This is a genomic window from Brassicibacter mesophilus (genome assembly GCF_050433385.1).
Taxonomy (GTDB): Bacteria; Bacillota; Clostridia; order Tissierellales; family Proteiniboraceae; genus Brassicibacter; species Brassicibacter mesophilus.
In genome coordinates this window covers 1-57,671 of sequence record NZ_JBNPXI010000024.1, presented here as the reverse complement: position 1 = coordinate 57,671, position 57,671 = coordinate 1, and the positions used below count along the sequence as shown (strand labels likewise).

At 31.6% G+C, this 57,671-nt stretch carries 47 protein-coding genes, 1 pseudogene and 2 other annotated features (1 of these 50 running past the window's edge); of the genes and pseudogenes, 35 read left to right on the top strand and 13 right to left on the bottom strand.

What is annotated here, in order from left to right:
- A pseudogene (locus tag HNR33_RS19095) lies at positions 1-65 on the bottom strand (oxidoreductase) (it extends 988 nt beyond the left edge of the window).
- Between the two features lie 589 nt (positions 66-654).
- On the opposite strand from HNR33_RS19095, the gene HNR33_RS19090 reads away from it, so the two are divergent.
- Positions 655-2,289, top strand: a complete 1,635-nt coding sequence (locus tag HNR33_RS19090) for a BCCT family transporter (protein WP_429086627.1) — start codon at positions 655-657, stop codon at positions 2,287-2,289.
- A gap of 160 nt (positions 2,290-2,449) precedes the next feature.
- Here the strand turns inward: HNR33_RS19090 and HNR33_RS19085 are convergent, their stop codons facing one another.
- Positions 2,450-3,109 carry an HAD family hydrolase gene (locus tag HNR33_RS19085; protein ID WP_429086624.1) on the bottom strand — a complete coding sequence of 220 codons (660 nt, stop codon included), beginning with the start codon at positions 3,107-3,109 and terminating at the stop codon, positions 2,450-2,452.
- A 529-nt stretch (positions 3,110-3,638) separates the two neighbouring features.
- Here HNR33_RS19085 and HNR33_RS19080 point away from each other — a divergent pair.
- The 8 genes from HNR33_RS19080 (at position 3,639) to HNR33_RS19045 (ending at position 12,665) form a co-directional block, all read left to right on the top strand.
- On the top strand, positions 3,639-5,111 hold the full coding sequence (locus tag HNR33_RS19080) for an ABC transporter permease (protein WP_429086621.1): 1,473 nt from the start codon (positions 3,639-3,641) through the stop codon (positions 5,109-5,111).
- A gap of 11 nt (positions 5,112-5,122) precedes the next feature.
- Complete coding sequence (locus tag HNR33_RS19075; RefSeq protein ID WP_429086618.1) at positions 5,123-6,646, top strand: ABC transporter permease; 1,524 nt, start codon at positions 5,123-5,125, stop codon at positions 6,644-6,646.
- Positions 6,647-6,656: 10 nt separating this feature from the next.
- A complete protein-coding gene (locus HNR33_RS19070) occupies positions 6,657-7,616 on the top strand; it encodes an ABC transporter ATP-binding protein (protein ID WP_429086616.1) in 960 nt (319 codons plus the stop codon).
- A gap of 13 nt (positions 7,617-7,629) precedes the next feature.
- Entirely contained in the window at positions 7,630-8,610 is a 981-nt protein-coding gene (locus HNR33_RS19065; RefSeq protein ID WP_429086613.1) for an ABC transporter ATP-binding protein, read from the top strand.
- A gap of 57 nt (positions 8,611-8,667) precedes the next feature.
- Positions 8,668-10,473: an ABC transporter substrate-binding protein gene (locus tag HNR33_RS19060; RefSeq protein WP_429086610.1), complete on the top strand. Its 1,806-nt coding sequence runs from the start codon at positions 8,668-8,670 to the stop codon at positions 10,471-10,473.
- A 141-nt stretch (positions 10,474-10,614) separates the two neighbouring features.
- A complete protein-coding gene (locus HNR33_RS19055) occupies positions 10,615-10,995 on the top strand; it encodes a RidA family protein (RefSeq protein WP_429086607.1) in 381 nt (126 codons plus the stop codon).
- A gap of 140 nt (positions 10,996-11,135) precedes the next feature.
- The gene (locus HNR33_RS19050; RefSeq protein ID WP_429086605.1) at positions 11,136-11,909 is read left to right on the top strand and encodes a class I SAM-dependent methyltransferase; all 774 of its coding nucleotides are present in this window, start codon (positions 11,136-11,138) and stop codon (positions 11,907-11,909) included.
- Between the two features lie 180 nt (positions 11,910-12,089).
- Positions 12,090-12,665: a glycerol-3-phosphate responsive antiterminator gene (locus tag HNR33_RS19045; protein WP_429086602.1), complete on the top strand. Its 576-nt coding sequence runs from the start codon at positions 12,090-12,092 to the stop codon at positions 12,663-12,665.
- Positions 12,666-12,755: 90 nt separating this feature from the next.
- On the opposite strand, the gene helD is transcribed toward HNR33_RS19045, so the two are convergent.
- Positions 12,756-15,026 carry an RNA polymerase recycling motor HelD gene (gene helD, locus HNR33_RS19040; RefSeq protein WP_429086600.1) on the bottom strand — a complete coding sequence of 757 codons (2,271 nt, stop codon included), beginning with the start codon at positions 15,024-15,026 and terminating at the stop codon, positions 12,756-12,758.
- Positions 15,027-15,184: 158 nt separating this feature from the next.
- A complete protein-coding gene (gene msrB, locus HNR33_RS19035; protein ID WP_429086597.1) occupies positions 15,185-15,637 on the bottom strand; it encodes a peptide-methionine (R)-S-oxide reductase MsrB in 453 nt (150 codons plus the stop codon).
- Between the two features lie 294 nt (positions 15,638-15,931).
- Between msrB and HNR33_RS19030 the strand changes: the two genes are divergently transcribed.
- The 10 genes from HNR33_RS19030 to HNR33_RS18985 all read left to right on the top strand — a co-directional run bounded on the left by HNR33_RS19030 (position 15,932) and on the right by HNR33_RS18985 (position 27,651).
- Positions 15,932-16,888, top strand: coding sequence for a GDSL-type esterase/lipase family protein (locus tag HNR33_RS19030; RefSeq protein WP_429086594.1), 957 nt, complete (start codon positions 15,932-15,934; stop codon positions 16,886-16,888).
- Between the two features lie 31 nt (positions 16,889-16,919).
- Complete coding sequence (locus tag HNR33_RS19025; protein WP_429086591.1) at positions 16,920-17,417, top strand: DUF4358 domain-containing protein; 498 nt, start codon at positions 16,920-16,922, stop codon at positions 17,415-17,417.
- Positions 17,418-17,455: 38 nt separating this feature from the next.
- The gene (locus HNR33_RS19020) at positions 17,456-18,862 is read left to right on the top strand and encodes an MBOAT family O-acyltransferase (protein ID WP_429086588.1); all 1,407 of its coding nucleotides are present in this window, start codon (positions 17,456-17,458) and stop codon (positions 18,860-18,862) included.
- Positions 18,863-18,905: 43 nt separating this feature from the next.
- Positions 18,906-20,054 (top strand): DHHW family protein, encoded by a 1,149-nt coding sequence (locus HNR33_RS19015; protein WP_429086585.1) that lies wholly within the window; start codon positions 18,906-18,908, stop codon positions 20,052-20,054.
- Positions 20,055-20,345: 291 nt separating this feature from the next.
- Entirely contained in the window at positions 20,346-21,713 is a 1,368-nt protein-coding gene (locus HNR33_RS19010) for an L-cystine transporter (RefSeq protein WP_429086582.1), read from the top strand.
- A gap of 193 nt (positions 21,714-21,906) precedes the next feature.
- Complete coding sequence (locus HNR33_RS19005) at positions 21,907-23,301, top strand: DUF3298 and DUF4163 domain-containing protein (protein ID WP_429086579.1); 1,395 nt, start codon at positions 21,907-21,909, stop codon at positions 23,299-23,301.
- Between the two features lie 62 nt (positions 23,302-23,363).
- Positions 23,364-24,755 carry a HAMP domain-containing sensor histidine kinase gene (locus HNR33_RS19000; protein ID WP_429086576.1) on the top strand — a complete coding sequence of 464 codons (1,392 nt, stop codon included), beginning with the start codon at positions 23,364-23,366 and terminating at the stop codon, positions 24,753-24,755.
- The gene (locus HNR33_RS18995; protein ID WP_429086573.1) at positions 24,756-26,288 is read left to right on the top strand and encodes a hypothetical protein; all 1,533 of its coding nucleotides are present in this window, start codon (positions 24,756-24,758) and stop codon (positions 26,286-26,288) included.
- 23 nt (positions 26,289-26,311) lie between these two features.
- Positions 26,312-26,701, top strand: a complete 390-nt coding sequence (gene mutT / locus HNR33_RS18990; RefSeq protein ID WP_429086570.1) for an 8-oxo-dGTP diphosphatase MutT — start codon at positions 26,312-26,314, stop codon at positions 26,699-26,701.
- 86 nt (positions 26,702-26,787) lie between these two features.
- On the top strand, positions 26,788-27,651 hold the full coding sequence (locus tag HNR33_RS18985) for a DUF4438 domain-containing protein (protein ID WP_429086567.1): 864 nt from the start codon (positions 26,788-26,790) through the stop codon (positions 27,649-27,651).
- A gap of 54 nt (positions 27,652-27,705) precedes the next feature.
- Here HNR33_RS18985 and aspS read toward each other — a convergent pair whose 3' ends face one another.
- Positions 27,706-28,995 carry an aspartate--tRNA(Asn) ligase gene (gene aspS / locus HNR33_RS18980; protein ID WP_429086564.1) on the bottom strand — a complete coding sequence of 430 codons (1,290 nt, stop codon included), beginning with the start codon at positions 28,993-28,995 and terminating at the stop codon, positions 27,706-27,708.
- 186 nt (positions 28,996-29,181) lie between these two features.
- Positions 29,182-29,404, bottom strand: a binding site (T-box leader).
- Between the two features lie 257 nt (positions 29,405-29,661).
- On the opposite strand from aspS, the gene HNR33_RS18975 reads away from it, so the two are divergent.
- From HNR33_RS18975 to argH, 3 genes are all read left to right on the top strand, one after another.
- Entirely contained in the window at positions 29,662-30,912 is a 1,251-nt protein-coding gene (locus HNR33_RS18975; protein WP_429086561.1) for an MDR family MFS transporter, read from the top strand.
- 398 nt (positions 30,913-31,310) lie between these two features.
- Entirely contained in the window at positions 31,311-32,852 is a 1,542-nt protein-coding gene (locus tag HNR33_RS18970; protein WP_429086558.1) for a Na+/H+ antiporter NhaC family protein, read from the top strand.
- Between the two features lie 29 nt (positions 32,853-32,881).
- Positions 32,882-34,198, top strand: a complete 1,317-nt coding sequence (gene argH / locus HNR33_RS18965; RefSeq protein ID WP_429086555.1) for an argininosuccinate lyase — start codon at positions 32,882-32,884, stop codon at positions 34,196-34,198.
- Positions 34,199-34,481: 283 nt separating this feature from the next.
- Here argH and HNR33_RS18960 read toward each other — a convergent pair whose 3' ends face one another.
- From HNR33_RS18960 to HNR33_RS18950, 3 genes are all read right to left on the bottom strand, one after another.
- Positions 34,482-35,669 (bottom strand): sensor histidine kinase, encoded by a 1,188-nt coding sequence (locus tag HNR33_RS18960; protein WP_429086552.1) that lies wholly within the window; start codon positions 35,667-35,669, stop codon positions 34,482-34,484.
- The gene (locus HNR33_RS18955) at positions 35,662-36,345 is read right to left on the bottom strand and encodes a response regulator transcription factor (protein ID WP_429086549.1); all 684 of its coding nucleotides are present in this window, start codon (positions 36,343-36,345) and stop codon (positions 35,662-35,664) included. Before HNR33_RS18955 ends, HNR33_RS18960 begins: the two co-directional genes overlap by 8 nt.
- 109 nt (positions 36,346-36,454) lie before the next feature.
- The gene (locus HNR33_RS18950; protein WP_429086546.1) at positions 36,455-36,916 is read right to left on the bottom strand and encodes a DUF4342 domain-containing protein; all 462 of its coding nucleotides are present in this window, start codon (positions 36,914-36,916) and stop codon (positions 36,455-36,457) included.
- Between the two features lie 184 nt (positions 36,917-37,100).
- On the opposite strand from HNR33_RS18950, the gene HNR33_RS18945 reads away from it, so the two are divergent.
- The 7 genes from HNR33_RS18945 (at position 37,101) to HNR33_RS18915 (ending at position 44,702) form a co-directional block, all read left to right on the top strand.
- Positions 37,101-38,369: a hypothetical protein gene (locus tag HNR33_RS18945; protein ID WP_429086543.1), complete on the top strand. Its 1,269-nt coding sequence runs from the start codon at positions 37,101-37,103 to the stop codon at positions 38,367-38,369.
- The gene (locus HNR33_RS18940) at positions 38,347-39,105 is read left to right on the top strand and encodes a DUF6320 domain-containing protein (RefSeq protein WP_429086541.1); all 759 of its coding nucleotides are present in this window, start codon (positions 38,347-38,349) and stop codon (positions 39,103-39,105) included. Before HNR33_RS18945 ends, HNR33_RS18940 begins: the two co-directional genes overlap by 23 nt.
- A 95-nt stretch (positions 39,106-39,200) precedes the next feature.
- Positions 39,201-39,989 carry a hypothetical protein gene (locus HNR33_RS18935; RefSeq protein ID WP_429086538.1) on the top strand — a complete coding sequence of 263 codons (789 nt, stop codon included), beginning with the start codon at positions 39,201-39,203 and terminating at the stop codon, positions 39,987-39,989.
- 265 nt (positions 39,990-40,254) lie between these two features.
- Positions 40,255-40,815, top strand: a complete 561-nt coding sequence (locus tag HNR33_RS18930) for a TetR/AcrR family transcriptional regulator (RefSeq protein WP_429086535.1) — start codon at positions 40,255-40,257, stop codon at positions 40,813-40,815.
- Positions 40,816-40,923: 108 nt separating this feature from the next.
- Positions 40,924-41,547 (top strand): aspartyl-phosphate phosphatase Spo0E family protein, encoded by a 624-nt coding sequence (locus HNR33_RS18925; RefSeq protein ID WP_429086533.1) that lies wholly within the window; start codon positions 40,924-40,926, stop codon positions 41,545-41,547.
- Positions 41,548-41,693: 146 nt separating this feature from the next.
- Positions 41,694-43,766 (top strand): bifunctional diguanylate cyclase/phosphodiesterase, encoded by a 2,073-nt coding sequence (locus HNR33_RS18920; protein ID WP_429086530.1) that lies wholly within the window; start codon positions 41,694-41,696, stop codon positions 43,764-43,766.
- A 42-nt stretch (positions 43,767-43,808) separates the two neighbouring features.
- On the top strand, positions 43,809-44,702 hold the full coding sequence (locus HNR33_RS18915) for a GGDEF domain-containing protein (RefSeq protein WP_429086527.1): 894 nt from the start codon (positions 43,809-43,811) through the stop codon (positions 44,700-44,702).
- A gap of 78 nt (positions 44,703-44,780) precedes the next feature.
- On the opposite strand, the gene HNR33_RS18910 is transcribed toward HNR33_RS18915, so the two are convergent.
- Positions 44,781-45,470: a LysM peptidoglycan-binding domain-containing protein gene (locus HNR33_RS18910; RefSeq protein ID WP_429086524.1), complete on the bottom strand. Its 690-nt coding sequence runs from the start codon at positions 45,468-45,470 to the stop codon at positions 44,781-44,783.
- A 259-nt stretch (positions 45,471-45,729) separates the two neighbouring features.
- Positions 45,730-46,779: an aldose epimerase family protein gene (locus HNR33_RS18905; protein ID WP_429086521.1), complete on the bottom strand. Its 1,050-nt coding sequence runs from the start codon at positions 46,777-46,779 to the stop codon at positions 45,730-45,732.
- A 262-nt stretch (positions 46,780-47,041) separates the two neighbouring features.
- Positions 47,042-47,310: a binding site (T-box leader), on the top strand.
- Between the two features lie 169 nt (positions 47,311-47,479).
- Here HNR33_RS18905 and HNR33_RS18900 point away from each other — a divergent pair.
- The 6 genes from HNR33_RS18900 (at position 47,480) to HNR33_RS18875 (ending at position 54,593) form a co-directional block, all read left to right on the top strand.
- Positions 47,480-48,829 (top strand): sodium-dependent transporter, encoded by a 1,350-nt coding sequence (locus tag HNR33_RS18900; protein WP_429086519.1) that lies wholly within the window; start codon positions 47,480-47,482, stop codon positions 48,827-48,829.
- Between the two features lie 222 nt (positions 48,830-49,051).
- Complete coding sequence (locus HNR33_RS18895) at positions 49,052-50,212, top strand: MFS transporter (protein WP_429086516.1); 1,161 nt, start codon at positions 49,052-49,054, stop codon at positions 50,210-50,212.
- Positions 50,213-50,337: 125 nt separating this feature from the next.
- Entirely contained in the window at positions 50,338-51,699 is a 1,362-nt protein-coding gene (locus HNR33_RS18890; RefSeq protein ID WP_429086513.1) for an MATE family efflux transporter, read from the top strand.
- Positions 51,700-51,724: 25 nt separating this feature from the next.
- Positions 51,725-52,603 (top strand): hypothetical protein, encoded by an 879-nt coding sequence (locus HNR33_RS18885; RefSeq protein ID WP_429086510.1) that lies wholly within the window; start codon positions 51,725-51,727, stop codon positions 52,601-52,603.
- A gap of 15 nt (positions 52,604-52,618) precedes the next feature.
- Positions 52,619-53,500 (top strand): LysR family transcriptional regulator, encoded by an 882-nt coding sequence (locus tag HNR33_RS18880; protein ID WP_429086507.1) that lies wholly within the window; start codon positions 52,619-52,621, stop codon positions 53,498-53,500.
- Positions 53,501-53,609: 109 nt separating this feature from the next.
- Positions 53,610-54,593: a YeiH family protein gene (locus HNR33_RS18875; RefSeq protein ID WP_429086504.1), complete on the top strand. Its 984-nt coding sequence runs from the start codon at positions 53,610-53,612 to the stop codon at positions 54,591-54,593.
- A gap of 102 nt (positions 54,594-54,695) precedes the next feature.
- On the opposite strand, the gene HNR33_RS18870 is transcribed toward HNR33_RS18875, so the two are convergent.
- Genes HNR33_RS18870 through HNR33_RS18860 form a run of 3 tightly spaced genes read right to left on the bottom strand, consistent with a single transcriptional unit; the run spans position 54,696 to position 57,421 of the window.
- Complete coding sequence (locus HNR33_RS18870; protein ID WP_429086501.1) at positions 54,696-55,472, bottom strand: ABC transporter ATP-binding protein; 777 nt, start codon at positions 55,470-55,472, stop codon at positions 54,696-54,698.
- Positions 55,473-55,494: 22 nt separating this feature from the next.
- Complete coding sequence (locus HNR33_RS18865) at positions 55,495-56,388, bottom strand: ABC transporter permease (RefSeq protein ID WP_429086499.1); 894 nt, start codon at positions 56,386-56,388, stop codon at positions 55,495-55,497.
- A gap of 1 nt (position 56,389) precedes the next feature.
- Complete coding sequence (locus HNR33_RS18860; RefSeq protein ID WP_429086497.1) at positions 56,390-57,421, bottom strand: ABC transporter substrate-binding protein; 1,032 nt, start codon at positions 57,419-57,421, stop codon at positions 56,390-56,392.
- Positions 57,422-57,671 lie beyond the last annotated feature (250 nt).

Here is a 57,671-nt window from a genome sequence, read left to right as displayed (position 1 = left end):
CTATTTTTAATTTTATAATTGTTAATATTTATGCTTTCATTTATTGAACTACTGATTACAATCACTCCAATCGTAATGTGTTTTTCTTTAAAGATTATTTAAGATGACTATACTAGCATTTTATCATAAAAATATAGTGGTATATAGGTATAGAAAGAAGTAAGTAATATGCAAGGCTTGATTTTCATGTCGAATTATGTTATAATTGTTAGATGTAATATTCTAACGACTTTCTTCCAGTTATAGATTTATGGCGGGATAAAGGTTATTTGTTGATTATTTTTATTAGCTGCTAGAAAAGAAAATATTTACATTTTGTTACTAAGTTATTAAATTAGTGAATTAGATGTTAGTAGTAGCTGGGTTTGTGAGCTTGAATATGTTTTTTGCAGATTTAAGTAAGCATGCTATTGTATAGCGAAACTAATATTGAAAAACGACAAACTATAGAACTGGGGTCTGCTTAGGTCCAAAGGGGTCTAAGCTATACTACATTATGTGGTGTAAAGTGAGTCTTATATTGGCGAAACTTAGGCACTCTAACTCTATTTTAAATAGGGTTAGGGTGCTTTTTTTATTTATAATTGCTGTGAGAGATGTAAAATTAACTAGTAAATAATATTAATGAAACTAATATAAAAAAAGGGGGATTTTATGACGAAAGAAAACATTAAACAAATGGAACAAAAATTATTTAGTAGAAACTTTAAGAAGTTTGGGTTAGATATGAATCCGGTTGTTTCAATAGTATCAGGCTTATTCATATTAGTTTTTGCAGGCTATGCGCTTTATGATTTAGAACAAGCGAGTCGTGTTTTTGATAGTATTAAAAATACGATTGTATCTAAGGGAGACTGGGTATTTATTCTATCTTCAAATTTTTTTCTCATAGCTTGTCTTTATTTAGCATTTTCAAAATTAGGGAAAATAAGAATTGGAGGAGCTAAAGCAAAGCCAGAGTTTTCAAACTTTGCATGGTATTCAATGCTTATGTCCGCTGGTATGGGTATTGGATTATTATTTTGGTCAGTAGGAGAACCTTTATATCACATGCAAAACAAACCTCCAATTTTTAGTGATATCAGTAAAGCAAATTCAGCATTAGCAACAACTTTTTTTCATTGGGGATTACATCCATGGGCAACATATGCAGTTATAGGTTTGGCGTTAGCTTTCTTTGCATATAATAAAAAATTGCCACTTTCTTTGAGGTCGGTATTTTACCCAATATTAAAAGATAAGGTCTTTGGCATAGCTGGAGACATTATTGACATACTAGCTGTTGTTGCATGCTTGTTTGGGTTGGCTACTTCTTTAGGGCTTGGTGTTCAGCAAATTAATAGTGGCTTAAGTTACTTGTTTGGAATTGATTTTAACGTTAACATACAGGTAGTTTTGATTACCATTATAACTCTAATTGCAACTTTATCAGTGGTGTCGGGAATTGATAAAGGTGTTAAAATTCTGTCAGAGTTAAATATTAAAATAGCTTTTGTGTTTGTTTTAGCTGTTTTAATTCTTGGGCCGACAGCGTATATATTAAAGGTATTTTCAGGTGCTTTAGGAGTATATGTTAATGATTTTATTAAGTCTTCATTTTTCATATCAGTTGGGGGTAGTAGTTGGCAAGGTGATTGGTCAGTATTTTATCTTGCTTGGTGGATATCATGCTCTCCTTTTGTAGGAATGTTTGTTGCAAGAGTTTCTAAAGGAAGAACGATTAGAGAATTTATATTAGCTGTAATAATTGTTCCTACAATTTTATCATTCATTTGGTTATCTGTATTTGGTGCTAGTGCTATGTATATTGATAATAGCACTGGGGGAACATTATTTGAAGTGGTTCAAAGCAACCTTCCAGTAGCATTATTTGAGATGATTAATCTTTTAGATATGAACCTTTTGGCAGGGGTAATAAAAATTGTACTATCTTTACTAGGAACAGTGCTAATAATCTCATTTTTTGTCACATCCAGTGATTCTGGTTCATTAGTTGTAGATAGTATTACTTCAGGAGGAAAGCTAGATTCACCAGTACCGCAGAGAGTATTTTGGGCTTGTATGGAAGGGTTTGTAGCTGCAGTACTTCTTTTAATTGGTGGCGAGAAAGCATTGGCAGCACTACAAACAGCTGTGATTAGCTCTGGGCTTCCATTTGCCATTATACTTTTTGTTATGAGTATTTTGTTAGTTAAAAGTATAAATGAATATTATAATACAATAAAAAGTAAAAGAATAGAGGAACTAGAATTGCATGACAGTGCTAGAGACAATAAGATATCAGCATAAAGCCCCTCAATAGTGTTTGATAAAATAAGCCACAGTATGCTTGCTTATCTCTTGAGTTAACATAAAGGTAGGCATAGCATACTATGGCTTATAAATTTCTAATATATTTCATGAATAACAATATCTGAGGCTGTAATATATGCTTAAACGAATTGATAAACTATACAAACAAATGCTCAATTTCTTCAAAGCGGTCTATAATGTAATCTGGTTTTTCAGTTAGTAATTCCTCTCTAGTATTAGAACCAGTAGTTATAGATATAATCTTAGCACCTAAATGTCTGGCTGTTTTAATGTCTAAAAGAGTATCACCTATTATATAGATTTCATCAAATGTATCATTATAAAGATTTTTTACTCTTTTCAAAGCAACTTCTGCAATATCGAATCTTTTGAAACCATCTTCTCCAAAGCCACCTACAGGGAAGTGATCCCATACACCTATTTTTTGAAGTTTATATTTTGCTCCCATGCTAAATTCTCCAGTAATTAAAGATAGCTTATGATTAGTTGATGATAGCTTGTTTATAATACTTACTGCGTCAACATTCTCCCTCCATACATCTGTATCTTTAAATAACTCTAACTGTTCCTTATATAATTCTACGAATGCTTCCCATTTTTGATCACTAAAGGAATGACCGTGCTTATTTAAAACTTCAGTGAAAACATCCTTGTCTGAACGTGCCGAGGTGTCTACACCATCCATACTATTCTCGACATTAAGAAGAAGATTGAGTGCTTTTTTGTAAGGGATATCAGTCCTTTCATCTCGTTTAATTATAGTTCCATTTATATCAAAAAAAATAAGTACTCCCATTTAAATATCCTCCTTTAAGTTAAATAAAAATTTAATTGTATTTTAACATAATATCAGGTTATTTTCTAATAAATAAGATAATATTGGAAAAATATCGTCAAAAATGTTGAATATTGTAGAAAAGCCTATTGCTAATTATCTTATGTATATACTTTAGCTATTAATTTAAATTATCAAAATGAAATTGTTTTTATTTCATTTTGATAATTTTTTTATTTCATTCACAATCGAGTGGTCAGATAAATTGCAAAATTCCAACACTTTGGTTGGTTTAGGTAAATTGGCATATCATTTGCATATATACTTTAGTGTATTCGTTCACTAAAGTATATAAAAATCAGAAAAAAAGATAACTATTTTGACAAAATTTTTAAAAATAATTCATAAAATATGAAGGATTTTTAGATTATTTGTAAAACTATACACTAATACTGACTAAAATAATGGAATGCGGGGGTGATAGAAGGCATAAACCTATATAGTAATTAGAGATCTGATTAGCAGTTATAGGATGGAGGTGAGTATAAAAGTGCTTTCTTTAAAAAAAGTACATAACAAGTCTAGTGCGACGGGCTTACAAAAGTTTTTTTGTTTATTTACTGGATTTGATAAAGCATTCGTAAAAGCTATGAACTATTCACTTTACAAGTATTTAACACTTATTTTAGGGTTACCTATTACCTTCATTGTGATTATTAAATACTATTTGAACAAGAAGAATAGTCCCAAACTAATGCTGAGGAGAGAAGTGGAAAAAGAACTAAAGGAAAAAAATATACATAAGGAATTGATGGAAGAGACTAAATTCCGACTACAAAGAAAGTATGAATTTTTCAATAAATCTTGTTCAGAAGAAGAAATGCAGAAAGAATTGGAAAAGATCGTCCATAGAGACTATGAAAAAATTATTGAGAATCATGTTGATGAAAGAATGGCAAAAGAATCAAAAAGACATAACTCTATTGCTAATACTTTTGTAGAACTTTATCAGAATAATATTTTTAGATTTACTTCATATTTCTTAGGGATTTTAATGTATGTAGTACTATTTATTTTCAAAAATCCTTATTTGAAGTATATTTTTGAAAGAACTTTAATGCTTTTATTTGTAATTTTCGGTGTTACTATTATTGTATTTACAATACTGTATCTTTCTCCAATGGATCCAGCAAGGAACATATTAGGGCAACTGGCTACTGAAGAACAGGTTACAGACTGGAAAGCGTTATATGGCTTAAATGAGCCATATCATGTACAACTACTAAAAACATTTAAGAATGTTGTTACCTTTGATTTTAAAAATTCATACGTAGGAAATGAGCCAGTTATGGAAGGAATACTAAGGAAATTCCCGATTACGTTGAAGGTTACATGTGCTTCACTACTACTGTCAATAATTATAGCAGTACCTGCAGGAATTATATCGGCAGTAAAGCAGTACTCAGCGTTTGACTTTGCGTCTATGATAATTGCGCTTATTGGTATATCAATACCTAACTTCTGGTTAGGATTAATGCTTATACTACTGTTCTCAGTAAATCTTGGATGGTTAAATGTAATATACTCTAATACTGACTGGAAGTCTCTGGTCATGCCTGCAATTGTATTGGGTACATCTCTTGCAGCTTCTGTTGCACGTATGACACGTTCTTCTATGTTAGAAGTTATAAAGTCAGACTATATAACAACTGCTAGAGCCAAGGGATTAAAGGAAAATGTTGTTGTGTTAAAACACGCACTTAGGAATGCAATAATTCCAATAATCACAGTTATCGGACTACAGTTTGGAGGTATGTTGGGTGGATCAGCTGTTACTGAAAAAGTATTTACAATACCTGGTATCGGTTCTCATATAGTATCAAAGCAGATGATTCCTGACGTACCGGTTGTTTTAGCAGGAGTAGTGTACATTGCTATTATAATTAGTTTAGCAAATTTAGCTGTAGATATTTTATACGCTTTCTTTGATCCTCGTATAAAAGCTAAGCTTAAAAACTATTAGGAGTTTGTAATATGGAGAATATAAAAAATATTAATAGACAGAAAACAAAGTTATTTAAAAAATGTGGTGAGCGCAGTATAACTCGATTTACAATAACATTCTCTTTAATTGTTGCTTTGTGTTTAATGGGATTGTATCTATTTAACAGGGCAAAGGGAGATGTAAGTAGTATTGTGCAAAATGTACTTTTAGTGTTCTCTATGTGCTACCTTTTAGCAGCAGCTAGCTGTCATTTCTTAAAAAGGAGAATAGAGAAAGACTTACTAGAGTTAGGACATATAAGCGGTAAAACTAGAAGGTCAAGTCTGTTATTACTGATTTTTATGATTTTTGGAAATGTTTTTACTCTAATTACTTTTCTTAACTTAATAAAGGAAGAAAAAACATTAGAGTATAAGCTATCTTATTCAACTGTGTTAGTTACAACTTTTCTACTTTTAATTGCAACACTAAATTTATTTAAAGAAGAACCATCAAGCATTCAGTATATGGGAGTTATTCTATTAGCAGTTATATCTCTTATACAGTGGATTTGTGTTGCTTTAGTAGGAAAATATTCTAGCATAAAAACTTTAAATCCTAAACTTAAGTATGTAGGCTATCTCTTAATTGTTTTATCATTGAGTGGTAATATATTATCGTTATTCGCAGGTCTTGTAATCATTGCTAAAGTGAGGAATATTGGTTCAAGTAGAAATATTATGTGGATCGATATATTAAGAAGGCTATTTAGAAATCCAACAGCTGTAGCGGGTCTTTTATATGTAGTATTTTTAATTGCTATTTCTATTTATAGCTTTTTCATATTTGACTATAGTTTAGCAGTTGAAAATGATTATTCAAACTTATTTCAAAAGCCTAGCTTGACATATCCATTTGGAACGGATGAGTTTGGGAGAGATGTTTTTATCAGGATTATCTTTGGAGCTAGAATATCTCTTGCAGTAGGATTCGTATCAACCATGATACCTATTATAATTGGTGGTTTTCTTGGGGCAATTGCAGGGTATTATGGAAGAAATACAGACAATATAATTATGCGTCTTTTGGATGTGCTTTATGCAATACCAGGAATATTACTAGCTATTGCGATCGTTGCCGCATTTGGTGCGAATACCTTTAATTTAATCATGGCTCTAAGTATTGGAGGTATTCCAGGCTATGCAAGAACTGTTAGAGCACAGGTGATGCAGCTTGCTGACGCAGAATTTATTGAAGCAGCAAGAGCATGTGGTGCTAGCAATAAAAGAATTATATTTGAGGATATTATTCCTAACTCATTATCACCAGTTATTGTTCGTGCAACTCTTGGTATAGGGTCAGCAGTTCTTTCTACTTCTGCCTTAAGCTTTCTAGGGTTAGGAGTACAGCCTCCGACGCCTGAGTGGGGCAATGTTTTAAAGGCTGGAAGTGAATACTTAGAATTTTATCCTTACTTAGCTATTTTTCCAGGCTTAGCTATAGTTTCTGTTGTATTGGCATTTAACTTCTTTGGTGACGGGTTACGTGATGCATTAGATCCAAAATTAAAATAGGAGTAAGAGTATGGAAAAATTATTAGAAATAAAAAACCTACATGTTCATTATATAACTGAAGATGAAGTTGTGAAGGCTGTAAATGGGCTTAACTTAATTGTTAATAAAGGGGAGAGTTTAGGAATAGTGGGTGAGACTGGTGCAGGTAAAACTACAACTGCAATGTCAATATTACAACTAATACCTAGTCCTCCTGGTGATATAGTTGATGGACAGATAATTTATAAAGGTGAAGATCTTAATAGTATGCCTGAAGCAAAAAAACGTAAGATAAGAGGAAATGAAATATCTATGATTTTCCAAGATCCTATGACTGCACTGAATCCTGTTTTTACAGTAGGGAGTCAGATCGTCGAGACTATTAGAAATCATGGAGATATGACTAAAGCAGAAGCGATTATGAAGGCTAAGGAGATGCTTCGAGTAGTAGGTATTGATGAATCTAGATTTGATGATTATCCTCATCAGTTTTCTGGAGGGATGAAGCAGCGGGTAATAATTGCTATGGCTCTAGCATGTAATCCAACCCTTTTAATTGCAGATGAACCTACGACTGCTCTTGATGTTACAATTCAAGCACAGGTACTTGAGTTAATTGGCGGACTTAGAGAGAAATATGGTACATCCCTCATATTAATAACTCATGATTTAGGAGTAGTGGCTGAAACCTGCGAAAAAGTGGCTATTATGTATGCTGGGGAGATAGTAGAGTATGGTCCTATTGAAGATCTATATACAGAAACTAAGCATCCATATACTCAAGGATTATTTAATTCTATTCCAACACTAGAAGAAGATGTTGAAAGACTTTCTCCAATTAAAGGGCTTACGCCGGATCCAACAAATTTACCAAGTGGGTGCTCCTTTCATCCAAGGTGTCCACGTGCTACTGAAATATGTAAGGAAAAGACACCTGATTTGGTTGGTGAAGTACACGCTGTAAAGTGTCACCACCCATTAAATAGTTAAAGGAGGCGATAGTATGAAAGATAATGTGCTTTTAGAAGTTAAAAATCTGAAAAAATATTTTACTACGCCGTTTGGCAATCTACATGCTGTTGATAATGTCTCTTTTAAAATTGAGAAAGGGAAAACCATAGGCATAGTTGGAGAGAGTGGTTGCGGAAAATCTACATGCGGTAAAACCATATTGAGACTTCATGAGCCTACTGATGGGAAGATTTATTATGACGGAATAGATGTTACTAGCTTAGATAAAAACGAAATGAGAATGATGCGTAGAGAAATGCAGATAATATTTCAGGATCCCTATGCTTCATTAAATCCACGTAAAACTATTGCTCAGATTATAGAAGGTCCACTTATTATTCATAAAGTATATAAGAATAAAGAAGACAGAATGAAGAAGGTTAAAGAGCTTATGGACTTGGTTGGACTTGCTGAACGTCTTTATAACGCATATCCTCATGAGCTTGACGGCGGAAGAAGACAACGTGCAGTTATTGCACGTGCTCTTTCGATCGATCCAAAGTTTATAGTTTGTGACGAGCCTGTAAGTGCTCTCGACGTGTCTATACAGGCACAGATATTAAACTTAATGCAGGACTTGCAGCAAAAACTAGGATTGACTTATATGTTTATTACACATGATTTATCAGTTGTAAAGCATATATCTGATGAAATTGGAGTAATGTACCTAGGAAAGATGATTGAAAAGGCTCCAAAAAAAGACTTATTTGAAACTCCTTTTCATCCATATACCCAGGCATTATTGTCTGCTATACCTACTCCAACTGTAGGGAAGGGAAAAAATAGGATAATATTAGAGGGTGAAATAACTTCACCTATAAACCCGAGTCCAGGATGTAGATTTGCTGCTCGCTGTAGATTTGTAAGTGAACAGTGCAAGTGTGAAAATCCAGAATTGAAAGAGATAAAGGATAATCACTTTGTAGCATGCCATAGATCTGATGAAATTTTAAAAGGCTCTCTAAGCTACTAAATATTTAAGTATTTAGGGTTAATAACCTAATATAAATTAACTAATGGAGGTGCTCATATGAAAATGAAAAAGATTTTAGTTTTATTGTTAGCATTAATGCTAGTTCTTACTGCCTGTGGAACTAAGCAAACAGATTCACAAGATGTAGCTAAGGGAAATGAAGATAAACCTTTAGATCTTACACTTGATTTTCTCTTTATGGCTGGCTGGGGAGATAAGGATGCAACAATAGTAAAAGACCAGTTAGAGAAACTAGGTATCAAGGTTAATTTAGTTCAAACTCCAGACTATGCTACATATTCAGAGAAACTTGGAAATGGTGACTATGATATGGCATTTAGTGGTTGGACTACAGTTACAGGTAACCCAGATTACGCTGTACGTTCTTTATTCACTCCAGGTGGAGATTATAACAATTCAGGGTTAGCTGACCCTAAGGTTGAAGAGCTTATATTAAAAGCTGCAACTCAAACTCCAAGTGAATATGTTAAGACTTATGGAGAGTTTGAGCAATATATGATGGATAATGCTTATATTGTTCCAGTATATTCAGCAAATAAAATACAAGCTTATAACAAAGAAATATTGAAGCCAGGACGTGAAAATGTTAGACTATCAAAATCACGTTCAATGGTTTGGGAGAAATTCGATTTTAATGATACTTCAAAGAGAAAAACAGCTCCTGTATTGTTGTCCCAGACATCAGGTAACTTAACATCGCTTGACCCTATTAAAGGTAACGATGGTTCCATAAACACACTTAATACAAATATGTATGTAAGACTAGTAAACTTAACTGATGATGATGTTGTAACTTCTGATGGTTCTTTAAGCTATGAGCATGCTATAGCTGAAGGAAATAAGGCGTACTATTTCGTATTAAGAGATGATATAAGCTTTGCAAAGGTACAAAATGGAGATGTTGTTGACTCTGGCGAACTAGTAGGAGCTGAAGATGTTGTTTTCCATCTAAATCGTGCAAAAGACAAGGACTCAGTTCCTGAGCATAGAACATACACACTACATGGAAATATGAAAGAAATAAGTATTGTAACAGATTTAGCTGAGTTAGAAAATACTAAGACTGCTTCAGGAAAAACATTAAAAGAATTATTTGATGGTGAGGTTCCAAGTGGTTCAATATCTGAACTTGTTGCATCAAAAAATGATGTAGATAATTCAAAAGGAAAGTACCAAGTAGTACGCGTTGAAACTGTGGAACCATTCCCACAAGTATTGAATTTCTTGGCTCATCAATCTGCAGGTATTACTAGTGAGGCTCAGGTTACTAAGATAAATGGTAATGGTGGAACATATGGAGATCAAAATGAGGCAATAAAAGATGACCATCTTAGAACTAGTGGTCCATACTGCTTATATTATAAAGATGATCAAATAATGAAGTTTAAAAAGAACCCAGCATACATGGTTGGTACTGAACATGAACCAAAGGTTGATGAAATTCATGTTAAAATAATTCCAGATACTAGTGCAGCTGTTCAAGCACTATTTAGTGGTGAAATTCATGTTCTTTATGGAGTTCCATCTTTACACTACGATAAGATAAAGAATGAAAGCAAACTAGATATCACTGAAATAGAGTCTAATGCTGCATCATACATTATATTCAACCTAGATGAAAAGTATCAAAGGCCAGTATTAGATATGAATTTACGTAAAACTATTTTAAATGCTATAGATCCAAAGGCATATATTACAATAGTACAGTCAGGTCGTGCAGTAGAGATAACTTCAACTGTAACTCCTCTTATCAAAAATCTAGAAGGATATGAAAAGGTTGAAAAACCTACTAGTGATGATAAGGCTAAAGAGTATTTAAAAGCATATAGTCAAAGTAAATAAGTGTTATAAGAACTGCTTAGATGTAATTGATTACATTTAAGCAGTTTTTTATTTTTGACAAATATATATTTAGTTCTTAGCATGTATCAGATATTATGGTATAATTTAGCATAAAGAAAAATATTGGGGGTTGATTTTATTATGGCAAGAAAAGCGTTTAATGCAAAAGGTGCTGTATCTGTTGGCCCGTATTCACATGCTGTTGAATCAGGAGATACTATTTATCTTTCGGGGCAGACTCCTATCGACTCAAGTACAGGAAAGCTTATAGAAGGAGGCATAGCTGCTCAGACTGAGCAGTGCTTTAGGAATCTATTCAACGTGCTTGAAGCTGCTGGACTAACACCAGATGATGTAATGAAAGTAAATGTATTTCTAACTAACATGGATGATTTTAAAGCTATGAATGAAATATATCAAAAGCAGTTTTCAACTCCATATCCTTCTAGAACCACAATTGGAGTTGCATCATTGCCCCTAGGGGCAATGATCGAAATAGAGATGATAGCAAAAAGAAGTTAATTCTCATTAAAAAAGGTATAGAATCGAGGTAAATGTATGTACATTTATTATGTTTTATATGGATTGTAACAACCTATAAGAGGTCCTCCTACAATGAATTGTTCCAAAAGATTTATCTTATTTTTAAGGGAGGAAGCTTTATGAACCAAAATGTATTAAGAAATAAAAAATTATTTAATCTCTTAATGGAAGAAACAAATGCAAAGTTTGAAGGATGGGATTTCTCTCATATAGAGGAAGCAGGTAGAATGTGTGAGTTTCCATTAAGTTGGAGCTATAGAAACAAGATAAGGATGAAAGTGAGAGATGTGTCTTCGATGCTCGACATGGGCACGGGTGGTGGTGAGTTTTTGTCTACATTAGCTCCACTTCCAAAAAATACATGTACTACAGAAGGATACGAACCTAATGTCATTGTAGCAAGAAATAGACTAGAGCCTCTAGGAATAAGGGTTTATGAAGTGAAAAATGATAATGAGCTGCCGCTTAAAGATGAAGATTTTGAACTTGTAATAAATAGACATGAGTCTTATTCAGCTAAAGAGGTAAGACGGGTACTAAAGAATAACGGTATTTTTATAACCCAACAAGTTGGGGGATTGAATGATAAAGAAATCAATGAGATTTTGGAAGTTTCAGTAAGTGAATATTTTAATTGGAATTTAGAATATGCAGTTAATCAATTAAGGGATTCTAAATTTAACATATTAGAGCAAAAAGAAGATATTGTAAAAACAAGATTTTATGATATTGGTGCTATAGTGTATTACTTAAAAGCAATACCATGGCAGGTACCTGATTTTACAGTTGAAAAGTACTTTGATAAGTTAGTTAGAATTCATAATTTGATAGATCAAAATGGGTACATTGATTTCACATGTCATAGATTTTTTATTGTGGCAGAGAAGATATAAAGAAGCTCTTTATTTAAATAAGGTATATTTATCAATATACTTTATAGAATATAATATGATGATAGGATAAGAAATGTTTTAGGCATGAGATGTTGAGAGCCGTACAAGTTAACCTATGAAAGCATAGGTCTAGCTTTGTACGGCTTTATTTAGAAAAATGTTACTATTAAAGTAACGGGGGTGAGTAACCTGAACAATAATTTTTTTGAGAGAATAAGCAACAATCCAATTATTGCAGCAGTAAATGACCTAGATAAGCTAGATACAGCAATTAGATCTCCTAGTGAGATAATCTTTCTGCTCACAGGAAATATTATTAATTTGAAAAGTATAGTAGATAAAGTAAAGGCTTCAAATATGGAGATATACGTTCATATAGATCTTATAGAAGGTTTTTCAAGAGATGGAATAGTAGTTGAATATATCTCTCAGTACATAAAGCCCAATGGAATAATATCTACTAGATCAAATTTAATAAACATAGCAAAAAAACTAGATATGTTTGCTATTCAAAGATTATTTCTACTAGACTATTTATCAGTAGACACAGGGATTAAGTCTTTACATTCAACTAAAGCTAATGCAGTGGAACTTTTACCGGGAATTATGCCGAAGGTTACAGAGCATATAAGTAAAGAAACTAATATACCAATAATAACAGGTGGATTAATAAAAGATAAAGAAGATGTTATATCTAGTCTTAAGGCAGGTGCTATTGGTATTTCCACTAGTAAAGAAGAGATTTGGTATATGTAGGCGAATAAATAAACAATATTTTAAAAATATAAGTAGTACAAGAGTATCTATCAAAAAACTGATAGATACTCTGTTTTTAAACAAACATAATTAATCTAGCTTTATATATAGTGATTTATCTAAACGCTTTATAAACGGAGATAAGTTATCTGAATAAAATACATACAGTCTATGCAAAGCTCTTGTGCAAATAGTATATAATAGCTGCTTTTCATTTTCAGATCCATAAGTTTCTTCATTACAGGTATATACTATTACCGCATCAAACTCAAGACCCTTAGCCAAATAAGATGGCACTACTACAGTTCCTTTTGGATATTTTATGTCATCATTTTTAATGAGGTGTACATTAATATATTTTTTCAAAGCCTTGTGCACATCAATACTCTCATTAAGCGTTTTGCATATTATTGCTATAGAAGCAAATCCTTCTTTCTTCAGATGGTTGGCAACATCCAAAACCTTATTCAGTATATCGGCATTTGAAACTTTGACCAATGTAGGCTTTACACCACTGCGCTCAAGGTATTCCCATTCATGTTTTTCTCCAAGTAATGCTCTAGTAAATTGAGAAATTTCACTTGTAGACCTATAGCTTTTATTTAACGTAAGAATTGAAGTGATTTTTCCTTCGAATAGCTTAGTAATTCTGGTATATTTTCCAATATTCATATAAGGGCTTATAGATTGGTTTAAATCTCCTAATAAAGTAAAGCTACTGTCAGCAAAAAGCAATTTAAAGCTCATATATTGCAAAATAGTATAATCTTGGCACTCATCAACTACTACATGTCTAATAGCTGAATTGGAGGGAGAACCATCTAGTATCAATTTAAGATAGACTAAGGCAATGCCATCTTCATAGTTTATTTTATTAGTTTCAGTTAGCTTATTAGTTTCTTTTCTTATTTGATTAAAGAAATCAGGCAATATACCTTTGTTTGATTTTCTAAATAACTCTTCATTATTAAAGAGGTTAAGATATATATCAACTAAATTGAAGGTGGTTTTTTCTCTGATACTGTCTTTTATAGGATTAAATTCATCTCTAATTATACTGTAAACTTTTGCCCGAATTACTTCATCTGTATTAAATGTGTCTCTTTTTTTTATATAATTATAGACTTCTTGGAATCTTTTATCCTCAAATGGTTTTAATAAGAATAACACTCTATTTCTAACCATTTCTAAACGTTTAGAAAATGGTCTAAAACTATACTCATTTACTAGTAGATTATAGAGTTCTTCCTTGCTTGCAAGTAGATTATCCTTATAGTAAATATCTTCAAATACAATACTTTCCGTTTCTACATAACGTATATAGTTGTTAAGTATATCAATAAAAGCTTCTGAAACCTTGAATTCTATATTTTTAATTCTTTGAATATATTTTTCGCTATTTTGATTGGATAAAAGAAAGTTCATTTGGTCACCCATATCTTCAAGCTCAGCTGTTAGTTCAAGAAATTTTTCAGCATAGTCTACGAAAGTTGTTTGGAACATATTTTCCTCACCTAATTCAGGAAGAACAGTAGAGATGTAATCATTGAAGACAGAATTTGGAGAAAAAATTACTATATTTTTTGGGTTCATAGACTTCTGATATCTATATAATAAATAGGCTATTCTATGCAGAGCAATAGAGGTTTTACCACTACCAGCAGGTCCTTGAACTACCATGACATGATTTTTTTCATCACGAATAACTCTATTTTGTTCAAGCTGTATACTAGTCACTATAGATTTCATTTTATTATCAACATTTTTACTTAATATCTCTTGAAGGATTTCGTCATCTATCTTTAAACTGCTATTAAGCATATACAGCATTTTACCATTTTCAATCTTATATTGTCTCTTTAAAGTCAAGTTCCCTTCTATAGTTGAATTAGGAGACTTATACTCAGCTTTTCCAACTTCATAATCATAAAACATACTTGATACAGGAGCCCGCCAGTCAATTACCATATAATCATGTGTATCACTTTCTAGGATACTTCCTATTCCGATGTAGAAGCTTTCAGCTTTGTCTTCTCCATTCTCTTTAAAATCTATTCTGCCAAAGTAAGGTGAAAATTGCATTTTTTCAAGTTTTCTCACCATGGATTCAGACAATATAATTTTACGTCCTTCTCTTTCAATTTCATTTTGATAGTACCATAACTGTGCAGCATCGTTTACTTCCCATAATTCAACTGGAGTAGAAGTTATTTCTTCGAACATTTCTTTTTGGATTGAGAGTGCTTCTTTTTTAAAAATCTCATAATATTTTTTTTGCTCTTTTAAGTCAAAATCTATTTGAGTAAGTGTTTTATGAAGCTTTTTCTCTTCATATGTTATTTCATCCTTGCTAAAGTTCATTGAAACATCACTCCTTTCAAGATTGGCATTGAATATAATATCATTGATACCAATAAAATACCAGACTGTTATTTTATGTAATTATATGATATAATATATACAGAAAGTAAAATAAGAATCCCTCTTAAATCGTTAACAGATTAAGAGGGATTCTTATCTTATTTAAAAAGCTTTATATATTCGCTATATCCTTCTTTTTCAAGGTTTTCCATAGGTATAAATCTTAGAGCAGCTCCATTGATACAGTATCTTAATCCAGTTGTTTCCTTAGAACCATCATTGAATACATGTCCAAGGTGAGAGCCTCCATCCTTACTTCTTACTTCTGTGCGTTCCATTCCATGGGTTAAATCTATTTTTTCTACGATATTTTCATGATCAATTGGCTTATCGAAGCTAGGCCACCCACATCCTGAGTCAAATTTATCAAGAGAACTAAATAGTGGTTCGCCAGATACAACATCAACATATATTCCTGGTTTATCATGTTTATAGTATTTGCTACTAAAAGGTCTTTCAGTACCGTTTTCTTGAGTTATTCTATATTGCTCGGCCGTCAATTTTCTTTTCAAATCTGCTTTACTAGGTTTGTTAAACTCTCTATTATCCAAACATATCCTCCTTTCAAATGATAAATTTGTTTTTAATATAATATACCCAATTATTCCTAGAAAATATTAAAGCACAAAATACTTACAAAATATATCCTGATGTTGCGTAAAACTGGTACGGTTCCCATCATATACATTCAAATACATTAGAATTTAGCCAAATTGATACCTTTTTTTAACCATTTCAGTAAGAACTAATACTATAATATGAGTTGTACAATATTTCAATTTACTTATAAATTACAATATTTTGACATATAGCATTAAAATAAATACGTTTGGAGGGTTATTGCAATGGTGAGAAGGGTACGAAGAAGAAAAAGAAGAAAAAGAAGAAGAGCGAGGGTTAACTTTAAAAGACTAGCTATTTCGTTATCAATAATCATAATAATTACATTTACCGTGGCTAATCATTTTATTGATAGCAGCACCCTGGATAAAGGATCGGCAGCATACGCAGGGTCAAAGCAGGATGATGAAGCAAAGAATGAATATGAAGATGAACTAGTCTATGATGAAGATAGAGATGAGTCTCAGGTAGATGAAATATATGAAAAAATAGTAGATGCACGTGCTGATGGAAAAGTGAATGATGCTCAAATTGATAATACAGTTTCTGAGTCTGAAAGTCATGATAAAGAAACCACAGAAGATGATTTAAATTCTGAAGGTATTTCTAATGTTGGTGAAGACACAAAGACTCCAGTTAGTGAAACTAACAGTGATTACAAAGATGTATTCGGAAAGGATGTTTTTATAGGAGATTCTATTACGGAGGGACTATCTGCATATGAGCTACTTGATGAATCTAATATTTTTGCAGGATTAGGAGTGACTGTCTTAGATCAAAAAAAGAAACTGAATGAAATAATAAAGTCAGAACCAGAAAACATCTATATACTGCTAGGGGTAAATGATGTTCTTACAGGAATAAGTAGTGAAAAATTTGCAAGTAACTATGCTCAATTTGTTCGGGCAATTAAAGAAAAGCTTCCAGACACTAATATCTATATTCAATCTATACTTCCAGTTTCTTCAAAGGTAGCAATCAAAAAGCCTTTGCTTACAAATGAACGAATAAATGAATTTAATACAGCCTTAAAAAGTATGGCAGAAACCGAAGATGCTAAATACGTTAATATAGCTTCAGTAACAGATGATTATAACAGCTTATATGCAAAAGATGGAATACATTTAAAAAGTAGCTTCTATAAGCTGTGGCTTAATTATTTAATAAACAATACTAAATAGATACAAATTTATGTGAAGGGATGAAAACAATATGATTAATTATTTAAAGAAAAATTATAAAAACCTTTTTATAACTCTCGTTTTGGCGTTTTTAACTATAGGTGTTTTAGTAGGATGCTCATCTGATAAACTATCAACTAAAAACCTAGCTGTTAAGGAAATTGATGAAAAAATAAAACAATCTGTAGATGTATCAAATCTAAATAAAGGAGATAAAGATAAGCTAAAGAGGCTATACGATGTAGATGATAATGAAATTGAAGATTTTATACTTTACACTGCCCAATCAAATATTGAAGCTGATGAAATAGCAATAATAAAAGTTAACAAAGATGAAAAAATTGCTGATGTTAAGAATAAGATATCAAAAAGATTAGAAGAGCAATCTGCAAGCTTTAAAGATTACCTTCCAGATGAATATTATGTGATAGAAAAACATGTTTTGAAAACAAAAGGAAAATATATTTTATTTACTATATCAGAAGACGCAGAGAAAATAGAGGATATATTTGACGAATGTTTCAAGTAATTATGAAGTAAAATAGATAGTTTAGGAGTGAAGGAGCCTTGGTTTTTAGCAGTCTTATATTTATAGTAATGTTTTTACCAGTGACCATTTTTATTTATTATATATCACCAAGGTTTCTAAGAAACCTTGTTTTTCTTGCAGCAAGCTTGGTATTTTATGCATGGGGAGAACCTGTATATATACTTATTATGGTGTTTTCAACTGTTTTTGATTACACAAATGGAATGTTAATAGATAAATATAGACAACGGAAAAAAATAGCTCGTGCAGTTCTAATCAATTCTGTTGTTGTTAATTTAGGGATACTATGTTTTTTTAAATACTATAGCTTTATAGTGAGTAATATAAATCATGTATTTAATCAAGATTTAGCGTTATTAGACTTACCTCTTCCATTGGGAATATCATTCTATACATTTCAGACATTATCGTATGTGGTAGATGTGTATTTGGATAAGGTACCAGTTCAAAAGAACATAGTTTCGTTTGGAACATATGTAGCGATGTTTCCGCAGCTTGTTGCAGGTCCTATAGTAAGATATAGCGACATATCTAGAGAACTAAATTCAAGAAAAGAAAGCTTTTTCATGTTTGGTGAAGGAGTAGAGTTATTTATAATAGGATTGGCGAAAAAAGTACTTTTAGCAAATAACATAGGTATTCTTTGGCACACAATAAAAGCAACCCCTATAGAAGAGCTTTCAATATTTTCAGCTTGGCTTGGAATAATTGCATTTACATTCCAAATATATTTTGACTTTAGTGGATATTCGGATATGGCTATAGGTATTGGAAAAATGTTTGGGTTTAATCTTATGCAAAACTTTAACTATCCATACATTTCAAAAAGTGTATCTGAATTTTGGCGTAGATGGCATATTTCATTAGGTTATTGGTTTAGAGAGTATGTATATATACCTCTTGGAGGCAATAGAGTAGGAGCGTTAAAGCAGTATAGAAATCTATTTGCTGTTTGGTTCCTGACAGGGCTATGGCATGGTGCTAACTGGAACTTTATTCTATGGGGATTATATTTCGGAATTTTTATAATGATAGAAAAAATGTTTCTTGAAAGATGGCTTAAAGAAAAGCCACGTTTTATTGGACATGTATACACTCTTGTTGTTGTAATAGTAGGATGGGTTTTCTTTGAATTTGAAAACATGGCATTGGCAATAAAGTTTATTGGAACTATGTTTGGATTTGGTGAACATATGCTTGTTGACAGCACCGCACTGTATTATTTATATACTAATGCAGCAATGTTTATGATTTTAATAGCATGCTCGACTCCTTATCCTAAGAATCTATTTTCAAATATGCAAAGCAGACTAAAAGGTGGGGGAACTGTAGTTGTTCCATTAGTCTATATGTTATTAATATTTTTTTGCACAGCGTATTTAGTAAATGAGACATATAATCCTTTTCTATACTTTAGGTTCTAACGGGTAGTAGAAATACTTTTTCGAAGCAGAAAGAGGTGATATTTTGAATAGAAAGAATAAAATATATAAATATATATTAGGAGTACTACTATTTTTATATATAGGAGTAATAGTATTTTTCAATACAATAACTCCTGATGTAGTTTTCTCAGAATCAGAGAATAGAAGGCTTGAACAGAAACCGGATTTTTCAATAGAAGCACTTTTGCAAGGAAAATTTACTACAAATTATGAAAAGTATATAGCTGACCAGTTTGCATTTAGAGATTTTTGGATAGGAGTAAAATCAAGCTGTGAAAGGATTTTAGGCAAGAGAGAAAATAACGATGTATACTTAGGCGACGATGGTTACTTAATCCAAAAATTTAGTAAGCCTGATGACGAAGGTTTTGACAAGAAAATAGCTGCAATTAACTCATTTGCTAATACGACCTCCAATGTAAATAAGTATTTAATGCTAGTGCCTAATTCCATAAAAGTTTTAGAGGACAAGCTCCCTAACAATGCACCTACTGATGATGAACTTATTTATATAGATAGAGTAAAGAAATCTTTAAATGATAATATAAAGTTTGTAGACATATATGATACTTTATACTCAAAAAAAGATGAGTATATATTCTATAAGACCGATCATCATTGGACTACTAAAGGAGCATATTATGCTTATCAAAAACTTAGCAAAGACATGCAGTATACTCCGCATGAAAAAAGCTATTTTGATATAAATGAAATTACAGACAGTTTCTATGGTTCATTGTACTCAAAAAGTGGCTTTAGAAATATACAGCCTGATAGTATAGAGTTATATATACCTAAATCAGATGAAAATTATGTGCTAGAATATTATGACGAAAATAGGGTATCTGAATCCATTTATGATATGGAAAGCTTAAATAAGAAAGATAAGTACACTGTATTTTTTGGAGGTAATCACTCGCTAATAAAGATAAGCACAAATATTGATGGTGATAAAAAGCTATTACTTGTCAAAGATTCTTATGCTAATAGCATGATACCTTTTTTAGTTGCACACTTCAGTGAAATTTATATAGTAGATCTTAGGTATTATGATGACAGCTTAAATCAGCTAATAGAAAATAATGACATAGATAATGTATTGATTTTATATAATGTAATTTCTTTTTTTGAGGATCCTTCTGTTGTCGATATTACTCAAGAAGAAAAATAAATTCATATAAAATAGAAATAACAAACCCGTATTTTCCATGTGAATACGGGTTTGTTATTTTTATTTTATATTTTAATACTTGCCATAAATAGTAGCTTATTAAAAGTAAGGAGTACATGGAAAGTGTATATGTGGTAATTATATCCTATTGACATAATAAAACGATTCATATATCATACTTTTATAAAATACTAGAAAACCTATGGGAATAGTATGAATTAAAAATGAAGTATAAATTTGACATATTTTAAATAGGGTATATAACAAATAAAAATTGAATGGAGGGTTAATATGAGTACGACATTAGCAGTTATTATAAATGTTGCTGTAATGCTGGGAATAGTTTATATATTATTTTTAATGCAGAAAAAACATTATTCCTTTACAGCAAGAGTGCTACTTGCATTAGGCCTTGGGATATTGTATGGAGCAGTACTTCAAATCATATATGGAACTACATCTCAAATAGTACAACAATCAAATAGTTGGTTTGCAATCATAGGAACAGGATATGTAAGGTTATTGAAAATGATAGTAATTCCACTAATATTTGTTTCAATTACTAGTGCGATAATAAGCCAAAAATCCAAGAATCTTGGTAAAATGGCTGGTACTATTATAGCTATTCTAGTAATCACAGCGGCAATGTCAGCTTTTATAGGAGCTGGTACAGCAAGCATATTTGACTTAAGTGCAGATGGCCTTCAATTAGGAGAAAATGAGCTTAAAGCAAGTGAAAAAATAGAAGAAAGACTAACTGAGTTTCAAGCCAAACCGATACGAGAACAGATAATAGAAATAATACCAATAAATCCTTTCTATTCAATGACTGGCCAAGGAGGCTCAGCTACATTATCTGTAGTAGTTTTCGCGGCTTTTATAGGAATAGCTACAATAGGTATAAGAAAAAAGAAACCAGAATCAGCTGAGTTTTTTACAAACCTTATAACTTCTTTGCACGATGTAGTAATGCGTTTAGTTACGATAATATTAAGATTAACACCATTTGGAGTTTTAGCGCTTATGACTAGGATGGTATCTACAAGTAATTTTAATGAAATAGTAAGATTACTCAAATTTGTCGTAGCTTCATATGTAGCTATAATAATTATGTTTGTAGTCCATCTTATAATTCTAGCCATATTTAGATTGAATCCAATAGCTTATCTAAGAAAGGCGGCACCAGTATTAACTTTTGCATTTACATCTAGGACCAGTGCAGGAGCTATACCTCTTAACGTTGAAACTCAAATAGATAAAATGGGAGTTTCTGAGGGGCATGCAAATTTATCAGCTTCATTGGGAACAAGTATAGGTCAAAATGGATGTGCAGGTATTTACCCAGCAATGCTTGCGGTAATGATTGCTCCAACTTTAGGACTAAACCCTCTTGCACCAGCATTTTTAATAAAACTTATAATAGTTACAGCACTAGGGTCCTTTGGTATAGCAGGAGTAGGTGGGGGCGCAACATTTGCTGCCTTAACTGTTCTTTCGGCTATGGGATTACCAGTTGGGCTTGTAGGATTATTAATAGCAATAGAACCACTTATAGATATGGGTAGAACGGCACTGAATGTAAGTGGTTCGATGGTAGCTGGTTTAGTTTCAAGTAAGATGATGAGTGAAATAGATATGAAAGTATATAATGATAATTAATAATAAATGATTGATAATATAAATGAAAGAAATAAGAGACAAAATATTTTGTCTCTTATTTTTTGTTCTTACTAATGATGCGTAATTATTTAAATCAATATTTTCCAAACCGTAACTCTTTTGTAACGCATTAACTGTAATAACGGGGTAAGATTAATATTATAAGACACTTACAATACGAGGAGGAATATAAATGAAAAAGAAAATATGTCGTCAAGTAATAGGATTAGCGTTAATAGGTTCAATGGCTGTAACAGTAACAGCATGTCATTCATCAGCAAGGGCTGAAGTTTTTCAAGAAGTAAAAAAAGATATACGAGTTAATGAAGAAGTATTACATATATCAGAAAATTATATAGAAGGTAAAGCGAAGATTCCTGTAGTTTCAAATATTTCTAATATAAAAATACAAGATAAAATAAACACTATCTTAAAAAATGATGTTGTATCATTTGTAGAAGAGCAAAAGAGCTCAAGTATGAATTACAAAGAAGATGAAAGCTTTACAAAGCTCTCTATAGATGCTGACTATGAAGTTACATACAAAAGTGATAATCTTATAAGTATACTGATTTCAAAGAAAACGCAGGATCAAAAGGATTATAATTTTAGCACTAAAACTGCATATAACTTTGATTTAAATACTGGGAAAAAAGTTACTTTAGATAAGGTAATAAATGGGGAAGAGGATTATAAGCAGGTTATTAAAAAATATATCCAAGAAAAGTATACAGAAAAAAATGATATTAGAACGTCTGAAGTCAATGAGGAGCAGTTCTATTTAAGGGATAAAAATATAGTTGTTTTCTTACGTGAATTTGCATTTAATGAAGAAATTAAAGGCAAGGATGAGTATGAAATACCATTTGAAGTATTTAAAGAAGGGGTTAATACGAAACCAGTATTACAGCCTGATTCAGTTGATATAAATACAAAGAAAATAAAAGAGTCTAATGAATATTTTGAAGCTAATATTGAAATACCTGTTATTTCCGGGTTACAAGATGGAAAAATTCAGGATATAATTAATAAGAGATTTGAAAAGGAAGCTTTAGAATTTAAAGATAAAATGAGCGGCTATGCGAAAATTTCAAATGAAGAAGCGCAAAAAATTGGATATAATTCTCCAAAATATTTTGCTAATGTAAGCTTTGAAGAAAAGCGAAATCAAGGTGATATTTTAAGTCTATATGTAGTTTACTATCAGTATACAGGAGGAGCCCATGGCTCACATGATGATATTGCTTATAATATAGATTTGAAGACAGGAGAACTAATCGAGTTTAAAGATATATTTAAAAAAGATGCAAAGTATAAAGATGTGATTGATGCTAAAATAAATGAACAGATTGAAGCTATAAACAAAGAAGAGAAAGAAATACTTGTCAAAACAGGCAAAAGTGAAGAAGACTTTTTCTCGCGTTATCAAGGCTTTACTGGCATCAGCGATGAACAATCATTCTATTTAACTGATGATAAGCTGGGAATATATTTTGGACTTTATGAGATTGCAAGCTATGCAGCAGGTATTCCAACTTTTGAAATACCACTATCAGAGTTAGAAGATATCATAGCTCCTATTAAATAATATTAAGAATATCTCTTAACCTGGGTGTGCAGTCTGCTAGAGTCCTTGAGGGGAGAGCTAGAGTGAAAAGTATAAAAGAGAGACTAGTAATTAATTTTATGTTTATAATAATTATTACTGTAGTGGCTTTAGAGATTTTTTTAATCAGTACTGTAAGACGTAACTACTATAAGAACTTAGAAGATAACTTGTATAATCAAATTAAGATATCTTCAGACCTTTATTATCAGTACTTTTCTGATGATACACTACACGAAAATGTATTAAATAATGTTGATACCTTTTGGAAGCAGACTGAAGCTCAGGTTGAAATAATTGATTTATCTGGAAAAGTAATAATGGATTCTATAGGTGTTATACCTTCTGATATCTCTGAGATGGAGGATGTAGCCAAAGCTTTACAGGGCCAGAAGGGAAGATGGATTGGAAAGGTAGATTATGATACTGAAAGAGTCATGGCGGTCTCATATCCTTTGAGATCAGGAGATGAAATCGTTGGAGCATTAAGATTTATATCTTCATTAAGAGAAGTAAATAATAATATCAATAAAATAGCGTCAGTTTTCATATCTTTTGGAATAATTGTAGTTTTAATCTCAGGACTGGTAAGTATAATATTAGCAAATTCAATCATTGGTCCTTTGAGAGAAGTAACTACTGTTGCGGAGAAAATGGCTTTGGGAAACTTTAAAGTTAAGAGTCGTAAGAAGTATGATGATGAAATAGGTAAGCTTTCTGATACGTTGAATTTTATGGCATCGGAGATTATAAAAAAGGATCAGCTAAAGACAGATTTCATATCATCAGTTTCTCATGAATTAAGAACACCTTTAACTTCTATTAAGGGATGGGCAGCAACTTTGAAACAGGGGCATGATACTAAGGAAATGCTGCTAGATGGACTTGAAATCATTGAAAAAGAAAGTGATAGACTTACTCATATGGTTGAGGAGCTTTTAGATTTTTCTAAGTTTGTATCAGGTAAAATTACTCTTGAAAAGGATATTGTTGATATGGGTCGCATTATTGAGCATATCAAAAAACAGCTTACACCAAGGGCCACTAGAGATGAAATTGAGTTTCATGTTTTCTATGATAATGACTTACCAAAGACTTATTCAGATGGAAACAGATTAAAGCAAATATTTATAAACATATTAGATAATGCTTTCAAATTTACGCCATCAGGTGGAAAAGTTATATTTAATGCTGGATTTGAGAGTAACGAATTTGTTTTTAACATAAGTGATACGGGCTGTGGGATATCTTCTGAAGAGCTTCCTAAAGTTAAAGAAAAATTCTATAAAGGTAAGTCAAGCAAATCAAAAAATGGCATTGGATTGTCTATATGTGATGAAATAATAAGTCTTATGGATGGAAGCTTTGAAATTAAAAGTGAGGTCAATAATGGAACTGAAGTTGTCATTACATTGCCTTTACAGGAGCGTGGTTAAGTGAAGAGAATTAAAGTTTTTATTTTGCTAATTTTGGCTACTCTACTAATAAATGGCTGTGCTGTTACGCCCTCGGATTCTACTCGAAAAATCGCACCTCCTAAGAACAAGCAGCTTCCGATTATTGGAACTTGGAATATTGTTGAAATAATCGGTGGAGGCTCTAACACTGAGGAGAGCCAAGTAAATGAATGGTTAGGGAAAGAACTTAGATTTTCTGATGAATATATTGTGTTGGGAGATTATTTCTTAAAGGATCCACAATATCAGATTAAGCGTGTAAATGGGCAAGAATATTTTTTATACAATCATAAATCTTTTTTAGAAGAATTTAAATTGTCTGATGAACAAATAGAAGTTATAACAGTTATTGATAAAGATAAATTTTTTTGTGAGATTATTAGAATAAATGATGAACAGCTCGTTTTAAGTATTAATAAATTTAATTTCTATTTAAAAAAGGTTTCAGATGAAGTAGGCTATAGTCCTAATCTAGAAGATGAGCAAAAAAAAGCTGAAAACTATAATTTTCAAGGGTACAAGGAAGATGACCTTATACGTTCTGGTGTTCTAATAGGCCTTCGTACCAATGCGGATAAAGAGAATAGTAAGAATTTAGATCAGCTACATGAATATAGCTACAGAACCTTATGGATTTCATCAAAAAACAAAAATGTAAATCCTACTGTAGAAATTGAGGGGATAACATTCCCAAGAAGAAGTGGTTTTTGGGAAATAGAATTTGATAGAAAAACTGAAAATGGAAGAACCGAAGACTTATTAAATGCATATAAAATCTTGGCTGATGAGATTAATGAGATACCTAACATGTCCATTGATCGTTCTCAATGGAAGGAGAAAATAGGCAGAATATATAAGCGAATTGATTATATAGGAAACGACTATGTTTCCATTGAGATTATTGGGGAAGGTGGATATGAAGATAGTGATAAAAAGTGGTATGAAAGCAAGCTTCAAGTTTTACCTATCGATAGTCTTGCAAGCAAGAAGAATGTTAGAATGATAGACTTATTAGGAGAAGACGGGATTGACTCAATGAAGCTTGGGATACAGAAAGCAATAAGCTCGCATAACATTGATAGAAAAGACATCATTTATAGCGAAGAATTATTGGATAATTTTGGATTGGAAAGAAAGCTAGGACATTGGTTTTTTAAAGGAAGGATAAATCATAAAGAAGACAGCGAAATTGTTTCGACTGATTATAGCATAAATATCATACCTCCATCTAAACTGATATTCTATGATGAGTTATATGTCCCTTGGACATCTATAAAAGACAGGGTTCCAGGAGCTGTTGATGCTTATGTTTCTCCTAATAAAGATATAGCACTTGTTATCACTAAAAATGAAATAATAGTATATGGAGTACAAAATGGGCAGATAGAAAAAACACCATTACAAAAAATAGGTTTGAAAGATAATGAGACTGTGGTAATGGCAGAATGGGCTACAGGACATTATGTTGAAGAATGGAATGATTTTTTATTAGACCTAGGCAACCAAGAATAAAGAAACTCTGTAGAGGTGAAAACATGCTAGATGTAGTTGCAGCTATCTTAATGAATAGTAATAGTGAAATAATGATAGCAAAACGAAAGGCAGATAAAAGCTTAGGTGGATATTGGGAGTTCCCTGGGGGGAAGGTAGAATATGGGGAAACACCAGAAGAAAGCTTGAAAAGAGAGCTTAGAGAAGAAATGTGTATTGATATCAAAGTAAAAGATTACTTCGGAGAAAATATTTACAAATATGATGACAAGACAATAAGACTTATAGCTTATATCTGTGAAATAGTTAAAGGAGATATTATGTTAATTGATCATTCGGAATACAGATGGGTAGATAAGAAGCTGATTAACTACTATAATATTGCTCCTGCTGATATATTTTTTGTTAAGAAGCTGCAAAGTATATTTGAGTAAAGGGTTGCTTATATTAACGATGAATTAATAGTATAATGGTATTAGGTCTTTTAAGAAAACATTAATATAAGTAAGGGGGCAATATTGTGGTAAAAACGAACAAGCAAAGGTTAGTTATGCAATCTGTACAAGGTAAGATCCATAGCCCTATATCTTCTAATCCATTTAGAATAAACAGAGAAGGTATAGCTGAAGTACTACCGGCTACTGGAGGAATTACTTACAATGTTAAAATTGGAGATTCTTGCATGGAATGGGTAGGAGACCATATAGAGCCCGGAGTTAGCATTAAAAATGATAATGTTAATGAAAACAATGCTTTAATGCTTTTATCATGTATAGGAAATGAAGCGAAGGTTGTTTCTGGTGAAGCTAAAGGAGCAAAAGGATATGTAACGGGCATGCATGGCGGGATAGAGCATGTACTTATATATTTCAGTGAAGATGACATGGAAAAAATGGCTATAGGAGATTCTATCCTAATAAAGGCTTATGGTCAGGGTTTGAAAATAGAAGACCATAGTGATATAAAATGCATGAATATTGATCCTAACCTATTCGATAATCTAGGAATAAAAGAAAATGAAGATGGAATAATAGAGGTTCCTGTGGTGACAGAAGTTCCTGCATATCTTATGGGTTCAGGCGTGGGAAGTTTAACTGCGTTTTCAGGGGACTATGATATAATGACAGGTGATGAAGAAGCGAACAAGGAGTTTGGATTAGATAAACTTAGGTTTGGAGATTTAGTACTATTAAGAGATTGTGATAATACAAATGGACGACAGTATTTAAAAGGAGCTGTGTCAATTGGTGTAGTGGTTCATAGTGATTGTATAAAGTCCGGACATGGCCCAGGAATTACTGTTATTATGAGTTCAAAAACTATGAAGATAAAGGGCATTAAGTCTCAAGATGCGAATATAGCATATTATTTGAATGTAAAATAGGCATAGATGGTGCCAGTGTAGTAAATATATATTTACTACACTGGCATTTTAGTTTTAAGGCACTAATCTAAGCTTGTCTCTTGTAAATAATACTGCTTCACGCACATTTTCAAACCCTAATAACATAGCTGTCAATCTTTCTAGACCTATAGCTAACCCCCCATGAGGAGGCATACCATATCTAAATGTAGATAAATAGCCTTCAAAATTTTCTAGATTAAGTCCGTGGTTTATCATGGCATCGCTTAATTGTCCATAGCTATGAATTCTTTGGCCACCAGTTGTAATTTCTAAGCCTCGAAATATAAGGTCAAAGCTGTGAGTTTCACCATTAGAAGCCGGCATAGTATACATTGGTCTTTTAGCTTGTGGATAATGTGTGAGAAATACGAAGTCAGAGTTGTATTCTTCCTTAACATATTTTGAAATTAGTTTTTCGCCTTCAGGGTCTATATCCTTTTCAAGATTTAATTTATTATATTTTTTCTTCAAAATTTCTATTGCTTCTGATAGTTTTAATTTTATTATTTCTCCTTCTATTTTAGGCATATTGACACTGAGGAGGTTAAGTTCATGACAGCAAGTCTCTTGAACGTGTTCTAGCATATATTTAAGTAGTTTTGTTTCGAGTTCCATTATTTCATATTCATCTTCGATGAACCCCATTTCCAAGTCTAAGCTTATGAATTCATTAAGGTGCCTCTTTGTATCATGACTCTCAGCTCTATAAACATGTCCTATTTCAAAGACTCTTTCATAGCCAGCACCAACCATCATCTGTTTATAGAACTGAGGACTTTGAGCAAGATATGCCTCTCTATCAAAGTACTTAATCTTGAATAGCTCCGTACCTCCTTCCGTACCCTCTGATACTATTTTTGGTGTAAAGATTTCAGTAAAGCCTTCTCTTATTAAGAAGCTCGAAAAAGCTTGAGCAAGAGATGCTTGAATTTTAAAAATAGCATTGACTCTTGGGTTTCTAAGGCTGATAACTCTGTTATTTAACATCACATCAAGATTAACCTCTAACTCATCCTTGTTAATCTCAATAGGTAAGTCTTCCTTAACCAATGAAAGGGTGTTTATAGCAGATGACTGTATTTCTATACCATTTTTACAAGATGGATTTTCAACCAACTTTCCTATTACTTCTATTACACTTTCCAGCTTTAACTCCTTAATATCTATTTCTTTTGTATTTACTACACATTGAACTATACCACTTCTATCTCTTACCAAGAGAAAGGCTATTTTACCTAATGCTCTTATTCTGTGTAACCAACCTTTAATCATAATTTCCTGATTTACATGATAAGCAAGCTCATGTACTAATACTCTTTTCACATTAACTACCTCCTTATAATATAAGAATTTTAGTATAAGAAGGGCGCCCAAAAAGAAAAAAACGCCTCTTATTGAAGAGACGATTTACCGCGGTACCACTCTTTTTAACTGAATATAATAGTAATAGAACGATAAATAAAGTGTGCACATGCTTTATTTGTGTGGAATAAAAAAATCCCACTTCTATAAAGAAGTGAGATTGATACCCACGGTGCCATTCTAATTAACCATTATAAATAGTTCTCTCAATTCCTATAACGGGGAAAACCGTATTATCCTAGTTGTCTAAGGGACGTTCAGATAATCTATTCTGGGATGTCTTTCAATGCTACTCTTATCTATCAGGCTTTCACCCCTCCTGACTCGCTGTGAGCTTCCTAACATTTACTTTTCCCTTCACTATATTTGTATATCTTAATTTATTAGCCATTATATGAAATATTCTGAAGATTGTCAATGGTTTTTTGTAAATGTAATATTGTATTTAACAAATATTTTAAATAGCATTTTAATAGTGACATAAAATAGCCAACGGATAATAGACTGATATTTGACAGAAATATATTTTTGTTGATTTATGGAAAAAGATAGAGGGTTAATATGATATAATAGCTTATAAATATATGGCAGATATTATAAGTTTTATACTTATAGCGGGGGTGGAATATGAGTAGGGTAAAAGCATACATTAGTCCTTATAAGGGCTTGCCTATGAGCATCTATGTATTATTTTTTGCATCAATAGTTAATAACATGGGGAATTTTGTTGCACCATTTTTGACAATGTTCTTAACGAATAAGATTGGGATAAATATTGGAGTAGTTGGAAGTATAGTCGCAGTGAATGCAGCATTAGGAATGATAGGGGCCATGATCGGAGGTAAGCTTACAGACAAAATAGGAAGGAAAAAGATACTTGTAATATTTAGAACTACTGCTGGTATAGGGTATGCACTATGTGCGTTTATTAATGATCCAATTACTATTACAGCTATATTAATGATTTCAAGCTTTGCTTTTGGTTTTTCACAGCCTATATTTAGTACTATTATTACGGATTTAACTGAAGGAGAGCAAAGAAAATCAGCATTTTCATTAGAGTACATGGCAATAAATATAGGATATTCTGTAGGCCCTTTACTAGCAGGTTTTTTATATAAAAACTACTTAATGTGGTTTTTTCTTGGAGATGCTATAACCACTTTCATATCAGTAGTACTTGTAGCAATGTTCGTACCTGAAACTATGCCAGATAAACAAAAAATACATGAAACACAAACTAAAACTTTTGAGAGTTCAGAAGAGGGCAGCTTATTGACAGCACTTATTAAGAGACCTACATTATTAATGTTTTCATTTATCATAGTTATATATTTTATTGTATTTTCACAATTTAATTTTGGTTTATCCTTGCAAATCGTCGATGTTTTTGGGGACAATGGATCGGCAATATTCGGGAGTCTTATGACAGTAAATGCTGTGATGTGTAGTATATTTACAGTAATTGTTACATCATTAACTAAAAATGTGAAGTCATCTTTCAGTATATCTATTGGAGGACTATTGTATGCGGTTGGATTCGGAATGATATTTTTTATAAATACATACTATATGTTTATAATTTCAACAATTATATGGACTATAGGAGAAATAATTGTTGCAACAAATACAAGCGTATATATTGCGAATCATACACCTATTACACATAGAGGCAGATTCAACTCAATATTTCCTATTATACGAAAATTAGGATTTATTATTGGACCGATGTTTGCAGGTATTTATGTAAAGCATACCGGAATTAGATATCTATGGATTCTAGTAGGAATATTGTCACTGTTCGGTTCTTTACTCATGTACAGACTATATATATTAGATAATAAAAAAAGTGATTATATGCAGACGAAAGAAGTGTAAAGAAACAAGTTTCTTTTATCATAATGCTATTTTGTAAAAAAGCAAAATTATAGAATGTACTCCATTTATTGATATGGATATTGATAAAAAAGCTTCCTATTGTAGACGCTAAATAACTACATTAGGGGGCTTTTATACGTTGAAAAAAAGAATGCAAAATAATGTGCATGTTGTATAATTATTCAATATGGCGATGTAAAAAACAACTGAATGTAAGGAGTCTCTTCGAAAACAACGTGCAACACATAGATAAGAAAAAGACTGACCTTTAGAAAATAATTATTATTGCATAAATAAAATTATTAATGTATAATAACATAATAATTAATTTTATGATCTTTATGGCATAGAATTGAAGCATAAATACTAATCAGACATTAAAGAAAGGTGGTATTGATATGGAGCATATGGGTTTTTTATCACTAATTCCTCCAATATTAGCGATTGTTTTTGCTATTATAACTAAAAATGTTATTATCTCTTTATTTTTAGGAAGCTTTGTAGGAATTTTAATATTATCAAATGGAATGTTAATAACTGCTACTAAAACAATGATAGGAGAGTATCTTTTTACTCAGCTTACAGACAGCTATAATGCAGGAGTACTTGTGCTATTAGTATTTATTGGTGGGTTTGTGGCTTTGATGGAGAAATCAGGAGGAGCTGCTGCGTTTGCTGAAAAGACAGCTAAGTTCATAAATACTAGAGTAAAAACACAGCTTGCAGCGTGGTTTGGAGGAATAATTGTGTTCTTCTCTGATCTTGGAACTCCACTTATAGTTGGTCCAATCTTTGAACCAATTTTTGATAAAGCTAAGGTTTCAAGGGAGAAGCTGGCTTGGATCATTGATTCTACGGCTTCACCGGTTGCAGTACTAGTACCATTTATCGGATGGGGAGTTTATGCAATGGGACTTATACAAAAAGAATTTGAAAGTCTTAGTATCAATACATCAGATTGGGACGCATTTATACATGCTATACCTTTTCAGTTTTATCCTATACTAGTTATATTGATGGTGCCATTAATAGCTTTTACTAAACTAGAATTTAGTGCTATGTCAAAGGCTGAAAAAAGAGTTCAGGAAACAGGAGAGTTGTTTTGGTCAGACTCTAAGCCCATGAGAAAGCCTGAAAGAATGAAAGAGGTTCAGGGGATAAAGAGTAGACCAATATTAGTGTGGCTTCCAATATTGGTGTTATTAGTTACTTTATTTGGGATACTAGTACCGCTAGGGTTCCCGTTTAAAAAAGTAGGAGGAAATGATTTCAGAGTTGCACTAAGTACTGGATATCTATTTTCAGGGTTACTTCTTATTTTAATGATGTCTTACTATAAGGTGAAAAAGCTTCAAGAGGCATTTGAAATCTATATATCTGGTATGCAGAAAATGATGTACGTAGCTCTTACATTAGTTTTAGCGTGGTCTTTAGGGTCTGTAGTAAAGAATATGGGAACAGCAAACTATATTATTGAGATAATGAATGGCACAGTACCAGTATTCTTTGTTCCAGTACTAATATTTATAATAGGAGCATGTATGTCTTTTGCAACTGGAAGTTCATGGGGAACATTCGCAATTATGATGCCTTTAGCAATACCCATGGCACACCATCTAGGGGCTCCCTTATATGCTTGTATAGGTGCAGTGCTTTCTGGAGGACTTTTTGGAGATCATTGTTCTCCTATATCAGATACAACGATACTTGCTTCTACTGGAGCAGGGTGTGATCATATAGATCATGTTAAAACACAGCTCCCATACGCACTAGTGAATGCTAGTGCAGCACTTATATCATATATAGTTGCAGGAATAACAGGAAGTGCTGTGTCCTTAGTGGGTGCAATTGTACTTATGTTTGCGATAGTTTTAATTTTATCTAAATTACAAAATAACAGAGCGAATGAATTAGAGATAAATGAAAATATTAAGGCATAATAAATTATTAGAAACGGAAGGTGTATGAGATGAAACTTTGGGGTGGACGCTTTAGAAAAGAAGAAAATGAGTTAATGGAGGACTTTAACAGCTCGCTTCATTTTGATAAAAGACTTTACAAAGAGGATATAAAAGGTAGCTTAGCTCATGTTAAGATGCTTGTTAAATGCAACTTACTTACATGGGAAGAAGGAGACAAAATTACAGATGGTCTTTTATCTATTCTCGAGGATATTGAAAATGAGAAACTGATAATGGATGAGTCGCATGAAGATATCCATAGCTTTGTTGAATACCATCTTACAAAACGTATTGGTGAAGCTGGAAAGAAGCTTCATACAGCTAGGAGCAGAAATGACCAGGTCGCAGTTGATTTGAGACTTTATGCCAAAGATAAAGCTAAAGAAGTATTTGAGAGCATAATAGAGCTACAGAAAAACTTAAAGTATACAGCTGATGAGAATCCTGTTATTATGCCAGGATATACTCATTTGCAGAGAGCTCAGGTAGTAACTTTCAAGCATCATTTGATGGCTTACTTTAATATGCTTCAAAGAGACAGTAAAAGAATCAATAATGCTATAGATGTTATGAATGAAAGTCCGTTAGGTTGTGGCGCTTTAGCAGGAACAACACACTATATAGACCGAGAGTATACAGCTAAAGAACTTGGATTTAGTAAGCCTATTGATAACTTTTTAGATGGAGTTAGTGATAGAGATTATCTATTAGAGCTTATGTCAGCTTTTTCAATTCTAATGATGCATTTGAGCAGATTAAGCGAAGAATTAATATTATGGAGTAGCCAGGAGTTTAAATTTATTGAAATAGATGATTCCTATTCAACTGGAAGTAGTATTATGCCTCAGAAGAAAAATCCTGATGCCGCTGAGCTTATTAGGGGAAAGACAGGGCGTGTATATGGAGATCTTATGTCTTTACTAACAACGATGAAAGGCCTTCCGTTAGCTTATAACAAGGATATGCAGGAGGATAAAGAAGCATTTTTTGATTCGATTGATACTGTATTGTCATGTATAAAAATAATGTCTGGTATGATTAAAACTCTTAAGGTAAATCATGATGTAATGAGAAAAGCAGTTAAATATGGTTTTTTAAATGCAACTGAGGTTGCAGACTATCTTGTAAGCAAGGGAACAGCCTTTAGAGATGCACATAGCATTGTCGGGTCTATAGTAATCTATTGTGAGGACAATAAAAAAGCAATTGAGGAACTAAGTTTGGAAGAACTAAGAGCTGTTAATCCAATATTTGGAGAAGATGTATATGCATTTATTGACTATGAAAATATACTAAATAAAGGAATAAAGAAAGATTTAAAATAGAAAAGTATATAAAGATCTCCTGAGAATAGACTATAATCTATACAAAAGATAGTTTAAATCCTCAGGAGATTTTTGATTATTGCTCAAGTATTAGTTGTATTTTAGCTATACAAAGTTATAAAAGGATAGAGGAATAAAGTTACTAATTTCTTTATGCATCATACATTACAACAGATTAATTTGAGAAAGTTAATATATTTAACCAATGAAAAATATATCATAACACGCCCCCGAAAAACATCACTACGAATATTTTTATAGCGTTTATTATATCGCCAAAGAACTACTTATAGATAACCTCCTCAATAGGTAACTCAATTCTAATAGCTGTTCCTGTATTAACCTCACTCCATACATTGATTTTTCCATCGTGCTTGTCTATTATCCACTTTGCTATAGCAAGACCCAGTCCTGTCCCACCACTTTTTTTTGTTCTTGACTTATCAGATCTATAAAATCTATTAAATATATGTGGGAGATCTTCCTCAGGTATGCCTATTCCTGTGTCTTCAATGCTTATAATGGCACTGTTATTTTTAATATAAGAATTTAGTCTAATCGATCCTCCGGCTGGAGTGTACTTTACACTATTGTCAATAAAGATTCTTAGAGCTTCCTTGATGAGCCATTTATCAGCTTTTATTGTATATTTTTCATTTTGTTTATTGGTGATACTGTGAATATTATCGATTAACCTTGTCTCCTTTAGTACCTCAGTGATTACTTCGCTCATAATGAAAAGTTGTTTTTCTATTTTCTGCGTATTTTTATCTCCGCGTGCGAGAAATAATAGATTTTCTACAAGATTTTTCATATTTTCAGATTCGCTTTTTATAGCAGAAATAGATTCTTCAAGTACTTGCTTGTCATCCTTTCCCCACCTATCTAGTAGATTAGCATATCCTTGTATTACTGATATAGGTGTTCTGAGTTCATGCGAAGCATCAGATACGAATTGATTTTGCTGTTCTATAGAAACTTGTATTCTATCGAGCATGTCATTAAATGTCTTAGCCAAGTCTTTAAGCTCATCCTTTGAACCGCTTATATTTAGTCTTTTATCAAGAGCGTTTATAGAAATTTCCTTTACTGTTTCAGTCATGACTTTGACAGGATTTATAAGCTTTTTACTGGCCCTTGAACCAATGAATATGATTGAAGTTAATCCTATGATGTTAAATGCAAATAGTATAGCACCTAAAACATAAATATAGTCTGCTGGAGAATTAGTTTTTATATAATATTCAAAGCTAAAGTATATTCCTGTACTCATAATTGAAGATACTAGTATAAATATAAGCACATATGTTACTGTTATTTTAAAGGAGATAGAGAATCTTAGCTTGTTAACTATTTCATCAATAATCTTGTCTAGCAGTTTGAATATAAACCTTAATATATACAAAATTATAGACAATAATGCTTTTATAAACTGAAACAAAGCTTTGAGTATTAATTTTGTATTATTCATACTTTAACTGATACCCCACTCCGCGTACAGTATGGATAAATTTTTTACTGTATTTATCGTCAATTTTACTTCTCAAGTACCGAATGTAAACGTCTACAATGTTTGTGTCTCCGAGATAATCATATCCCCATACTTTTTCCAATATTATATCTCTTGTTAGCACATGATCTTTGTTTAGCATTAGATATTTTAATAGCTCAAATTCTTTTTTAGTTAAATCTATAGTGTCGTCATTAAAGGTAACGAAATATTTTTGTATATCAAGTGTAAGAGGACCTATTTTAATAATATTAGAAGAAACTGAATTGACTCTTTTATGCTTGAAAGCTACACGGATACGTGCGAGAAGTTCTTCTATTGCAAATGGTTTCGTTATATAATCATCAGCTCCAATATCGAGTCCCATTACCTTATCCATCACCCCATCCTTAGCAGTAAGCATAATTACAGGAACATGAGATGTTTGTCTAAGGCGCCTCAATACCTCCATCCCGTTTAATGAAGGAAGCATGACATCAAGCAATATAAGGTCATAATATTTGTTTAAAGCTTTCTCAAGACCTAATCTTCCATCTTGTTCATGTTCAACAATATAGCCCTCGTGTTCAAGTTCAAGTTGAATGAATCTTGCAATTTTGACTTCATCTTCTATTATGAGAATCTTTTCTTTGTTCATTTTGACCTCCTAAAAAAGAAGCTTTTAGAATTATTATACTCTTTTTGGCTACTAGTGAAAACTATAACAAAAATAAACCTGCTGAAAAACCTTCAGCAGGTAAACCATATTACGAATCTTTAAACTCGTCTGCAACTTTTTTTGTTACTGAATTAACTGTATCAGTAAATTTCTCAATCTTATTATTGATGTCATAGCCTTCACCGTTATGATTTTCTAGTCTTACTTTACATCCTAGAACCAGTGCAGCTATTGCAGCAGCGATGGTAAATGGCATTGCAATTATAGCTATTACTATCCCAACTGTAGAAGGTATATTTAATATTGTTTTATCATTTTTTGTTATTATCACATTTATTTTATTTAGTTTAGATATAATACTTTTGATTTTACTAAGCAACGAAGAGTTTTTAATACACCCTCCTTCTGGCTTTATTCTGTTTTGTTCCTCTAAATAAGCTAGAGCTTCTACTATATCACCATTACATTTTTCTAAAGCTTCTTTAGCTTCTCTATAGCCCACATTTGCTCTTTTCTTAAGTAAGTCAATTTGTTCAAGTGTTATTTGCATCTGTATTCCTCCAATACATAATTTATTGTATGTTTATATAATAAACTGATAGAATTAAAGGAATATTAGTTAAATATTAAAATTAGATTAGAAAATAATAATAGTAAACTGAGTAGTAATTTTATAGACTTGTATATTATAAATTTGGTGAATTAAATAATAAAAAATTTGGAGTATGATGATTATGAGTAAAAAAAATTGGTTTAGATTAGATAATACAGGTAAACTCTATTCTTCAATCATATCAACAAGAGTAACTACTATATTCAGAGTATCGGTGACATTGACTGAAATGGTAAGTCCCCATATGCTACAAGATGCTCTTAATAATATTATGGAAAGATTTCCTTACTTTAAAGTTCATTTAAAAAAAGGTGTGTTCTGGTACTATTTTGATCAAAGTGAGAAGATGCCATTAATTGAACCAGAAAGATATTATCCTTGCATGAACTTAAATATAAAGAAAAAAGGCAGTTTTCTGTTTAGGGTACTGTACTATAGAAAAAAGATATCTGTAGAATTTTCTCATAGCATTACAGATGGAACAGGTGCAATTATTTTTCTTAAATCACTTGTCTACGAATATTTTAGACTTCTTGGAGTAGAAACTAAAGCTACTGAAGGAATTTTCAAATATGATGAAATACCTGATGAGGAAGAATATGAAGATTCATTTATAAAGTACTATGATCCTAAGATACCAATGCCAAGAAACTACATAAGAGCATTTCATTTTCCTTTTAGATTAGCCAAAAAAGGAACGTACCATATTTTAACTGGAATAGTTCCTGTAGAAGAAATATTAAAAACAGCAAGAAAGTATAATGCTACATTAACTGAGTTTCTGTGTGCTGTTTACTTTGATACAATAATAGAGTTTATGGATATACATGGGTACAAGAAAAAGCCCATAGTTCTAAATGTGCCTATTAATTTAAGAAAATTATATCCTTCAAAAACGATGAGAAACTTTTTTGTTATTGCAGTACCATATATTGACCCTAGACTTGGGAAATACAGTTTTGAAGAGATGCTGAAGTATGTTCATAACTTTATGCAGATACAAGTGGATAAAAAATATATTAATCAACAAATAGCTAGGAATGTTAAAAGTGAAAAAAGGATTGTGCTAAGAGCTTTTCCTATTATAGTAAAAGACTTAGGTATGCCATCTATATACAAATATTGGGGAGAAGCAAACTATACAAGCGGTTTTTCCAATTTGGGGAAGATCAACATGCCTAAGGAGTTAGAAAATTATATTGAAAGATTTGAATTTTATCCCCCTCCTAGTGTAGGTAATAAAATGAAAATTACTGCTCTAAGCTTCAAAGAGAGTCTTTATATTTATTTTGGAAAGTTAACTACAAATACAGAGATTGAAAAACTATTTTTTACAAAACTTATTAAAATGGGGATATCGGTAAAAGTTGAAACAAATTATCAAGAATAACAAGAATAAAGAGGTGATTATTTTGCCTTATTGTGCAAAATGTGGTATTGAAGTAGATTATGATGTAAGAAAATGTCCTCTATGCCAATTTAGAATACCTGAAATAGAAGCTGAGGAAGAGATTGATACTGATAGATTTCCCAAAGCAGAAAATGTTTATCCAAAGGAACAAAGAGAATTGCGAAATACCATATTTATCATTATATCGACTATAGCATTAACTAGCTGTATTCTTATGGTTTTTCAAAACAAAGCATTTTCCGGCGAATTGACATGGTCGAGATATAGCATAGTATCTGTGATTGCTGCTTGGGGATACTTATTTATTTTCTTTGGTTATATACCGAGATTTAATTATATAGTATTAGGATTAAGTGTTAATACATTAGTGCTATTACTTTGCATAGATAGCTTTAGTGGAGATATTGAATGGTTTTTTTCTATAAGTGCACCAATTGTGCTACTAGCTTTTACAATAACACATATAATCGGATATCTTTATAGAAAGAGTCACAAAAAAGGACTTAATATTGCTGCGTACATAATGATAGGAATTGCTTTGTTTCTTATTGGGATAGAGGTATCATTAGATATATATTTCAGAGGTACAATAGACCTAGTTTGGTCAATAATAGTGGCAATTCAACTAGTACCGATTGCATTGCTATTATTGTATTTAAACTATAGATTACCAAAAAAATATAAAGAAAAGCTAAAAAAGAAGTTTCATTTATAAATATTGTGAAGGAAATTAGTTAATAAAGAAGAATATAAAATATGTCTTTTAAAGTGTTATTATATCAAACTAATAAGTGAGATAGGGGGATATGTATGGAGAAAAAGGTATTGGAAAGAGATGATATTCTAAAGAGCATAATAGAGACATTGAAGCCTTTAGAGTATGTCTATGGAATGTGGCAGTGTGGGTCAGCAGCATTTAAACGTGTTGACGAATGGTCTGATGTAGATATAATAATTGATGTAGCAGATGATAAAACAGAGGAAGTCTTCAAAAAAGTAGACAATGCTCTAGAAACTTTATCACCTATAGAGAATTCGTTTGGTGTTTTTAAGACAATCTGGCAGGGGGCTTATCAAAAGGTATATAAGCTAAAGGATACGAACAGATTTTTAGCAATAGATGTCTGTGCTATACAACATAGTAGCTCCAGCAAGTTTCTAGAAAAAGAAATACATGGAGATGTTTTTGTTCATTTTGATAAGAAAAATATAACTAATATTAAACCAATAGATAAAATAAAATTTGCTGAGAAACTAAATGAAAGAGTTCAACAACTTGAAAATACCTTTAAATTATTTCAGTATTTAACTGAAAAAGAACTTTACAGGAAGAATTACATGGAGGCATTATCGTACTATAATAACTTTACATTAAATCCATTAGTAGAAGTTCTAAGGATAAGGCATAAACCTTTTAGATATAATTTTAAATCTAGATATTTATATTATGATTTACCAGAAGATGTAGTAAATAGACTTCACGACTTTTATTTCATAAAGGATGGTGACGAGTTAAAGTTAAGGCATGAAGAAGCAAATAAATGGTTCAATGAAGTTATTAGTCAATTAAAAACTATTGAATTAGTAGATATATTATAGTATTAATTGAGAAGAAGTAATAGTTATAGAAGATAAGCATAGTCTTAATGCTTTAAATGAGTTGCACTTTATAAAAGCTTCTTCAACTGGAATTGCAACTGATAAATATATGTAATAATGTAAATTAGCCGAAAATAGATTTTGGCTAATTTTTTTATCTAGAAATATTATGTCGAAATAATGAGAATAATTGACAAAAATGTTGAAAATATATACAATATAATTGGAAGTAATTGAAAAAAATATAAAGTTCAAAGGAGCAAATATGGACAAGAAAAGTTTAATATATAAGCATGCTACTGAATTAATAGCTAGACATGGGTTTGAAAATACTACAATACAAATGATAGCTGATGCTGGTGAGATTTCAGTAGGCACTGTATATAATTATTTTAACAATAAAGAAGCTATATTAGAGTATATTTTTCAAGTTGAATATAAAAAAAGAGAAGCAATATTAAAAGAGATATCAGAAGGTGATGTTCCTATAGAGACAAAAATCAGAAAAATAGTAGATTTTCAATTATCAGAATTAGAAAAAAATGCTTCAGTTGTTAGAACAATAGTAAAGGAAAGTATGACAAAATATTTTTATGAAATTGAATGGATTCAAAAATCAGTAAATCTGATTAAAGATGCATTTATTAAAATGTTGGCAAAAGCAAAAATAAATGGTGAAATACGAGATTTAGATGAAGCTATAGTATCGTCCCTAATATATTTTAGTGGATATCACTTAGCGTGGATGAACGAAGACAAGGAAGAAGATTTTAGAAAAACAAAAGAGGAAGTATTTGATTTTATTGTTAATGGTATCAAAAAATAGGATATTAATATAATATCTTTATTTTCAAAAAAAAATGAATGAACGTTCATTCAAAACGCTATTGATTATCCTATAGAGACCATTAAGAAATACTAAGGAGGCGAAGTGTTGACAGATAATAAATTGCAGTGTCTTCATGAATCTAACATAATAAAAGATTATGATGATCAAGAAATTATTGAGAGATTTTATTTGTCATCACTAAATGTATTGACATTTAGTGTTCTCTTGGCAAAACGTCCTATAGCTAAAAGTAAAATGAAAAAAGTACACGATATTATAAACGATTATATATTTAAAAGTTCGGAGGAAAGCTCATTTGTATTAAATAGTACAAATGAAGAAATTACTATAGTTCTATTTAAATTATCAACTCTAGAAGCAGATTTTATTGTAAGTTCTATTGAAAATGTGATAATGGAATTATTTAAAAGAAGTGAAAACACTAGTATGTGGGGCAATGGTAGAGTATCAGGAATTATAAAAGATGCGGACTGTCTGAAAAAATATATCTTAGAGGCTAAACGAATGTCACTGTTAGATATTGAGAGAAAAATGACAAATAATGCAAATTTTTCGTTTGGCGAAATCAAATATTTGATTGAAAAAAACAGAACAATCTTAAATGACATGATTGTGGGAGAATATGGGAAGTTAGACTATAATACTATACTTGAGATGAGTGAAAAACTGGACAAGCTATTAGTAAAATATTACAATGTATCCATATGACTGATTAAACGTAAATATAAAAAATAGAATTATTTATAAATAATAAATATGTAGGATGAAGTTGGGTATTATATACCATACAAGACTTAAAAACTTTGATACAAAGCTGTATTTATAATAAAGTGTTAAACTTTAGGAGGCATTTTATGAGCAATGATAATTTTCCTAATGAAAATTTTGAAAGGTATAATAAACTAAAGCCGAGAAAAGATGCACTTGGAATAGCTTTAATATATGGTGCGAGTGGAATTATATGGATACTGCTGTCAGACTCGATGCTGAATATTTTTGTTAAAGAAAATCATATACTTATGAAAATTCAAACGTATAAAGGCTGGCTATATGTCGCAATAACTTCATTAATTCTGTATTATCTAGTTAGGAACAGAATGGATGATATTAAGAAAGTAACATTTAAATTGTATGATAGCTATGAGAATTTGAGTGCTACTCATGAGGAATTAATAGCTATAGAAGAAGAGCTGCGGGCACAATATAGTGAACTTCAAGATAGCCAAAAAGCTTATGCAGAAAGCGAGGAACGATACAAACTAGCCGTTGATGGTGCAAACGATGGTATATGGGATTGGCATTTAGGAAGTGACAAAATGTACTTCTCACATAAATGGAAGAGAATGCTGGGATTTGAAGACGATGAGATTCAAAATTCTTTTGAGGCTTGGGAACAGCTGCTACATCCTGAAGACTTGGATGCTGCAAAGAAATCTATAAAGAACTTTCTTAGTGAGACATCTGGTGTTTATGAAAGCACTTATAGGCTAAGATGTAAAGATGGAAGCTACAAGTGGATATTGAGCAGAGGACAAGCCTTGCGAGATGATGATGGAAAGCCTGTCCGTTTGGCAGGATCACATACGGACATAACAGAGAGTAAATTGTCAGAAGAAAAGATGCATTTTATAGCATTTCATGACCCTCTAACTGGATTGTATAACAGGGCCATGTTTGAGAAAAGACTTGGAGAAGAGATAAAAAAGGCAAAAGCATTTGGCTTTAAAATACATCTTGTTTATTTAGATTTAGATAATTTTAAAAAAGTTAACGATACACTCGGACATGAATCTGGCGATAAGCTACTGATAGAAATATCACTAGAATTAAAAAAATATATAACTGAAACAAATTTATTTCGCCTTAGCGGAGACGAATTTGCTATGTTAATAACTGATGATAATAACTTAGGGAAAATTGAAAATATTATTAATAATTTGTTGATTGCACTGAGAAAGCCTTGGATAATTGATAGATATGAATTTTATATAACAGCTAGTATTGGAATTGCTTCATTTCCTAAAGATGGACAGGATGCAAATACCTTACTTAAGAGTGCAGATGCTGCTATGTATAACTCTAAAGACAAAGGTAAAAATCAATTTTCATATTTCAATAAAAGTATGAACGAACGAGCATTATACTATATAGACATGGAAAAGAACCTTACATATGCAATAAAAAACGAAGAATTTAAGCTTTACTATCAACCCCAGATTGACTTGGCTACAGGAGACATAGTAGGAGTAGAAGCTTTGATTAGATGGATGCATCCACAAAAAGGAATGGTATCGCCTCTAGAATTCATACCTTTTGCTGAGGAATCTGGATTTATAGTTGAGATTGGTGAATGGGTAATACTTAATGCTTGCAAGCAAGGTAAAGTATGGCGAAATAAAGGATACCGTCCATTAAATATATCTATAAACATATCAGCTAAGCAATTTAAACAAGAGAACTTTATAGATATGGTAACAAGTATCATACAGGAAACAGATATGGATGTTAAATATCTTGTACTTGAGATTACTGAAAATACAGCTATATATGATTTAGAGTGCACTATTGATAAACTAACCCAGCTAAAGAATAAAGGGATAAAGATTGCGTTAGATGACTTTGGCGTTGGCTACTCTTCTCTAAATTATTTAAAAAAACTTCCTATCGATATACTTAAAATGGATAAGACATTTATTCGGGAAATGGTTGAAAATTCTCATGAGGAATCTATTGTTAAGGCAGTAATATATTTAGCTAAAAGTATGAAGCTTACTGTTACAGCAGAAGGAATTGAAACACAAAAACAATTTGAGTTCCTTAAAGGGAGACGTTGTGATGAAGGACAAGGATATCTCTTTAGCAAACCTGTACCAGCTAAGAATATAGAGGAGATATTACAATCCAATATAAACTATGCAAATAATTAGATATTTTAATAACAAGTGATTAATTCTAACTGAGGTGTTAAGATGGACAAAAAAATTATTACTATAGATACACTAGATGAAAATTTATCTTTTTTTGATAAAATGTATGAAGCTATTAGGATTGTAGATCCTTTGAAGAAGCTAGTTCTTGATTATAAACATAAAAACATTAGAGAAATTCAGCATATATGTTATTATTATTGGAGTAATAGCAATATATGTGATAATTGTATTTCAATGAGAGCGTATAATGAAAATGATACTTTTGTGAAGATGGAGCAAAAGGGTGATAAGCTTTTTATGGTAACAGCTATACCCGTACAGCTGAATGATAGAGGAATAGTTATTGAGTTATTAAAAGATGTGACTAATAGTATGATTCTTGGTAGTGGAGAGTATGAAAAGGGAATACAAATTAGAAGTATAATTAAGAATATTAATCAAATTGCTGTAAAAGATTCATTAACTGAGTTGTTCAATAGAAGGTATATAAATGAGAGACTACCAGTAGACATAATAAAAAGTGTTATTGATGAAAAACCTCTATCAATTATAATTGCCGACATAGATTTTTTTAAAAATGTAAATGATATTTATGGACATGTAGCAGGAGATCATGTGATAAAAGAGATTGGTAAAATACTGCTAAGTTGCATAAGAAGTGATAAAGATTGGGTAGCAAGATATGGAGGAGAAGAGTATCTGATTTGCCTAGAGGATACAGATCTAGATATGGCTTATCATGTGGCAGAAAGAATGAGATGTAAAATCAACAATCATATTATAAAATATGATTATCATCAGATAAGAGTAACATTATCATTTGGAGTTTGTTCAATTTTTAAAGAAGAAATTACACCTGAGAGATTTATAGATTGTGCGGATAAGAAGCTCTATGAGGCGAAAAAAACTGGTAGAAATAAAGTGGCTTTTTGACTATATTCATACACTAGTGTTTTATATGGAAAAAAACTAGCCCAGAATAAAGAAATCTAGGCTAGTTTTTTCATTTTTCTATACTGGAGCCTCAGGTGGTAGACATATTCTTCTTCCCGGAACGAATTCGCTAGGGGATAGTTCAGGATTATATTTTAATATATCTGTGGCAGAGACAACAAATTGTTCTGCGATGCTCGATAATGTATCTCCCTGCTTTATTATATAAGTTTTGCCACCAGGGCATAACTCAGCTGGTTCATAAGGAGGAATGCATATTTCTTGACCAATTTGGAGATTCTCAGGATCAAGATTAGGATTTGCATCTACTAGAGCCTTGTATGATATATCATATTTTTGTGCAAGCTTATAGAATGTATCTCCTTGAACTACTACATGGATTTTTCCACCTGGGCAGCTAACTTTTTTAGGAATACAAATAACTTGACCAATTATTAGATTGTAAGGATTAACAAATGGATTTGCTAATTGTAGTTCTCTTACAGTTATATCATATTCATCAGCAATACTGTAAAAAGTATCTCCTGCTTTTATAGTATAGTAAACTCCATTTTCACAAGGTGGTCTAGTCGTTTTCATCGGAACACAGATTACCTGGCCGATCATTAGATTATTAGGATTGATAAATGGGTTTAAGAACAATATAACTTGAACAGTAGTATTGTATTCCAATGCTATTTTGTAAAGTGTATCCCCTTGCTTTATAGTGTATTTTTCAGTCAATGGTGGACAACGTCTTTCTGGCATAAATATTCACCTCTTTTCATTATTTAATAATATATTATTCATAATAAAAAATAAGCGTGATAGTTTAAAAGAAAATTGTATTTTATATTAGAAGCTAAATACAATATGACAGAATAAGAGCAATGAGCAAAGATGCTTTGAAATAGTATTGAATAGGGAAATAAGAGTGTTGAACAGGAACTTAGCAAAATTAAAGTGAGGGGATGAAAAGATATAGACTACTATAAAAAGATGTACCTCTTTATAATAGTCTATTATATTATCTAATAGTTCTAAAACAATAGGATGTATGTGCTGTGTACTTTTCTCCGGGGTATAAAATATTTATTGGAAAGGCATTATTGTTTATAGCATTTGGATACCATTGAGTTTCCAAGGCTACTCCGATTCTGTTATCTGAAGCCTTTCCACCTCTCAGAGCCATTTCTGTTCCCAGATAATTACCTGTATATAGTATAACTACAGGTTGATCTGTTTTTATTTCAAGAACTCGTCCGCTTTGAGGTTCTTCCAGCACTATTTGTTGTGTTGCTGATTTATTTAATATAAACGGATGGTCGTATCCATTGCCATTTCTTAATTGTGGGCTATTATCAAATATGTTTTGCTTTATCAATTTTCCATGTCTAAAGTCAAAAGCTGTATTTGATACATCATTAATACTAGTTGGAATAGCTTCTTTGTCAATCAATATGTACTTATCAGCATTAATAGATAACTTGTGATCTAGAATATTAGTTTTATAATTACCAGAAAGGTTAAAATAGCTATGATTAGTTAAGCTTACAATTGTTTTTTTATCAGTTGTAGCCTCATAGGATATTTCAAGAATATTATTCTGATAAAACCGATATGATGTTTCTACATTCAAATTTCCAGGAAAGCCTTGATCACCGTCAATGCTCACGTATGTCATAGTTAATCCTACATAATCACTGTGGAAAAGCTTTTTAACATTCCATATCTGCTTATTAAACCCTAGTGGTCCACCATGAAGGTTAGCATTTCTATCATTTCTTGAAAGTCTATATACTTGGCCATCAATTGTAAAGGTAGCATTGGCAATTCTTCCAGCGATTCTTCCTGTTATACATCCAAAAAAAGGAGACTTTTCTTCGTAATCCTCTATAGTTTCTAATCCGAGTACAATATTTTCTATACTACCGTTTTTATCTGGCATACAAATTTCTGTTATTATGCCTCCGTAATTAAGTATACTTACAGAACTTCCAGAGTCATTTATTAACTTGTACTCATAAACATTACTACATGATTTTGTTTTTCCAAAAAAATTTTTTGATATTTCCACTAAAGACACCGCCTTTTGTCTAATAATTATATGATAATCAAAATAAGTGTAAATTTCAAAATAATATTACTTCAAAAGTTTATTAAAACCTTTAATAGTATCAAGTACTAAATTTAAGTGTAATGGATGAAGCTTTAACTTCATAAAGATAACAAAAAAATGTAACAAAAAGTTAAAAAAATCGACAAATTCTTAAAATATGTATTGACAAATGCCTTATATAAATATAAAATATGTATTAATATAAATTAAACAAATATTTTGATAAGCGAAGACGGAGAGAAAAATACACTGTTTCTATCTACAGAGAGCTGATGTTTGATGAGAGTCAGCGTTAGGATATGTATATAATGATCACTCCCGAGCTGCTGATTTGAAAGAGTATTCAAGTAAATGATGCCGGTGCCACCGATATATGGCTAAAGTTCAAGTAAGTGTACATTAAATATAAATTACTTCGACTTGATAATGAGACAGTTTTTGTAACTGTAAAGTAAGGTGGTAACACGGGAATAATCTTTCGTCCTTATAAATATTTATGCATATTTGTAGGAATGGAAGATTTTTTATTTTATACAATTTTATAGAGGGAGGTGCAAAGACTAATTTCACTTTTGAATTCCAGAACGCATACCAATATTTATCAGAACATTGGAATTATTTATAATTTTAAAAATATTACAAAAGAAGGAGACGTTTTATGAAAAGGGATAGTTTTGGTTCAAAATTAGGAATATTAGCAGCAGCAGCAGGTTCAGCAATTGGACTAGGTAACATATGGAAGTTTCCTTATATTGCAGGTGAAAATGGAGGAGCAGCATTTATATTAGTATATTTATTTTGTATAGCTATAGTAGGGATACCTGTAATGGTTTCAGAATTTATTTTAGGAAGAAAAACTCAGGCTAATGCTGCTGGAGCATTTAAAAAGCTAAGACCAGGAAGTAAATGGAGTATTACGGGGTATTTAGGTATATCTACAGCATTTATTATATTGTCATATTATGCCGTTATAGCTGGATGGTTATTTGCTTATATAAGTAGATCTGTAACAGGAAAACTTATTACTGTTGCGCCTAATCAAATAGAAGCATATTTTGGGAATATCATAGGAAATGGTTATGAGATTGTATTATGGAGTTTATTTGTCATTGCTTTAACAGCATTTGTTGTTATATCTGGAGTAAAGAAAGGTATTGAAAAGTATAGTAAAATTCTTATGCCGATATTATTTGTACTTCTTATAGTATTAATGTTTAGATCTGTAACATTAGAAGGTGCTTCAAAAGGACTAGAGTTTTTATTTAAACCTGACTTTTCTCAATTGACAACTAAAGGAGTATTAGAAGCACTTGGACATGCATTTTTCTCACTTAGTCTTGGTATGGCAATTATAATAACTTATGGTAGCTATGTTAATAAGGAGGAAAATATAGCTTCATTATCATTACAGGTAGTAATAGCAGATACACTAATTGCACTTATGGCAGGGGTAGTTATATTCCCAGCGGTATTCGCATATGGCTTTGAACCACAAGCAGGAGCTACACTTATATTCATAACATTACCTGCTGTATTTCATGAAATGCCATTTGGGGCTTTATTTGAATCATTATTCTTTATACTAGTTGGAATTGCGGCTATTACTTCAACTATTTCGCTATTAGAGGTTTCTGTTGCTTTTGTTACAGAAGAGTTTAAGCTTAGTAGAAAAAAAGCAACAATTCTACTTGCTGCAGTACTTTTCTTGTTATCAATTCCAAGTGCTTTATCATTCGGAGTAATGAGTGATGTAACAGTATTTGGGAAGACAGTCTTCGACATCTTTGATTTTACTACATCTAATATACTGTTACCAATAGGAGGATTACTAGTATGTCTATTTGTTGCTTGGGTTTGGGGAACAAAGAATGCTGTTAAAGAAATTACAAGTGATGGAATGTTTGGATTTAAGTGGGAAAAATTATATTCATTTATTCTTAAGTATGTAGCTCCTGTTGCTATTCTATTAATATTACTTTATTCAACAGGACTAATAAAGCTAAGTTAAATATTTTTCTAACATAAATTCCTCCAGAAAACACCAGACTTTTATTGATCTGGTGTTTTCATTTTTATATGATTGAATTCAATTTTACTTTATGTTAAAATATAGCATACTCAAAAAAGGGGATAGGCGGATGTTACCAAATTGATGCACTAAAAAAGCTTAATGACTATTAAAGCCTTATAAGAAGGCTTTATTTTCATACCATCTTGGAGGTGCATCTAATTGAATAAGAGAATTAATGTTTATCTAATGTATATTATTTGCTTTTTACAGGGATTTGTATTTTATGGGCCTGTTGCAACTATATATAGGCAGTCTAGGGGGCTGTCAATGTATCAGATATTTTTACTTGAATCAATCTTCATGGTTTTAATGATAGCATTTGAGGTTCCGTGGGGATGGTTCGCAGACCGATTTGGATATAAATTAACACTAGTAATTTCTAATCTTCTATTTTTATTTTCTAAAATAGTTTTTTATGAAGCAAACACTTTCTTTTTATTTTTATTAGAAGCAGTAATTATCGCTTTAGCAATTTCAGGTCTTTCTGGATGTGATACTGCCTTACTATATTACTCGTCTGAAGATGGTGAAGCTGAGAAGATTTTTGGAAGATATAGTGCTTTTGGGACAATGGGATTTCTTGCTGCTTCAATAATTTCTACGAGTATTATTTCTAGGTCTATAGATCTTGCTGCATTTCTCACTATTTTTCCTTATTTGATAGCGGCATTCCTAACTATATTTATTAAGGATGTTAAGGTACATTTAGAAGATAAACCTAGTTTTATAAGTACGTTCAAAAATGTTTTCAAAAATAAGCAAATACTTCTATTTGTTTTCGCAATTGCATTGATGAATGAAGTTAATCATGCTATAAGTGTGTTTTTAAATCAGGTGCAGTATATGCGAAGTGGTATTAATATAAAATATTTTGGACTATTGGTGGCTCTCGTACAAATAATAAGGCTAGGGTCAGCTAAATCTTACAGACTCACAGAGAAATATGGTAGAAATGGTAGTATTAAAGCTCTATTTATTATTTTAACAGTATGCTCTTTTTTACTAATATATGTTAATTCTCCTATATGGAGTATAGTGCTCATATCATGCATAAGCGGAGGATTTGCTTTAGTACAGCCCATTGCACTAGATATACAGAATAGCTCTGTATTGACCAATGACAGAGCAACAGTTTTGTCTTTATATGCTATGTTTGGGGATATTGTAGCATCACTTGTAAATTTAATAATAGGCAAGACGGCTAATATATCGCTACAGCATGCATTTGCTAGCTGTGGAACTATTTCTTTAATCTCATGTGGTCTAGTGTTTATATATTTTAAGTATTCAATAGAAAATGCTAAAGTAAATACTATATAGTGAATTTGAAAGGCTACTGAAAAATATATTCAGCAGCCTTTTGCAAAGCATATAGGGATAATTAAGAATTGTTTATTATAAAATAAATTTTTCTATATGGTTATATATAATATGGGGGGATATTTATGCAGTGGATACTGAGGGATAAGAATTTCTATAAAACGATGATAAGCATTGCGTTACCAATAGCACTTCAAAATCTTATTTCATCTTCGCTTAACATGATAGATACGTTGATGATAACAGAGCTTGGGGAAGCTAATATTGCCGCTGTGGGACTTGCAAACCAAGTGTTTTTCTTTTTTGTTCTTATCCTATTTGGTATAAATAGTGGGTCATCAATATTTGTGGCTCAGTTTTGGGGGAAAAGAGATGTTAAAAATATAAGAAGAATTCTTGGAATAGCTCTAATGATCGGGGGAGCTTTAAGTATTATTTTTGCTGTAAGTGCATTTTTCATGCCTAAAGCTATAATGAGGATATTCACTAAGGATATAGAGGTAGTAGAACTAGGAGTAAAGTATTTGAAAATTATTTCTATAAGTTACCTACTTACAGCAGTGAGTTTTTCTTTTAGTGTTGCTTCAAGGAGTATAGGTAAAGCTAATATTCCGATGATTGTAAGTGCAATAGCTTTATTGGTTAACACTGGTTTCAATTGGTTACTTATACTTGGCAATCTTGGTTTTCCTCAGATGGGGATTGAGGGAGCAGCCCTTGCTACTTTGATTTCTAGAACTATTGAAATGATATTAATACTATCCATAACATATCGTAGTAAAAATGCTCTGGCTGCAAAGCCAAAGGAGCTTTTAGATATATCTGCAAATTTTTTAGCCAAGTTTTTTAAAACTACTACGCCTGTTATATTGAATGAATTTTTTTGGTCTTTAGGTATGGTTATGTATTCAATAGCATACGCAAGAATAGGAAAAGAAGCTACTGCTACTGTACAGATAGCTACTACTATTCAGAATATATTCATGGTTGTGTCTATGGGATTAGCTAATGCATGTGCTGTTATGATTGGAAATAAGATTGGTGCTGATAATAAGGAAGAAGCGTTAACATACGCTAAGACATTTTCCGTATTGGGACCAGCAATAGGAATTATTCTTGGAATAATGCTTTATTCATTGTCTCCAATTATCATGATGCTATTTAATAACCTTTCACCAGAGGTTTATTATTCAGCTAGAAGGATGCTCATGGTTATATCTGTTACTATGAGTATTAGAATATTTAATGCAATATTAATAGTAGGTATTCTAAGGAGTGGAGGAGATACTAAATTTTCCATGTTTCTCGAGATGGGATCCGTATGGCTTGTAGGGGTTCCGTTAGCATTTCTTGGAGCTTTAGTTTTTAAGCTTCCTGTTTATTGGGTCTTAGCTATGGTTTCTTTAGAGGAGGTAGTTAAAGCAACAGTAGGTATACCTAGACTTCTTTCTATGAAATGGGTAAGGAATGTTGTAGAACATATGTAAATATATTACTTTAGGAGGGATTTCATTGGATAAGGGAAGGAAATTAATTATATTTTTACTTGCTGCAATATTAGTACTAAACATTTATCAAAATGCAAAAATTAGTGAACTAAAGAACGATTTAAGAAATCAGAGATACAGCTTTAATAGAATAAACGAGGATATAAATCAAATTAACGGAGATGTTTACGATACTTTAAATGAATGGGAGAGAGAAAATAGATGGATTAGAGATAGCGGCTATGAAATCAAATCAATATCAGATGATTTACAAGATATGACCATATCTGTATTTTGGGATTTTAATAGCTTGAAAAATGATGAAAAAGTATACTTGAATATTGGTAAATTAACGGATAATAGATTGGGAGATACTTCATGGGAAAAGATAGTTGTTGAACCAGTTAGCGATTTGCATTATGAAAAGCAACTAACATTACCATTTGAAGCAAGCTATACTATCAATGTATTAGCCGAAAATAATAGTGGGAAGCGTTCAGAGGAGCTAACTAAAGTAGATATTTACGATGGACTTATGGATCGAATTCGAGTGGATGGGAGAACTGGAACAACCGGAAGTAAAGTTTATTTAGATATACACTTGTTTAATCCTAATATAGGGTTAGATTTATTTAATGGTGGAAGATCAACTAAATCTATGCCTGAACAATTAAAAATGCATAAGGCTGAATTACAGATTTATGTAAAAGGTAAGCTTTTAGAAACAGTGGATCTATTAAAAGAAGGAGACTATGATGATGACTATAATGATGAAACGATAGATTATTATAAACCATTTGAAGATCCAGATTTTGAAGAGAAAGATTTAAAAGCTATAATTAGAGTAAAGGACAATCTTGGGTTAGAATACGAAAGAGAAGTTGAACTAGATAAAGATAAATAAAAAGAAGGTAATATTATGCTTGATACAAAGATACTAACCTTTATTACTGTAGCAAGGACAAAAAATTTTACCAGAACATCAGAAATTCTTAATGTTACACAGCCTGCTGTTTCTCAGCACATTAAAGCTTTAGAAGAGTATTATGATGTTAAGCTTTTTTATAAGAAAGGCAAAGAGATGGGACTTACTGAAGAAGGTAATCTGCTATATCAATATGCAATAGACATGCATAGATTAGATAAAAAGATTAAAGTTCAATTAAAAAATAAGACATCTGTAATAAAAAAGTATAATGTTGGAGCTACACTTACAATAGGAGGATATGTACTACCCAAAATTATTGGAGAGCATAGAAAATCCTATGAAAATACTGATATTGTACTATTTGTTGAGAATACAGAAATAATAATGAAACAGCTAAATAGTGGAAATATTGACATTGGTGTAGTAGAAGGGCCCTTTGATAAAACTAAAGTAAGATATAAAAAATTCAAGGATGATGAACTAGTATTAGTAGTATCACCAAACCATTGTTTTGCAGAAAAAGAGTCTGTTACAGTCAAAGAGGTTTTGATGAGTAAGCTTATATTAAGAGAAAGAGGTTCTGGAACAAGAAAGGTGTTGGAAGATAAGCTATTGCAGGAAGGACATACTATTGAAGACATGAATGTATACATGGAAATTGGAAACATTACAGCCATAGTATCATTGGTCGAATCAGGATTAGGATGTACAATCATATCAAAAGAGGCAGTTAAGATGTCAGTACTAAATAATAAGCTCAGAATAGTACCTATCAAAGATTTTAAGATAATTAGAGAGTTTAATTTTGTTTATATAGATGATATGAACATGGATTTTATAGACCACTTTACTAAGTTTTGTTTGAAATATTAAAAAACATCATAAGAATAACTTATAGAAATATAATTATTTATAATTTCACATTATGACTCTGTAATGCTATAATTACATTTGTTATTAATAAAAAACGAGGTGATTTTGCTTGCAGACGATAAAAAAGCTAGCTCCAGGAATTATTTTCGTATTAATCATATCTTATATATCAATGTTCATAAACGACTTGTTAAAGAGCTATATAAACCTTGAAGCACTTACGATAGCAATAATAATAGGTATAATTTATAATAATACAATAAAAACACAAAATATTTTTCGGGACGGAATAAAATTCTCACTTAAGAAGTTATTAAAGGTTGGAATAGTGCTTTTAGGATTTAAGCTTAATTTTAATGCTATACTTAAGCTAGGTCCTAAAATACTTATGATGGTATTGATATTTGTTCCATTAGCGCTGATACTAGCAATGGTATTTGGAAAGATATTTAAAGTAAATAAAAAGCTATCTGCATTAATAGGGGTAGGCTCATGTATATGTGGAGCATCAGCAGTTGTTGCTATGGCACCATGTATTGATGCAGAAGAAGATGACTCTGTAATAGCTGTGTCCGTTGTTAGCTTCTTAGGGGCCATGGGAGTTTTAATATATTCAGCTGTTGCAGTAAGTGGGCTAAATTTAACTCCAATGCAATATGGAGCATGGTCAGGGATATCTCTTCATGGTGTTGCCCATGCTATAGCTGCTGCATTTGCACTGGGGGACGCTTCAGGAGAAATTGGAACGTTTGTTAAAATGACAAGGGTTTTAATGCTGGTACCTGTTTCAATAGCATTAGGTTTTATGTTTAATAACGATAATTCGAATAAAAGTAAGGTTAAATTTCCTATGTATGTACTATACTTTATTATAGCAGGAATTATTAACTCCCTAGGAATAATACCTGCATCAATCACAAAGATACTAGTTTATACGAGTTCATTATGCATTTTAATGGCTATGACGGCTATGGGTCTATCTGTTGACTTTAAAACCATAGTTGACAAGGGTGCAAAGGCACTTATGGCTGGAACGATTTTATTTATAATTCTGTCAAGTGTAAGCCTTTTGACTATCACGAAGATTTTATAGCAAGAATAAAAGACCAATAAAGTTAATTCCGAGTAAAAATTGAGTCGGAAAAAGCTTTATTGGTCTTTAGTTTTTAATACTGAAAGTTAGTTTGAATAATACTTAACTGAAAAGGCTCCTGTCACTTACTTCTTTAAACAGCGAAAGAAGCTTTTCTTTTGTTAGGTTCTTTTTTTCATCTCCACAGACATCTATAATTATATCTCCTCTATGCATCATTATTAGTCTGTTTCCATACTTTAGAGCATGATTCATATTATGAGTTACCATAAGAGTAGTTAAATTTTTCTCTCTTACCAGTCTATCTGTAATCTCCATTATTATTTCAGATGTTTTTGGGTCAAGAGCAGCAGTATGCTCATCTAATAACAGAAGTTCAGGGCTATTTAAGGTTGACATTATAAGGCTTAACGATTGCCTTTGACCCCCAGATAGATCTGCAACCCTTGTATAAAGCTTGTTTTCAAGATTCAAATCAAGTATTTTTAACAAATCCTTAAACAGCTCCTCGTTTTTTTTATCTGAGAGAAATGATAAATTAAATTTTTTGCCTTTATTCATAGCCATAGATAAATTTTCAAATATAGTCATTGAAGGCACAGTACCTAGTGAAGGGTCTTGAAATATTCTTGATATTACCTTACATCTCACGTCTTCTGTATCATTTGTTATATCTCTTTCGCTAAGTCTTATATTTCCTCTGTCGACTTTTATTTTACCTGATATAACATTTAATAGTGTAGATTTACCTGCTCCATTACTCCCTATTACACAGATAAAGTCATTTTTATTTATTTTTAACGAAAAATTTTTGAATACATTATTCTCATTTATACTACTAGGATTAAAAGTTTTTGAAATATTTCTTACTTCAAGCATTTAAATCACCACCCACATATTTTTAGTCATTAACAGAAGCATATTTATTTTTTTTACTCTTGAAAAATGGTAAGTTTAATGATTTAAAGCTAAATTTAGAGTGCCCAATACTAAGTGCAAAAATAACTATTATACAGCTTATAAGCTTTAGATCACTTGGATTAAATCCTAGCTTTAGACTTAAAGATATGCTGGCTCTATATAGAATGGTACCAACTATACAGATTATGCTAGCGTTAAATATAGGTAGATTTCTAAATATTGAGTCCGCTAGTATAATTGAAGCTAAACCCATAATTATAGTTCCTGCACCCATATTAATATCACTGAACCCTTGATATTGGGCAAGTATTGCTCCTGATAATGCTATCAATGCATTTGATAACGAAAGAGCAAGTATTTTTATAGCTCCTGTATTTATTCCAAGTGAAACAACCATATTTTCATTGCTTCCAGTTGCTTTTATTAAATATCCGAGTTTAGTTTTGAAAAATACAGTAAATAAAATCGCTGTAATAAATGTAAAAATAAGTGCTATTATCAGTGTATTATTGTCGTCAAACATTGTCGTATAGTTGAACAAAGGCAAATTTGCTTTTGTCATTATTCTTAAGTTGATTGAGTAAAGACTTATCATTACAAGAATACCTGATAATAAATTAGTTATCTTTAGCTTTACGTTTAATAAGCCTGTGCAAGTACCAGCTATAGCACCTGCTACAACAGCTATGATTAATGATATGAATGGATTGATACCTTTTGTTATCAACAAGGCGGATACACTTGCACCTAAAGTGAAGGTACCATCAGCTGAAAGATCAGGGAAATCAAGGAGCTTATATGTAATATAAACTCCCATGACCATTATAGAAAAAATTAAACTTTGCTGGACAATTCCAAGCAAGAAGCTATTCATATTAGTTGCCTCCTTTTATGACCGTCGCCCTACTAAGTAAGTCCTGAGGTATTTCTACTCCAAGCTTTTTAGCTACATCTTCGTTTATTATAAGTTGAGTTTCCTTTAATGTTGAAACAGGTATATCTTTTATTTCCTTTCCTTCAATTATATCTACTGCCATCAAACCTGTTTGGTGACCAAGTCTGTAGAAATCAACACCTTCACATGCTAGAGCACCTGACTTAATCATAGGTTCATCTACACCAATTATCCCAATCTTATTATCAGTTGCTATCTTAGCTATCATTGGTAAGCTAGATGCTACCAGATTATCTGATGGAAGGAAAAGATAATCTACTTGCTTAATTTTAGAGCTAAGAGCTGCTTCGATTTCAGAGGTATTTGTAACAGGTATTTCAATGATATTTAGTGAAAGCTCTTTAGCTGCTTCTTTAGCCATATCTAACTGTACTTGTGAGTTTACCTCACTTGTATTAAACATAACACCTACATTCTTTGCGTTTGGGAAAAGCATTTGACCAAGTTCAAGCTCCTTTATAATAGGCGATAAATCACTTGTACCAGTTATATTTCCCCTAGGGCTGTTTATTTCTTTTACTAGACCTGCTGCTACAGGATCTGTTACAGCTGTAAACAATATAGGGATTTCACTTGTAGAATTTTTTGCTGATTGGGCTGATGGGGTAGAGATTGCAAGGATTAAATCTTTATTTTGAGATACAAAGTTTTGAGCTATAGTTGATGTTAAAGCTATATCTCCTTGAGCAAACTGAGTATCTATACTAACGTTTTTATCTGGTTCATAGCCTTTTGATTTTAATGCATCAATAAAACCTTCTCTTGCACTATCTAATGCGGGATGTTCAATAATCTGGCTTATACCAATTGAAACGACCTTCTGAGAATTGTCATCAGATGGGCTTGAAGCTGTGTTGTTAGATGAACAGCCTCCTAAAACCAACGAAAAGATGAGTAATAAAACAAAGCCTAAGCATTTACTTAGACCGGCGGAATTAAACTTAGCTACCATACTACCGTCCTCCTATTTTTTTATATTTTTTTGTTTTTACTTCTACTGCATTTCTACCTTGCTTCCCTTAGCCTAAAGGCTATCTACATTTTACAAACCCAAAAAATTATAATTGAATAAATTATAATCACTTTTAAGTAAAAAGTCAACAGTTAAATTAACCTGATGTGCTAGTAGAATTACATCAAGATAAATTTACCAATTTATTTTTAGAAAAAAATATGCTTCTTATAAACTATTACTGGATATA

Coding starts and splice junctions, on each gene's coding strand:
- helD (WP_429086600.1), bottom strand. CDS start 15,026: ATGAACTTTAGCAAGGATGAAATAACATATGAAGAGAAAAAGCTTCAT.
- HNR33_RS19070 (WP_429086616.1), top strand. CDS start 6,657: ATGGAAAAATTATTAGAAATAAAAAACCTACATGTTCATTATATAACT.
- HNR33_RS18860 (WP_429086497.1), bottom strand. CDS start 57,421: ATGGTAGCTAAGTTTAATTCCGCCGGTCTAAGTAAATGCTTAGGCTTT.
- HNR33_RS18920 (WP_429086530.1), top strand. CDS start 41,694: ATGAGCAATGATAATTTTCCTAATGAAAATTTTGAAAGGTATAATAAA.
- HNR33_RS19025 (WP_429086591.1), top strand. CDS start 16,920: ATGATTAATTATTTAAAGAAAAATTATAAAAACCTTTTTATAACTCTC.
- HNR33_RS18945 (WP_429086543.1), top strand. CDS start 37,101: ATGAGTAAAAAAAATTGGTTTAGATTAGATAATACAGGTAAACTCTAT.
- HNR33_RS18975 (WP_429086561.1), top strand. CDS start 29,662: ATGAGTAGGGTAAAAGCATACATTAGTCCTTATAAGGGCTTGCCTATG.
- HNR33_RS19060 (WP_429086610.1), top strand. CDS start 8,668: ATGAAAATGAAAAAGATTTTAGTTTTATTGTTAGCATTAATGCTAGTT.
- HNR33_RS18890 (WP_429086513.1), top strand. CDS start 50,338: ATGCAGTGGATACTGAGGGATAAGAATTTCTATAAAACGATGATAAGC.
- HNR33_RS19090 (WP_429086627.1), top strand. CDS start 655: ATGACGAAAGAAAACATTAAACAAATGGAACAAAAATTATTTAGTAGA.
- HNR33_RS18865 (WP_429086499.1), bottom strand. CDS start 56,388: ATGAATAGCTTCTTGCTTGGAATTGTCCAGCAAAGTTTAATTTTTTCT.
- HNR33_RS19030 (WP_429086594.1), top strand. CDS start 15,932: ATGGTGAGAAGGGTACGAAGAAGAAAAAGAAGAAAAAGAAGAAGAGCG.
- HNR33_RS18880 (WP_429086507.1), top strand. CDS start 52,619: ATGCTTGATACAAAGATACTAACCTTTATTACTGTAGCAAGGACAAAA.
- HNR33_RS18900 (WP_429086519.1), top strand. CDS start 47,480: ATGAAAAGGGATAGTTTTGGTTCAAAATTAGGAATATTAGCAGCAGCA.
- HNR33_RS18870 (WP_429086501.1), bottom strand. CDS start 55,472: ATGCTTGAAGTAAGAAATATTTCAAAAACTTTTAATCCTAGTAGTATA.
- HNR33_RS18970 (WP_429086558.1), top strand. CDS start 31,311: ATGGAGCATATGGGTTTTTTATCACTAATTCCTCCAATATTAGCGATT.
- HNR33_RS19005 (WP_429086579.1), top strand. CDS start 21,907: ATGAAAAAGAAAATATGTCGTCAAGTAATAGGATTAGCGTTAATAGGT.
- HNR33_RS19010 (WP_429086582.1), top strand. CDS start 20,346: ATGAGTACGACATTAGCAGTTATTATAAATGTTGCTGTAATGCTGGGA.
- mutT (WP_429086570.1), top strand. CDS start 26,312: ATGCTAGATGTAGTTGCAGCTATCTTAATGAATAGTAATAGTGAAATA.
- HNR33_RS19055 (WP_429086607.1), top strand. CDS start 10,615: ATGGCAAGAAAAGCGTTTAATGCAAAAGGTGCTGTATCTGTTGGCCCG.
- argH (WP_429086555.1), top strand. CDS start 32,882: ATGAAACTTTGGGGTGGACGCTTTAGAAAAGAAGAAAATGAGTTAATG.
- HNR33_RS19065 (WP_429086613.1), top strand. CDS start 7,630: ATGAAAGATAATGTGCTTTTAGAAGTTAAAAATCTGAAAAAATATTTT.
- HNR33_RS18935 (WP_429086538.1), top strand. CDS start 39,201: ATGGAGAAAAAGGTATTGGAAAGAGATGATATTCTAAAGAGCATAATA.
- HNR33_RS18910 (WP_429086524.1), bottom strand. CDS start 45,470: ATGCCAGAAAGACGTTGTCCACCATTGACTGAAAAATACACTATAAAG.
- HNR33_RS18955 (WP_429086549.1), bottom strand. CDS start 36,345: ATGAACAAAGAAAAGATTCTCATAATAGAAGATGAAGTCAAAATTGCA.
- HNR33_RS19085 (WP_429086624.1), bottom strand. CDS start 3,109: ATGGGAGTACTTATTTTTTTTGATATAAATGGAACTATAATTAAACGA.
- HNR33_RS18950 (WP_429086546.1), bottom strand. CDS start 36,916: ATGCAAATAACACTTGAACAAATTGACTTACTTAAGAAAAGAGCAAAT.
- HNR33_RS19075 (WP_429086618.1), top strand. CDS start 5,123: ATGGAGAATATAAAAAATATTAATAGACAGAAAACAAAGTTATTTAAA.
- HNR33_RS18915 (WP_429086527.1), top strand. CDS start 43,809: ATGGACAAAAAAATTATTACTATAGATACACTAGATGAAAATTTATCT.
- HNR33_RS18960 (WP_429086552.1), bottom strand. CDS start 35,669: ATGAATAATACAAAATTAATACTCAAAGCTTTGTTTCAGTTTATAAAA.
- HNR33_RS19050 (WP_429086605.1), top strand. CDS start 11,136: ATGAACCAAAATGTATTAAGAAATAAAAAATTATTTAATCTCTTAATG.
- HNR33_RS18930 (WP_429086535.1), top strand. CDS start 40,255: ATGGACAAGAAAAGTTTAATATATAAGCATGCTACTGAATTAATAGCT.